Source organism: Priestia endophytica DSM 13796 (assembly GCF_900115845.1).
In the GTDB taxonomy this organism is placed as follows: Bacteria; Bacillota; Bacilli; order Bacillales; family Bacillaceae_H; genus Bacillus_I; species Bacillus_I endophytica.
Map to the genome: position 1 here is coordinate 1 of NZ_FOXX01000019.1, position 56,209 is coordinate 56,209.

Here is a 56,209-nt window from a genome sequence, read left to right on the forward strand (position 1 = left end):
AGAAACTTATAGGAACCTACGAACTGTAGGCGCCAGCCGTACAGAACGTGGTTATCTTAAGTTTTAGGGAAGAGTCAGATGCAACAGGGAGTTAGACAGCGTTTTTGGCTGTCTTACTCCTTGTTAGCAGACCCTTGGGGCTCCCCTAAAGAAGTTCTTTTAGTTGTTAGCTCTTTTTTTGTCAATTGTTATTCTTTAGTCTATCCTAGGTCCTTGGGCTTGTTCTCTCCTTATTGCTTCCTTTATTGAAGAGAATACTGCTCCAATAAGAAAAAGCATTCCTACACAAACAGCATATATCATGGAGTGATCCACTGTATTTTTAAGTCCTAATCCAGCTATAATGCATGAGTTAAAAAGCATAATAAACAATACTGTATAGTTCATCTTCACATTCATAATTTTACACACCTACTCTTTTCCAATATTATACTATTAACAACGTGTATTTTAAATTTCATCTCAAAACAACATAGTTTATGACATTTAGTTATGATGGGCTACAAGCCCATCATAACTAAATTTTCAATAGATTCTTGGCGTCAGCCGAGAATCTTCCTCTTTTTTTATGCTGCTACAGCAGCATAGAGCAGGCTCGATGCCTGCTTGTTCAATCAAAGAAATTCGACTGTAAGGAGATATTTCTTCCTTGCGTAACAGATTCTTTTCAAAAAACCTTATTCCCTTGCGTCCTATCCAGTACCACAAGAGGGGGCATGTTCGATTTATCCCTTGACGAAGTCGGGGGATAAATCAGGACATGTCGGATAAATCCGTTGGATTTATCTGAGCCGGCTTCCCAAAAGGGGAGGGACTAGGTCCCTCCCCTTTTGGTTTCTGTGGTTACTTCTTCTTCTTGTCCTGCTGAATCTTCTTCTGGGTCTCCTTGCTGACCTTAATCTTCATGTTCGAGCCGATGTCGTTGGGCTCCGGCTTGCCGTCCTTCTTACCCATGTGGGGTTCCTTTCCTTCTTGTCCCGGGGGCTTTCCCCTGCTGACATGAACTACTCTAGCAGACTCACTCCGCCTGTCAAAGCCTAGATGGTGTGACCTGTCTCACATCACACAGGCTTGCACTCTAGCTAACTCCCCTCTAGTATGGAGTTGTTCGCAAGGGAAGAAAACGGAGAAGCAAGGAGTTTCAATGAAGTGTGAGATGTGCAAGACGAATGACGCCCTTATTTTCTGTTGTGGTGTTAGGTGGTGCGCCACGTGTGGCCACGCCCACGCACAAACTCACTAATCATCTGAATCCAGGTAGCAGAATAGAAAGGAAATACATTGAAGTTTCCTGAGTGGTATCCTATCGCCCTAATCATCATATCGTCATTCTCTGCCCTATCGGCAACTATAGGAGGAACAGTTTGGGCAATTGTTCAAATGCGTTTCCATTTTCAAAAAAGAAACCTGGAACTTCGGAAGTTGATTGCTGAAACAAGGAAATCTGAGTTGGAAGCCAAAAGAGCAGAAATTGAGGTCATCAATTCTGGCACAAATTTGCGTCGGGGACTATATGACATTGAGCGAAGCAAAATGAATCTGTTGGAAATGCAAAATAAATTGTCTGATCGTTGGGACATTCCAGCAGGCGCGATTCGTTCAGAAATTTTTCTAGACCATCCAGCAAATGATGTAAAAGCACTCACCAAAAAACTACTAGACTCTTAAGAGCAAAAAACGCAAACAATAGGGTGACACCTTATTGTTTGCGTTTTTCTTTTTTAGAGTTACACCCACCTTACAGTAAGTGTAAGTGTCAAGAGAGGGAACGTAAAAAATGTCCATGCTTTTCGGACATTTTTTCGCGTGTACGACCTTGACACGTCAACTACCCAAACGCTTTTAGTTGTTCCCCGGACTCCGTCCGGGGACCTGCCTAGTGGCGAGCGTGCTTTTATCTTTGACCTTTTGCGTACGAAACAGCAACTTTACAACAGCCCCACATGTTCGATTTATCCCTCAACGCAGTTGGGGGATAAATCAGGACATGTCAGATAAATCGGGATATAACTATATCCCGATTTATCTCCACCCTGAGCCAACAAAAAATTAATTAAGCAATTGCTAACTCCCAATTTCCTCTAGAACTAGATTGGAAATTGTCATGGATTTGAAGAGTCTGTCTTACTTTTTCTTTCCAGTGTTGATTCTTCTTTGCTTTTTTACTGTCCTGGACTATAGAGTAAATATCCTTTAATTGAGCATGACCGCCTAAATGCTCTAGTGCTCCCTGGATTAAGTCTCTCCATGTCATGTTGTCGAAATTTTTCAAGTTAAACTCTTTAGTATGGGTTAGTTTAACAGGAACATTCCATATGTGATTCTTTCTAAAAATTAGCAAGTGCTCATGATTAATTGGGACGAATGTTCCTCCGTAATTCTTTCTCCCACTAATCGTATTATGTTGTTCTTTCAACATATGAACCTCTAAATCTCCTATCCAAGCCATATCCTTAATAATGGAATAGTACTTCCCTTTCTTCCTTAAATCCCCGACAAGAAAGGCGTGTCGTCCTCCATTAACCAGGGATTGATAAATCTTGCTATTTACCTGGTCCAATTTTTTGATAAACTCCTCATAGCTTATGGGATTGGATAGGTCATCTTTATGAATTCGATTATTAACTTTTGAATATTGAATGATGTCCCAATAAGGAGGATGACTAAAAACAAAATCGCTTCCTGTAGGTATCTCATCCACCAAAGCATTCCAGCCCTCATTTAAATCTAGATGAACGCTATTTTTATATCCTAAGTCCTTAGCTACGTCCCTTCCTGTTCCCGAACCAGAGAAGACTTCTACAAACTTTCTCGGTTGAAAGAGTTCTAGTAAGTCTTTAATAATGTGACCACTACAATTACCTCTATAACTGGCTTTCCCCCACTTGCCACGTTGTTTATAAGATAGGATTGTCTGTTGCATAAAAGTCCCTCCGTTACTGTAATATCTTATCGCCCTTTGTATCTAATCAAACATTCTATTTTAGGCTTCTTCAATTTTATCCATTGTATAATCAATGCCTGCTAACCTTTCAAAGAGCTCCTCGTAATCAGCAGTCTCCATTTCATACATATGTCTGTACATTTCTTCTTCCGTTTCATAATCATTATAGTCCCACTGATTCATTAAAAATTCCCTCGCGCCTAATACGGTGGTTTCCCAACAATCACTAGAATCTTGAATATCCTCGACCAACACTTTTACATCATTATCTAATATGGAGGGTTCATCTAATTCAAAAACATCTAAGGTCAAATTAATTTGCCTATCTGTGTTGTATGCAAAAACTAAATCTTCGATGAACTTAATATCAGGTTCACCTGTAAAGTCACCAGCAATGATATGAACTTCATCTCCTTCATACTGAATGCGCTTATATTTTTTATCTAGTTCTGGCATTATAATTTCCCATTTAACCTCTAGTGCTTCAGGTATGTCATATCCAATAAAAACAGCTTGCATAGACCTTTTTCCTCCTAAGTTTTACAGATAAGGGAACGCTAGTTGTAATCAGCAACCAACGACTCCCCTCTTACTTGTGCTTGTGATTTTAAATGTTACTATTTAATCCTTTAATAGTTATCTCTTGTAAATGTATAAGCATATACTTCATTGAACCTAGCTGAATAATCAAGTTGTAAATAAACCCACTCACTGGAGGGAGATTGAGTTGCCTCTTGGATAATATAAGTAATGCTATAACTAATCTCTGTTATGTTTATCCTGTATGGTCGCATGTTTTTTCTCTCTTCTTCAGAGAATTCTAATATAAATTTCTCTTCCAATAGCTTTTCAGCGTGTTTTCTTTTCTCTAAATCCTTAATCATTCAAAACACCTCCCTTTATACCAATTGGACACCATTTTTAACGTGTTTTTCCTTTCTTTAGATTTTGCTTCTTTGTTTTCCGAAGCGCTTTGTGTCCCTTAAAAGGGATGATTTTTCCCTTTTTGCAAGAAGAACGAAAAAACCCTCATAGACTAGTTGTCATAAGGCGATCTTAAAAAAAGTTTTTTGATGTTGCGCAGCGCTTTTAATCACAAAACTTTTTGGCCGTTGACAACTAGGCTAGGCATCTTAGGTTTCAGCTGGAAAGGTTCGGGTGTCCTAACAGCTGAAACCTTAGTTGCCTTGGGGCGTTTTAAGATTCGGAAGGCAAAAAGGAAAAATCACTGAAACAATAGCAGACATTAGTCTGCTTTCCTCTTTAGCGCTTTTATCTTTTGAACTTAGGGTTTTCGGAGTGATCGGCCCGTAAAGAAACTTATAGGAACCTACGAACTGTAGGCGCCAGCCGTACAGAACGTGGTTATCTTAAGTTTTAGGGAAGAGTCAGATGCAACAGGGAGTTAGGCAGCGTTCTTGGCTGTCTTACTCCTTGTTAGCAGACCCTTGGGGCTCCCCCATATAAGCTTTTAAAACTCACTAATTTTGCAATTATGTACGAAATTCATTAGGAAACACTTCTTAATAATAGTGATCTATACGAATTTTTCTATTCTGCTTATAAACAAGAGGCGTATGCAAAGACTCTTGATGGGCTTCTCTAATTTCTGTTTGAAGCTCTTCATCAACTGAATCTAACAAATCATAAAGATCAAAATCACATTTATGAATATGCTCTCGTAATGTAGAAAGCTTTTCCTCTAGCATTTTAAATTTCTCTAAAGCCGATTTCTGTTTAGAAAGACGCTTTGTAACGAGATCCGTAGCCTGTTCAGTCTTAATTTTTCGTTTTACACGCACTTCCATTTCTTTAAAACCTAGAATCTTAGCAGCTTCATAGAGACTATACCCTCCTATAAGCTCATACTGCACCCCTGAGTCTGTTTTAGAGGGCATAACAAGCATTTCCCCTTTAAATACTCCTTTGTCCTTGTACAGCTCCAATTGTTGGTCAATACGTCTTTGCTGAAATTGAAGAGCAACATCAGAAAATTCTCTGCTATTCTCTATATCTTCTAAATTCATAACCTGTTTAGGAAACAAAGGATAATCACGATCTAGAGGCACACTTTTATACTTAGGTTTAGATTGTTCTGTAGTTGAAGACATAATGGTTCCCCCTTCATAGTTTAAGTGCACACAAAACGTAGACGTTTTGTATGAATGCTAAAGCATTTTACTATTTAATAGACCTCTGGTTCACGTCTGAACTCTCTAAATAGCATTCCTAGAGCCATTTCTTCTTTATCGGATAATCCTATTACATTTTTAGTCATAAACTTAGTTAGCTCCGCAACCATACCTGTAGCGTTATTATTTACTCTTAATACTCTATCTTCTTCTCTTTTCTGTTCCATGAGAACGTTATAAACACGTTGCTTGATTTTCCCGCAAATACAACCTGCAAAATTGAAGTTGAGTTCTTTTCCTGATACGGATACTTTTCCTTGGTAGTATTTATATACCTTAATTGCATCTGTAATACTCATTGAAATAACTTCTAAATATTGAGTTGGATTTAAATTATACTTTTTAAATGTATTTTTAATAGATTGCCAAACTTTAAGTAGCTCACTTGTACCTAAAACTTTTAATCGTGCAACAAGTTCAGTTGGAACACCTGCATTTTCTGCATAGATCTCTGTTTGCTCATAGTATTCTTTGAATTCTATGTCTTGATCATTTTTCTCTGTTTCTTTATTAATTTCTTGAACGACATCACTATTAGGCGATTCTTTATATACTATAAGGTCTTTTTTCTTTAAGTTAACTTCGTTAACTCTGTTAGGGGATTTTTCCGGTTCTTCAACCTTACTCTCACAAGAGATTTCGGATTCTTGCTCTGTAAAATCCAGTGTAAAATCCTTTGTAAAACGTTCTGTGTATAGAGGAGAAATCTCTAGTTCATATGCTTGCTTCATTTTAAAATGTTCTACGACTTTAAGGTAATTAGGATGATGTACAAGGACGTAAACACAAGGTGCGTTTCTTCCTTGCCTTCTGTGGTGAAGTCTATGAACAATTTGAAGTTCCACAAGTAAGTTAATAGCTTTTTGTAGTGTAGGACGACTTACTTCTAGATTAGAAGCCATAGTCGTTTGCTTCATCTGACTAAATCCTTCTTGTGCAAACCAAGAGATTAATTTACGTACACAACGATATTGTGTGGAGCTGTTAAGATGTTCGGAGAGTGAAACACCTTCAGTTTCATAAATTTCTTCTTCAATTACTTTGAGGGTACTATCTACTAGTTTAGTTAGTTCTTTACCTTTAAAGTGTTTAATAGATGATTTTAACTCACTCTTAGTTCTACTGAGTAAAAAATTCTTAATTTTCTGCACGAAAATAGCCTCCTATTTTCCCAGCAAAATCCACTAAAGAAAAAGGAAGCTTATGTCTTCACATATTCATTCTAACGTGATATACTTTGGTTAGAAATTTTTAAATATGTAAACAAGAGTCCTTAGATCTCTTTGGGAGTTTCATTTGATAAGTCGCCAAACTTGTAAAATCAAATGAAACTGTTGTGGATCTGGGGCTTTTTTTTATTGTTTTTTATTGTAAAATACTTACAGAAATCTCTTAATATGTCTTTTTTGTATATTATATATATATTTGTATGTTTTTATTTTTCTGCCATATGTATCTATTTTCAACAATTATTGATAAGATGCTGCAATTTTGGAAACTCTAAATCTATTATAGGTTAGACACAAACGATTTACAATAGGTGGTAAAGAATTAAAAAAAAACAGTAAAAAACCCTCAAAAAATACCATGACTTTTAACCTACATAATACAGGGATAATATAACTATTTTTACAAATTGGCTGGTTTTTTCCATAATTATGTTGAATTGTTTTGGTTATTGAACTACAATATAAATATAAACCAATAAGGGAGGTATTACTCTTGAATCCTTTCGAGAAGATTGCTGATTTTTTAACCAACGATGTAGTTGCAGGTCTCCTGAAAATTGCTACTCCAATTGCTATTATTGCTTTAATCATTTGTTGTTTTGGAGCTTGGATTGCAGGGGATGAATCTGCAAAAGCAAGATTCAAAGGTGGAATCTGGTTTACAGGAATTGTAGCTATTTTCTGCTTCCTTGCACCATCTATTATTAAGTGGCTTAATCAAACTTTTTAATAGAAAAAAAGGGAGGGAATTAATATGGAAAACAAACGTTTTTTGATCCCTCGGCACATAAGCAAAGAAATCCATGTATGGCGCTTCATTACTCTTAAAGAAGCGCTTCTTCTTGGATCTGGGGGAGGAATTGGATGGCTAATTTACTATTTTTTCTTACCATCCAATGTAGATATACAAATTAAGGTTTTTGTTGTAGTTTTACCAGCAGCCCTTATGGGACTCCTTGTTTTTGTTAAGCCAATAAAGGTACGAAAAAACGTAAGACTATTTCATTTTATTAAATGGAAGGTTGATTACAATAAACGACAAAAAACTTTTTTCTATAAAAAGAAGCAGTTTTAATAAGAGGGGGTAAGGTGGATGTTCGGTAAAAAGAAGGAAAAGCAAGAAACATCCGAACAAACGGTTCAGGAACTTATACCGATTAGAAATATTTATAATGAAATGGTTGAGACGAAGGATAATAGATTAATTAAAATTTTAACTGTTACATCGGTGAATATTTCTCTTATGTCTCGTCTAGAACAACAAGAAGTTTTAGAAAATTATGAATCTTTTCTTAAAACAATTGATAAACCTATCCAGGTTAGTAGGGTTTCTACTCCAGTTAACCTGGAAGAATATATTGAAAATCTTCAAAATGACTTGGATAAAATACAAAATCCTTACAAGAAGATTATGCAGAAGAGTTACATCTGGTACGCAAACAATATCCAGGAAGACAGGGATATGATTAGAAGGAATCGCTATATTGTACTTGATGAATCATTTAATGGTGAGAAATCAAAACAAGAAGCGATACGGAAGTTAGCAATGAGATGTGATGATTATAAACTTAGAATTGAGGAAATGTTACAGACTCCTAAGCTTCAAGCTAGAGAGCTAACAAATAAAGAACTAGAAAATTATTTCCATATGTTCTATGACTATCAAAATGCTCAAATCACTAATATAGAAAATGAATCAGCTACTCCTTATGTAATTGGAAGACGTAATTTATTAGATACAGTTGAACGCTTAAAAGCTAACAACGATTACTACGTGAGATAGGAGGAAATGGTGTGTTTAAACTATTCTCTGGAAAAAAGAAAAACGAGGAAGTGTCACTTGAGAATCTGGTGGAGAATAATAGTAACTTTTTAGACATCTTATCCCCAGATAGTATTGAAGAAAATGACAACTATATGAGATTAGGGAGTAACTATGTACGAACATTAGCTGTTGCTCACTTTTCAAATGAAGTTTATATCGGATTTTTAGATAAGTTGCATAATCTCGGAGCTAACGTATCTGTTGTTCATCATATAGAGCCTATGAGTTCGGACGCTATGATTAAGGCATTAGATAAAGCTGTTACGGAATATAAAAGTCAGCTACATGATGCACGTATTAAGACTTCTGAACAAAGAACAATTGAAAATAACATTAAAGATGCCACTATTTTATTAGAGAACTTAACAAGTTCTGATTCTGAAATCTTTAATGAGCATATGTTTGTTCATGTTCAGGCTAGCTCTTTACAAGAACTTAATCGAGTAACACAAAGTGTACAAAATGCAGTTAACAAATCCCTCAAGTTATTTGCTCCTACTTATCGTATGCGTGATGCATTTGAAAGCTGTTTACCTCTAAATCAGAATAAACTCAAAGAGCTCACGTATCGTAATTTTGATGCTGAGGCTCTATCCTCCCTATTCCCTTTTGATGAAAGTGAATTATTACATGATAAAGGCATTATAAAGGGGAGGAATATGAAAACGAAGAACCTTGTTATGGTTGACCATGATGCTTTAATTAATAGACATGAATATGTATGTGGTCCGTCTGGAAGTGGAAAATCTACTTATCTATGGGGAGATATGATGCGTAGATGGGGTCAAGGCGTAAAGATAAGAGTTATCGATCCCAAAGGTGAATTCGGGAAGAAATTTAAACGCCTAGATGGTGAATGGGTTAAAATTTCACCAACAAATGATAAAGTGATTAACCCATTTGAAATCACAAGCACCACAATTTTGAGGGATGAAGCAGGAAATCCTATTGAATCTTCCCTGTTGCATAGAAAAATATCAAATTTGAAAACGATGTTTACTCTTATGTACCATAACTTAAAGGAAAACCAAGTATCTATGTCCCTTTTAGAGAAAGCTATTATCAAGACTTATAATGATAAAGGTATTAACTGGGATACAGACTTTTCAAATTTCACTTCAAAAGATTATCCAGTAATGCAAGATTTGTACGAAACAATAGCAGAATTAATGAAACAAGATGAATTTAAACAATTGAATGACTTATATCAGGTTCTCTATCAATATGTAGAAGGTTCATATTCAAAAGCTATGAATGGGCCTACAAATGTAGATTTATCAAAAGACCTTATTGCCTTTGATTTATGGGACTTAAAAGATGATGCGGAGTTACAAAAAGTAGCCATGTACAACATTTTGACATTCTTAGAAGAAGATGCTGTAAGGGATATGGATGTTGTGCAAGTGTATGTTGATGAAGCACATATCTTAGCTGACAGACGAAATCCATTAGCGATGAAATTCTTAGCAAATATGTATAAGCTTATCCGGAGTTTTAACGGAGGTGTTACTTCTGCTACACAGCAAGTTCGAGACTTTCTATCTGCTACAGATGGTCAAAGAAACTATGGTGAAGCCGTAATTTTAAACTCTGTTTCTAAACTCTATCTACCAATGTCACAAAAAGAGTTTGATATTATCGTTGATCAAACTTCCCAAAGCTTTTCTGAAGAAGAAGAAAGAATCCTTGTAATGAAAAATGCGGACAGAAATGAAAGTGCCGGAAAAGGTGTGTATACGGTAGGTTCTACAAAAATTTCCCTGCAAGTTGAATTGCATCCTGCTGAATTGCAATTATGGGATTATGAACGTTTTGAAACAGAATATCGACACGTTAGAAATAATGACGACATTCTAATCCCTACTAGAAGATCTGAAGTTGTAGAAGAAAAACCAATTGAGTTAGTTAAGGTGAAGTAGATTATGGCTGTTATATCAACTAAAGTAGCCATAATGGCTGCTAGAGAGTGGAAATGGCTTGTTGGTGGTATTCTAGCTTTTATAGCATTTATAGTAATAGCTATTATGGGGATAGGAAGCAGTACGGAGGAACCAAAAACGGTTCCTCAATATGGTTCGCAACAGCTTTCTGAGGCTGTATTAGCCTACCAGGAACCTATTCAGAATGAGTTGGCTAAATACGGTCTAGAAGATATGACTCCTGTACTTTTAGCTATATTACAACAAGAATCAGGTGGTTACTTAAGTCGGGACATCTTCCAAGCTTCAGAAAGTTTAGGTTTACCACCTAATTCAATTACAGATCCTATGTATTCTATCCAAGTAGGTGTAAAATACTTTTCCAATGTGTATAAGCAAGGAACGGCCAAAGGCGTTGACGTTCAGACTATTATCCAGTCTTATAACATGGGAGGAGGATATATAAATTTCGTAGCTTCTCATGGTGGAACGCATTCAGAGGAATTGGCTAAACAATTTTCATCTATGCAAATGTCTAAGAATCCAGGCATGTATACATGTGGAGGAGATACAAGTAACTTTAGATACCCTTATTGTTATGGTGATTTCACTTATGCTACAAAGGTTTTTGCCTATGTTTCTGCTCCTGGTGGCACCGAAGGTGGTGCAGTAGCTACAGGATCTGCACTAGGCCAGGACAAATACGAAACCATCTACAATGAAGTATTAAAATATGAAGGTTACCCTTATGCTTGGGGGGGCACTACACCTGCTACAAGCTTTGACTGTAGTGGTTTAACAAAATGGGCATATGCCAAAATAGGAATTAACATTCCAAGAACAGCTCAACTACAATACAATGCCTCACAGCGAATACAGAAAAGTGATTTAAAACCTGGAGATTTAATCTTTTTCAAAACAGCAAGTTACAGCGCTGTTACCCATGTAGGGATCTATGTTGGAGATAACCGAATGTATGATTCTAATAATGGTGGTATAGGTTTTTCAGAACTAAACAACTACTGGGCGCCTAAAATTGTAGGTTATGGCCGTTTTAGTTAATTTAGTATAAAGGTGTGAAATTATGAATTGGTCAAAAATTTTACCTTATGTCCTTTTAGTTGCTGTTATTGTTTTTGGGGGTTATCAATTTAAACAACACCAGGAAGTAAAGGCAGATTATCAGGCTTTAGACAGCAAATATGATGCTTTGAAACATAACAGCAAACAAGAAGTACAAGAAGATGCTACAAAGTTTATAAAGGCATTTTATAACTATAAAGATAGACCGAAGCGTGAGAATATAGAGGGTTTAGCAACAAAAGAAGTGCAGGATACCCTTTTTCAAACATATGAAGCTCTAGATAAAGAGTTTGAGAGACCGAAGAAAATTGATTACAGCAGTGAAGCAAAAGATATTACGATCTATCATGCTAGAGATGAATATGAGAGTAAAGCGAAGGTATTGGCTACTCTGACTTCTGAGATAACAATAAACAAGAAAAAAACTCACTCTAATATAATTGCAGAACTTAACCTTAAGTTGCAGGATGGTCAATGGATTGTGACTGGATATAAAACTTTGGAAGACGTTTCGGAATTTCAAGGAAGTTAGAGGAGGATAAAAATGAAAAGATTTTTAGAGCTTCCTAAATCTAAAGGGAAAAAGAGAGTAACTTTTCTTCTAATGTTTATGCTTGTTTTCTCTTTTAGCTTTAATGTTGCTACAAACACTACGTATGCAGAAGAAGAAACAGAAATTGAAGAGGTAGACTTAGATTGTGGGAATTTTGATTTTACTTGTAAGATTCGAGAATTTATGTTGGACTTAGCGCAAAGTGGAATTAACTTTGCTATAGACCGACTAAACGACTTTATTGTTACACCAGGAGAAGTGTTGTTTAATGATGCTATATCTTCATTTTATAATCAAGCATACAGTTTCTTCTATGTATTACTAGGAGTTATATTTCTTTATAAGTTAATAGAAATGTTAGCCTTAGCTGATCCAGAGAGTCGGAATGCAATAAGGGAGAAGTTAGTAGTTCTGGTGTTCACAGTTGCTTTCGCATCTAGTTTTAAATGGATATTTGAAAAGCTTTTAACTCTTAATAACTACTTTGTTAAAGCAATTACTCAAGGCGGAAAAGTAAACTTTAATGACTTCAAAATGAGTTATACAGAAGACTTTATGGCTGGTGGAGCAAATACAGCTCTAAGTGTTACATTAGTAGCTATTCTTCTTCTAGTAATGCTAATTCTGTATTTAGTACTTGTATTCCAAATGGCTATTAGGTTTGCAGAATTGGGTTTTGCTATAGCAATTGCTCCTATTTGTATCGCTACCAACTTAACTGACAATTTTAACCTTTTACCTTCTTTTTGGCGAAACTTATTAAGTATCATATTTACCCAGGCGGTTCAGTACATGCTTATAATATTTATGATTACATTCTTTACTGAATCTAGTATCTATTCACCAAAAGGTATTATCTACGCAATAGGATATATGTTCTTAGTAATTAAAGCACCACAAGTTATTAAAGAAATGCTTTATTCTTCAGGTAGTGGAAGAGCAGCAGCAGGAATGGCGTCTAACGCTGGTAGTGCAATGGTTAGAGAAGTGATCAGAAGAAAAAGCAAAGTAGGCTAGGCGAAAGGATGGTGCGAAAATGTTACTTTCTCTTTTTGTCTTAATCATAGTAATACTTATTGGTATCTCATATTTAACTAGGGGCCAACCAGAACTTAGAAAGAATGCTTTCGAAAGTTTAAAATCTACTCCCAAAAAGTTTATTTCAAACTGTAAAATAGTAATTGGTAAATTTAAAAATAAAGAATTTTAGGGAGGAAATAATGAAAAAGACGTTAGCAACAGCTTCATTAATCAGTATGTTACTTCTAAGTGCATGTGGAAGTAGTAATGCTTTATCAGGTAAATGGGAGTTAGATGAGGAAGAGTCCGGTACTTGGTGTGCAAAAGCATTTAGCTATGAGGAGAGCAACTATGATCGTACTACAGTAAGAGATACAACTACTAGTGGTACTTACGAAGAAACAGAAAACGGCGATTATAAATTTACTGACGATGACGGAAAGACAACGAGATATGAAATTAGTCAAGAAGACAATGTAATGACTATGGTCGATAAAGAAGACGAGAGAACATGCAAATATGTTCCTGCTAGTTAAATATAGACAAACGAAAAGAAGGCTCTAAGCCTTCTTTTTAGTTTACCTTGAGGTAGTTTTCTTTCTTGCAGGAAATTCAAGTGTTAATGAACCTTGCTTTTTATCCCTAAAGATAATATAAGCATCAAATGTTGAATTCTTCCCCTTTAATCCTTTAATAAGCCCCGTCTTCCCCTTCTCTAGTAACTTCTTGGCATTTGTCTCACTAATCTTTTTACCTAGATATTCATTAGAAAAAATAAACTTACATCCTTCTTTGTAACCTGAGCAACCATAGAATTTTTTACGAGCTAGCACTGCTTTTCCGCATGATGGACATTTTCCGATTTGACCCTCTTGTTGTATTTGTTGAACCATATCATCAAATTTCCATTCATAAGAAGATTTAATTGCCTGTTCAACGAGTTTTTGAGAAAGCTTTTTAGAGCTATCAATAAAAGCTTTTGCCGGCTTCTCCCCCTCTCCAATCTTCTGTAAGTACATTTCCCACTTTGCTGTTAGCTCCGCACTTGAAAGAATAGTATTAGAAACAGCTTTAACAAGCATTTTTCCTTTAAATGTAGTCTCTACAATGTTCTTTTTAACGATAATATACTTTCTCGCTTTTAGTCCTTCTATAATTCCACTTCTAGTAGCTTCTGTACCTAATGAGCCATATTTATTCAAGTCTTTAGAATCTAATTCTTCACTGTCTTGCCCTACCCTTCCAGCTGTCTTCATTAAAGTGATCAGTTGGCCTTCAGAGTAAGGTTTAGGAGCTTTAGTGATTCCTTCTTTTAAAAGTAAGTCTATTAAGCTAACGTTTTGATTTTCTTCTACTTTTGGCAACTGTTGATTGTCCTCTTTATCGTCTTGATTGTGATCATCCTGCCAAACAACTTTCCATCCATTGTCAAGAATCTGCTTACCAGTAGATTTAAATTCGTGCTCCTCTATTTTAGTTATAAGAGTTGTTTGATTATATACATGATCATTGTAATGAGCAGCGATTACGCTACGAGCAATTTCATCGTAAACAAGCTGTTCTTCTTTTGATAACTTAGATAAATCAGGTACCTTTTCTGTGACGATTAAAGCATAGTGATCACCAACTTTACTGTCATCTACAAAGTGTTTATCATCCGTAATCTGTTCATGGTTTTTGCTCATGATCAGTTTTTTATAAGGTTCTAGAGTAGAAAGATTTTCAAGAATTTCTGGAAGTTGACGAGCTTCATCAATTGGTAAAAATTGGTATTCCGTCCTAGGATACGAGCACAGAGATTGGTCGTATAGACTTTGCACCGTCCTTAGCACATCACTTGGTGATATTTTGTACTTCCTATTAATCTTAGCTTGTAGAGAAGAAAGGTTGTGCAATTTAGGTGGTCTGTTTTTTTGAGTTTTAGTTTCAACTTTAGAAATATAAGGGTGTCCTTGTTTTAGTTGATTAACAAGCTCTTGTGCCTTATTTTTATCTTTAAAACGGTTTTGATTGTCATTTTGTAACTTTCCATTGTACTTCTGCTCATGAGCAGAAAATGAACCTTGGATCTCCCAATACCTCTCTGGCTTGAAATTGTTTATCTCTTCTTCTCTCTGGTGGATAAGGCATAGTAAAGGGGTTTGGCATCTTCCAGTGGAGAAAACCTCCTTAACGCCTTTCTTCTGCATTAAAAGAGTGTAAGCCCTGCTAGTATTCATACCAATTAACCAATCGGAATAAGCCCTTGCTTGAGCTTCCTGAAAAAGACTCGTATAGTCTCTTGCATCTTTCAAGTTATCAAAAGCTTTTCTTACTGCATTTGGGGTCATAGAAGAACACCAGAAACGTTTTAAAGGCTTCTTGCTGCATCCACTAAGGAGTATTAATGTTCTGGCGATAGCCTCTCCTTCTCGCCCAGGATCAGTACTTATAATGATTTCATCACTATCTTGAAGGTGCTTCTTTACACTCTTAAAATGTGAAGCTTTATCCTTACTAATCACATATTGAAAATTATCTGGAATCATTGGTAATGTATCAAGAGTCCAGGTTTTCCATTCTTCCTTGTATTTTTCTGGAGGGGCCAATTCAGCTAAGTGTCCAATTGCCCATACAATCTTTGCCCCTTTAGGAAACGTACTACAAGGTTTGATTTCTATATAATCTTTATGTTTTACATAGTCATAACATTGCCCGTATGTTAGGGCTTGTTTCGGCTTTTCACATAATATCGTAGGGTACATTTTATCTCTCCTTTTACACATTTATATAATATATTATAACATAAATGAATATAAAATAAGGGATATATGTTAAAAAGCACACTATGAAAGTGCGCTTTTTTCATCTTATTTTTGTTGTTGAGCTTTTGATATTAAGACATCCCAATCATGAGGTAGTACAACAGAAAATTTAGTAATAGACTCATTAACTTCTTTTCGTAAAGAAGAAGAGTGAGAGAACATATTGAATGTTAGTTTACTCCCTTTTAATCGACTAGGACTAATAGAAATAGTTCTAATTGTTCTTTCATTATTATCAATAGATATATGATGTCCTTCTGTTGTATGGACATTAAAAGAATCAGAAGTGATTTCTAAATCATCTAAATTCGTATGATAGATTTTAGTGTCTGGGCGTCTATAAAGTTCTATCTTACAATCTTTAGCGCCTTGAGAAATTATATATCTTAGGATATAGGTTTGGATAATAGGTTGAACTTTTATCTCCCTTTCTTTACTTAACTTCTTTAAAGCTGTTATCCATTGCTCTTCCATAAGGTAACTTTTAAGTTTTTTTAACATGTTTATCTTTCACTCCCCCTCAATAGTTCTTGTATCTTTTTTATAACATAGCATGAAAGTTCTGTTCATGATCAGCTTATTAACCATGATCAGTAGTCTTACTTATAGAATATTCATTTATAAACTTTCTAGAAAATTTATAAATGAACTCTATTCTTTATATAGAAACACTATATATTTTCTGTATTTTACCATTCCTAAATTTGTAATTAATCGTTACTATATATTTTCTATAAATAAATTACTTAATTTGTTTTTTCTACTTATTTTCTAAAATTAATAATGGCTTTAAAAACCTAACATTGATTGAAACAAACTTAGTTAAATCATATAAGGAATCAATAAAAAAGGCGAAATTTTAACTTCACCCTACTCTTCCTATTACAACAATATCCCACAATACAAGAAAAACATATATGCATAACAATACAATTCCGAGACACGTGAGGATTATAGTCACTGGTCTTTTGCCAAAAATCATGAATAAACTGTAAGCGACAATCAATGTTATTACGCATATCTCATCTAACCATGTCCAGTCAATAGGAGCAATTCTATTGAGCGCTGTAAGTGCTCCTATACAAGCAAGTATCATAAATAACTTTTCTAGAGGCTTGTATTCTTTTTCTTCTTCGGGATTACTTTCATTTACTTTTATCATGATCAACTGACCACCTTTTATAACTTAATAGAACTATGTCTAGATTTTCTTGATTACATTTATACTATACTTCCTTATTTATATTATAACACAAAATGTTAATAATTAATATATAATAACTTTGATGATTAAAATAAGATAGTTATGCTCATGATCAGCTCACTCTAATGGAATATAATTAATCGTTACTAAACGTATTTCTATAAAAGTCTACTTATGTATATTTATTCCTGATTGTTTAGAAAAAGTGATAAAATTATAATTGAGTTTCATAGCAACAGACCATTTAGAAGGAGGAATTTAGTTGGCTTTTGATTATCCCAATTTAAAAGAGTATAGTCTAGACATTGATGAATTACGTAATTATATTTATAAACATTTCCACTTAGACTTTGAATATTTCGACCAGTGGATAGATGGTTGGATGAAAGTTTTAAAAAGTTGTGAAAAAGACACTGATAAGCAAGTAAACAGTCTAAAGGAAAACGGGTTTCCTATGTTTGAAGTTTTTTTGCAAGAGATGCATTTTGGAGGAGTTACATTTAAATTCAACTTCATCATAGATGGCGCTAAAGACTATGTGAAAACTACCCAGCCTAAGCCTAAAAAAATGAAAGCTAGTCAGTTTTCTAAAGATATTAAGTGGAGTAGAATGCAAGATGATCCCAAAAGTGAACTCAATAATCCAATCCTTCTTGCAACATTCCCTGTAGAAAACTATATGTCTGTTGTAATTGATGGAAACCACCGTCTTACAAAACTTCTCGAAAAAGGAGAAAGAGAAGTAGATTATATTCATATTAATCCTATGGATATCATTAATCATAATATTTTATTATTTACCATTGATAAGGCTATGTATGCTTTTATCATTGAAGCTAAAGTTTTTCAACAACATTTAGAAAAAGGTACACCTCATAAAGATTTGATTGAGTCTTCCAATATTAATAACGGTTTCAAGGAATTTAACATTGATTGAACTAAATTTTATTAATTCATATTAAGAATCAATAAAAAGGGTGAAGTTAAAACTTCACCCTACTATACTTCAGTATAAAGATAGTCCTTAAAATAACTTGAAAAGTGGTTGGATTATTTGGTTGGGATCACTATATTAACTCTTGAGTTTTTCAATCTGTTGTACAATCTCTGTTAAAGCCTCTTCTCCGCCTAATGAAACTAATGAATGTATGTCTGCTGTTATTCTTTCTTGTAGATACATAACCTCTGGATCTTCAGACTCCAGTTTATTTACCATCTGGTTTATTATATCTCTTACTATTTTTACTCGTGTAAGAGTACGATTATGAGCCTGGCTAATGTTATGTCCAATTTCATCTATACGTTCTACCACCTTTTTATCTAAATGTAGTGGTACAGTTTTTACATCCTCTGGATTAGGTGAATGATGTAAGATAAATGAATCATCCGGTTGTTTATATTCGTTCATGATAAACTCTTCAATAGATATGTTTATAAACTCTCCCTTTAAAAGAAAAGACAAACGCTCATATTGTTTAGTATCAAGACGGAACGATGTATGAACAATTTCTCGCTCGTTCATAGGCTTTGAATTGATAGCATTAATAATATGCGTCATAACATCCTTTGTGGTTATCATATTCCCTCGTGAGCAGTTCTCATGAACAATTTTTTCTAGTTTGTTTCTTTCTCCTTTAGTTAAACGTACAGGATAAAAGATAGTATTTACTTCTTCGTTAATCTTCTCAATCTGTTCATCTATTTTCATATTTTTTAAGTAATCACGAATCTTTTTAGAACGATGTCTGATTGGTACGTGACCATGAAACTTATCAATACTAACTGCATTCACAGAAAGAGCCATTAATTCTCTTTGCATCTTTGCACTCTCCAAAATATATTTTTAATTAATTATAACTTACATGATTAAAACATTCAATATTGCTCACGTAATCAGTTCATGAGCAAATAAGTGCTCATGAGCAAATCATTAGTAAGCAGTATTTAAAGGGTTATTCTATCCAATAGAGAATTATTAAAACAGTAAGCTAATATGTATCGGGGAGGGCTAGATACTTGAAAGAAGAAAAACGCTTTTCGGTTCCACAAATTGCAAGTGAGCTTGGAGTTCCTGGTTCTACTGTTAGACGATACTTAGCACAGTTTAGTGATTTTCTCGAAATCAAGAAGATTAAAAATAAGAATTTTGTTAATTCGTCCTCTTTAGAAGTGCTCAAAGAAATACGTGATCTTTTCGCAGACAAGAAAAATGTTGAGCAAGTTAGAGAAAAACTAGCAAGTCATAGAGCTTCTTTTATTGATGTTGAAGAGGAGGATATAGAATTTAATCCCCATGAACAAACTCCTGCTCATCTTACTTTAGAAGAGACTGAAAATAGAATTGCAGAAAAAGTATATGGAAAAGTAGAAGTTCTAATTAAAGAGCAATTTGAGAACATGAAGAACGACAATAACATTGAGGAATTAAAGAGTTATCTAAAACAAAGAGATGAAGAAATGGTAAAGGTGATGAAGCAACTACAAGAGCGTGAGCAGACTCGTGAACAACAAATGTTAGAAGTAGCTGCAACAAGTGAGGAGAGTAAGCCAACCAAGAGATGGTGGCAAATTTGGAAATTCCCTAAATAGTTTATTTTAATAGGACCTTATTTCTAATAGAACATGATTCAAAATGATAAGTTTGTGTTATAGCTATAGTGTATAAGTGAATTACCTAAATATATATAAAGATGATGAAATTACTCATGAGCAGTTCATGAGCTATCTCATCATCTTTAGTATTGAGTTACAATAATAAAGTCATTTAACTTTGGACTTTACTTTATAAACGAAGATTCTTTCTTAAAATTCATGTATTCTTGGTCGATGAAATCTCCTGGTATTTCTTTTTCCTTTATAAAGTTTAGCATTGAAATAATACGATTTTTAATCTTCTTATTTTTTATTTCCTGTCTCTCTTTATCATTACAAGCACTGCAATTCAAAATAGAGTCGTCTATTTCGTAATTTTCCATTTGAACATACATGAAGCTGATATTTAAATGTTTTGCAATGCAGGTTCGATGTTGGCCATTTGAAAATACAAAATGCCCGCAATCCCTCGGATGCATTTTAATAGAGTAATCCAAATCATCTTGAAAATTTGGGTCTTCAAAGTAATTAACATCAAGCAAATCTTTTGCTAGATTACGGCAAAACATAACCTTTCCATCATGAAAAATATCGTCTTCCTCTTCCTTTATACGTTCCGCGTCTTCCTCACTTAAATATAGAGAACATACACCTTTTCTTAATTCATAACAGTCCGATATACCGAAATTTAAAGAAAGTTGACATTTAGTTGGATTAATTTGTTTTAAATCATAGCTCACTTTCTCTTTCCCCCTACTTATTTATGTTTTTCCCATCACTAAAACTTAGTTTTGAAGAAGACCATTATCTAGAGATAAAAAAGGCAAGCTAAAGCTTGCTATAGATTTAAAGCAAAGTTTGATTAAGAATAAACATATTCGTTTAACGTATTTTTGAATAAGTTTATTAATTCATCTGAATAATTGAAATTGACATCAATACCTTTTTCTTGCTGCTTTTTACTATCTTCAAGAAGTATTAAAAATAATTCTTCTTCATATTTCTTACTATCATTAGAATAATCATTCTGGGCTAACTCGCATTCTAACTTCCACATAAAGTATCCCCATTCATTATCATCTGATATAATTTTAGATTTCTTATTAAAAGCTACAAGCTCACCTTTATAAAAACGATGAATAACATTTTTTTGTTCAATGCTAAATTCCATATTCTCTTCACCTTCCTAATAGGATTTAAAATTGAATTCCCATTGCATCAAATAAATATTTAAGGGAGTGATAAAAAAGATACACGGAAACTACGTACATAGAGCAATGCGTTGCTATTGTTGTCCCTTTTTTAAAGCCGTATTTAGCAATAAAAATGATAAAGAATAATATAACTGTTCCTATAACAATTTGAAGCATGTACTGAAACTCCTGGAAGAACACAAGGAGTAAGAAAACAGTCAATAAGATAACAATTAAGACGTTTTTTAGCGACACTTTTATATATTCACCTCTAACCATTGAAGGATAGTACTTATATCAATCTATTTCTTGTCATTCTTGTCTATATATTGAGTAAGGTGCTCTCTTAATACCTTATAACCGAATGCTTCTTCATACTGATCTAAAGCCCTATCTAAACGTTTCTTCGCTACTAATTTTCTTGCATCAGCATGAGAGAGTTTATTAATTAGTTGATTGACTACATCACGCATAAGGGCCGTCCTATTTACACCTTTGATTTCTTCTTTACTATTACTCTTTATTTCATCAACATATTTATCAAGCTTCTCAATCGCTTCAGAATCTATGCTTACACGCATTTGTTCCGCTTCCAATGGTTTATCCAATGCTTCTCCTGTATGATCATTTGGCTTATATTCTTGCAGGATAAAACGCTCGATAGTAGCATTTCGATCTTTTAAAGTGACAACTTCACTTAGAACATCCTTTGTACCTTTTTCAAAATAAAAGTTTAAATGCCTAACTTCTCTGTCTGCTGGATAGACAGATTCACCATTATCTGTAGTCAACTTTTCAATGAGTTGATTAAGTGCATGACGCATAAGTGAGGATCTATTTGCTACATAACCACTAGAACGAACTTGTTTAACCAGTTCGTTTACACGTTCATCAGCATATTCATTAAAATGGAATTTCTCCGGTTTTAATCCTTGCTTATCACCTTTGTTGATAATACTTAAGTCTTCAGGTAATTCATATTCATTTAATATATAATTGCGTAGCACTTTAGATTGCAATGTGGGGTCTACAAGGGATTTAAACTTCTTTACTTGATTCGGACTTACTGAAAAAGATACTTGCTTCATACTTACACTCCTACGTATAAAATTTTTCATTTTCCATTTTATATTCATTTCTTGTCACTTTCTCTTTACACATCATCATAGCATTAACCGCTAATTTTAGGTGCTGCTTATTTAGATTTGCAATGAGATCCACTGGAGAAACGTCTTCTTTTTTAGTTAAGATATGAATAGCTAATTTAGCTAATAAATTTGTTTCTACACACTTATCGAACTCTCGAACCTCATAGACCTTACCTTCAAAATAAGGCTTAATTAAAGCTTCTAACTTTGTATTTCCAGCCATTAAAAAGGCTACCGCTAAATAATGACTATTAAACCTTCTTTCTTCGTTCATTTCACTTCTAATCTTAGAGAACTTCACTTCATGCTCTACATTCAAAAATAAGGATTTCATATGATTACCTCCAAATTTAAATTAAACGTATATATTATATAAATTCCGCTATCCAGAAGATTAAATTTATACTAGTTAGACACTATATTTAATAAAATTGAAGCTCCGGGGATCAACCGGAGCAAAAGTAACATCTAATACTCAAGCACAAGAGTATTATATTATCATTATATCTTATTACAACGTTATTTAAAAGATACTGAAGATTTTGTTTGGACCTTTTCTTTTCTCTCCTTACGAATAACCATTGGTCCTTTTTTATCTTTTAACATATTACTTTGATAAGTAGCTAAAGCTTTTTCTGTAATTCTATTCGGAACATATCCCAGGCGCTGCCGAATGATATTTTCTACAACAAACATCTTTCTAGTTACATTTTCATATTCTTGAATGGATTCTTGTTCAGAATCTTTAAAGTCATCTTCTCCTGTTTCCTCTCCCACCTTACGGAAGGTATTAAACAGACCATACATACTACTTCTTTCCTTTCTGAGACAAGACAATAAATAGAGAAGTTCAAATGTCGAAAGGATCATCAACTCTGGAGTTGTTTTATGTGTATAAGCATCTAATACAAATTCTGTGACCTTGCGTACTGGTAAACGTCCCCCATCTTTTTGAACAATTTCAGCAGCTACATTCATTACACAGAATTCACAATAGTATTGTTTTTCATTTATTCTTTCTAAATTGCTCCCGCAATATGGACATGTGCACGTTGACATTTGAACCTCTCCCCTACATTTATTTCTTCTTCAGAAAATAACGAACTACCATTAAACCTAAAGCTATTACAATTAATATATCTAAAATCGTTTGAAGTACGGAGCCAAAAGGATATGTTCTTATACATATATAAATCGCCACGAAGAGAATAAAGAACCATTTTCCATCTAGCTTCATAATTTTTAAGAAGTGTTATATACTAAGAATAGGAAGAAAAGACAAGATGTCTTTTCTCCCCAAGCTCATTTTCGTTTGTTACGCTTCTTTCGCTGGCTAGGCTGGATGCGTTTGAACCTACGATTTTGAGCTTTTTTCTTAGACCGGATGCCTTGGATGTCTAACCATGTCTTGATGATTGTGAGAATCGAAGCGACAATGCCGAGGGCGGTTAGTATGATTCTCAATTCGGTCTCCACTTCTTATTTCCACCTCCTTTCTATACTATTATTATACCAGTTAGACACTATTTAATCAAGCTGAAATTACTTTTTTATCAATATTTTTCCTGATTTTTTTAGAAAGCATAGCAATCACATGCTTCTGTAAATCATACACTAATGTAATCAATGTGTCGTCCAATTTATAAGCCATTTTATAACGATTTTCACTTACTGCTGACTCTAAAAATTCAATTCGTTTAAAGGTTGATCTATCGTACATCATTACTAATTCTTGTGTTAGCTTCTGGATCACTTGAGATAATTCAAAGTCTTGATTTCCGCTCAATTTTACATTTTCATTATTAATCATGTTCATTCCTATTCCTTCTTTCCTCTTATATTTTAGAGCTGAACCATACAATGAAGACTATCAATGGGTAAAACATAGTGATAATCACAAAATACATATAGCTTGTATCTTATAAAATCTTTCCTTATCTAAGAACATATTAGCTGAACTTACCACAACTATGAACGCCATAAGGGATATGGACCAATACACTAATAATTCCATATTATAAAACCTTTTCCTCTTCTTCCTTAAACATACCGCCAAGGAAAATATAGCATAGGAGATATAACCCGAATAGTATCAGAAGAGCAATGTGATCTACATTAAGTATATAAAATACCACTCCGACTAAGACCATTAAAAGTAACCGCCCAGAATTCCTTCCGTATGTCCAATCACAAAGCGCCAAAAAGATTGTTCCTACTAAATAAGCTGTAAAAAGAAGATGCTGTACTATGCCTAAAAGTTCATAATGTAATGATTCAATATCATGAACTCCCTTATATTCGCTTAATAGATAAAATAAAATAGGACAAAAAATGCAGAACCATAAGAACATAATAATACTTTGCATTTTATTCTTCCTCCTCTAATTGGTTTCAGATGTAAGTCAATAAACTTAATTTTATACTATTTAGACACTATTTTATAAATGAATTAATAAAGTCCTTTTTCCACCAGATACTTTTTGATTTTACTAACACGTTGTGGCATTATTCCTAATTCTCTAGCTATCTCTACCTGTTTCTTTTTTAGTTTTAGACCACATAATACTTGACCAGCAAAACGATCCGCTCTCTTTGTTTCCAAATATTCTTGATCATCAAGAATTTCAAGAGCTTTACCCGTTTTATTTTCCATTCTAAGGTATATGTCCATACCTCGAATAAATGGTTCATGACCTGTTTTCTCTTCCACCATTTGAAATATGGCCTCTAAATCTTGTTGAAGCTTCTCTAAAGTAGTATATCCTTCAACCTTATATCTCATTATTATTCTCCTTCCTTTTTACAACAGTTAGACACTTTTACTATAAGCATCTAACTGCTGTAACTTGTCCCTTGTATAACTATATTATACCAACCAGACACTATTTAGTCAAGTGTTTCTTTGTCTAATTCTGTAATTAATACCTTAATCACATCAAGCTCTGCAAGGTGTTCTTCTTCAAAAGGATTGTCCCTATCTTTCCAGTAGTGACAGTCGATTCCGTTTAATTCATCTAATAAATCATCTAATGCTTCCTGATCCCCTTCAATTTCTAGCATACGTTTAAGGATATAATCTCCCCAATCATTCCAAATATCCCTAGACCAATCTTCGTAACCAAAAGACCAACACCCTACACCTTCTAATTCATCTTCTTCTCGATTAAAAAGGTCTAATTGAATCTCGTAACCACGTCCATATACTCCCCTTTCCCCTTCGTCTCGTAATATATGAAGTTCTCCCTTTGGGAATTTAATAATATCCGGATTCATCCATTTAAACGTCATTCTAACTACTCCTTTAAATAAAAAGTTTTAATAGCCTTAAGGCTTATTTTATTAGCTCAAGCTGATATGTCTTTCAAGTGGACACTTATCACATTCGTGATTTTCACATTGAGCACATGGTAATATTTCTTCTTTGCAATGAGGACATGTCTGTTTTTGAAAAACTGGAGCTAATTCCACTTCATACTCGCATAAACTGCACCATTCTGTTACGGTATTCGAGGTTTTCATCTTTCTCTTTTCCTCCTTTGATTTTACTTCTTGCCTTCAGAAGCGATATTGTCCCTAAAAGGGATGATTTTTCCCTTTTTGCAAGGAGAACGAAAAACCCATATAGGCTGTCTGTCATAAGGCGGTTTTACGATAAAGTTTTTTAATGTTGCGTAGCGCTTTTAATTAAAAAAGTTTTCGGCCGTTGATAGACAGACTCGGCATCTTAGCTTCCAGGTGAGAGGAGGGCGCAGCCAACGAGGCTCACTCACTTGGAAGGTTAGATGCCTTATGGCGTTTTACGATTCGGAAGGCAAAAGGGGAAAATCAATTTAATAAAAAAAGAAGCCACCAGGCTTCTTTCCTCTTTTATCTTTTGAACGTAGGGTTTGAAAGGTTTTCGGAAGGTCTTTTTGATTTTGTTAATTATGCTTTTGCGTGCTTTTCAGATTCTTATTATCTATTATTTCTTTTGAAGATTAATCCGTTTTTTGTTTTGTTGGTTAGGCTTTTGTTTACTTTCCTCCAGCAGAAAGGCAATCATATAAACTAGAGTTATTGCAGGTAGAAATGTATTGAAAATTGGATTAGTACTAGACTCATCAACAAATGTAAACAGCACTCCTACTAAGACTATGAATGATAACCTTATAATGCTTCTACCGTTCTTTTTATCTGTATCTATAAAGAAGAATACTGTGAACCCGTACAATAGGAGGAAAAATAAGCCTAGAAGCTGAGAAAGATCATAAGGTAAATTCAGACCTATTAATGCACTAAGTACACCCAAAAGAATGATAGACAGAAATACGCAAGCATTTTTCATATCTTCAGAACTTATTTCGTTATTCTCCTTGCTCTGTCTCCAATCCCTTTTGAATTTATAGTTATCACGTGATTTCAATTTTATATCTCCTTTATAAACTTTTTAAGTTATTAGAATGTCTTGCTTGCTTGAACAATTTCATTCGTATTTGCATACATTTCAGCTTTTTGTATTAATTCTTCATTTGAATAAGGAGGTAATCTTAAAACCATCTTGACTATATATTCATTGACATCTTCAGCATTGTCTTTAAAACTAGCAGAACGCGAATAAAGACCAAATATAATCTTAGTTCCAACTCTGGATACCGTTCTGATTCCCCTATTATCAATTGTTAACCTATTACCATTTTTCGATTTAATGACAAAATTAGTACCCTTAAATATTTTTTCGATTTCATCTAAATCTACATCGACCTTTTGCTTTATAGGACGTTTGTAAAGTTCTAGTGTACATTCTTTCACACCCGTTTTTAAGGCGAATTGCATAATAGCGTTTTGAGTATTTTCATCAACTATAATATTCCTAATTCTTTTTAATCTTTTCAAGATGATTACTGTTTTTTCCTTGGGACTTTTCTTGTTAAATCCTCTTTTATAAATTGGGCGCATAAGTAAATCAAGAATTTTTATGAGTCCCCAAATTGCAATAACAATAGCTATTAAGATACCAAAAACATATATAAGAGAGATGGTTAGTAAAGTGAAGTCTCCGGTAGTAATAGCTGTATGAATCTTTTCAAAAAGCTCATTAATCATTTTTTCACCTTCCATTATTCATAGTTCTTCCTTATTTCTTTTTTGCGTTCGTAATAAAGATTAAGAAAAAACACCAATCCATGAACTAGAGGGCCAAATACAGCCAATGACATTAGAAAGTTATTATTTAATAATAGACCTGCTAAACCTATAGGTATACCTATAGGAATCCAAGCAAGAAGTGTCAAATATAATAGGGTAAATCGTCGTGTAGGCTCTAGTTTCCCATAATACAAGTTACAGCACTCCTTAATTTGATTAAAAAGCCACTAACTCAAAATTTTGTAAATTCACTAAGAAGAATGTTATGTCATTAAAAATCAACGACAAGGGGATTTGTGGAAAATGTAGAGAATATCTCCACAAACCTTAGTTGTTTGACTAGAGAATTTGTTGCTCATGAGCAGATTACCATGAACAGATCATGAGCATAAATTACATTTTAATTAATCATTTTATTGATTTTTTACATATTCATGTCCTTCTTCATCTACACACTTTGTTTCATCAGACATCCAAGGTTGCAAACATTTCTTGCAATATCTACTTTTATCCGTTACCTTCTCAATTTTAAAAGGCTCATGTAAGTTAACCACGTTCCAGAAAACTTTATAGACAGTTCCATTATTATCAACTGCGCCAGCCCAATAAATAATATCTGAGACTTCAGGAGCAAAAGGAAGTGGTCTATTTATTACTTTGATTTTTCTTTCTTTAAACACCATTTCTTTGTTTAAAAGTGGAAAACCGGAGAAATAATCAATCACACTGTCTTTTTGATTATCAGCTACTAATGAAGCTTTATGAGGAGCTTCCCAATCAAACTCTTGCCTTTCTTCAGTTGCAAAGAAATCACTTAAATCCCATGATACTCTATAATGAGAGTCCCCTTCTACATTTTGTCCAGCATTAGCATAAAAGCACTCATATATATTATTTACAATGCCTTCAATTCCGGTTATTTGGTGTAACATTAATCCGTTAAAAAATACGTTGTTTAGACTCTTAATATCCCTCATTTTTTCCCCACCTTTAATTTTAAGGTTTGTTTTATCAAGTGCCCAATCTCTTCCGATTTTTTTAGTTTCTAGTTTTCCTTCTCTACAGTAATTTTTAACCGTACCAGGTGCTAATCCTAATAACTTAGCAGCCTCTTCTACTCCAATGATATTTTGTAAATCACTCATATTGTTTCACTCTCCAAAAATGCGCTAGCGCATGTATTCCATAACTAAATAATACCATATTCGCTAGCGCATGTAAAACATTCCCTAATTTAATTGATTACTTTTTTCAGATTTTTTTACTTTGCATTTGGAGCTAAAAAGACCTTGAATCCAAGGTTTCTCACCATATCTCAAAGAGATAAAAAGCGTTATAATAGAGGTTGAAAAAAGATTGTTTGTAACGTATTGGAAAAGGTAAGGGGTGTTTTTTTGAAGACAGAAGAAGAAAAATTAAAAGAGAAACTTGCACAATCAAACGAGCACATTATGAAATGTATCCTTAATTATTTAAAGGATACGGAAGCTATTAGAGAGAAAATGGAGCAACTTAATATAGATACGGACAATATTCCTGAAAATCTTCCCCTGATTAAAGCTTCTAAAGAGCAATTAACAGCTTATATGGTGGCCATCGACTTTTTAAAGTCTAATTCCAGAGAGTTTTTTAATTTAAAGGATATACGAAAGCAAGTATTAAGCCATGTGGATTACAAAATGCCGGCGGATGCTTATTTTATTGCTAGAATTCAAGAAATTAATCCTCTTATCAAGAAGGTAAGACATGGCTGTTATCAATATATAAAACATAATTAAATTCAAATTGAACTTATTGGAGGTGAAGAAATGAGTAATTTATTTATTATTGGTAACGGCTTTGACTTATCGCATGGTTTGCCTACAAGCTATCAAAATTTTCACCAATATTTATTAGACAAATACCCGAATTCTATTCATAAGGGAGCATCGTTTAGTATTGAACCAACAACACTACCTGATGGTGGAATATCATTTGATGATGATGAATTAGTAGGTTTTATTTTAGAATTAATTTCTATAGCAGAAAAAGATGGAGATAATTGGTGTGATATTGAGAGAAGTCTTGGTCTGCTAGATTTTGATACATATTTTGATGATATGAATAGTTTATTTGAACATGATGATCATGATAACGCCCTTTTTAGAGATGCTCATAGAAATGAAGGTGTTTCCAGCAATTTCTACTTCGCAATGATAGAAGTTAAACGTTTATTTTCAGAATGGGTTAACTCTATTGATACAAGTATGGTATCGGGTAAGGACTGTTTATATAAATTAATTGATGAAGATGAAGATACTTTTTTAACTTTCAATTATACAGATGTACTGGAAAGAGTTTATGAAGCGATAGATATTACTTATATACATGGGTCCCAAGGGGGAGAGATCATTATTGGTCATGAAGAACCCTATAGAGAGTCCTTAGATCGTTACACAGGTGCTGAACATGATTTAATGAATTTACATGACGCTTTACGAAAGGATACAAAAGCAATCATAGAAAAAGAAAGAGATTTTTTTGACTCATTACAAAATATAGACAGAATTTATTCATACGGTTTTTCTTTTTCAAAAGTAGATTTACCTTATATAAAAGAGATTTGTAATCATATAGATACCAAGAAGATTACTTGGTACTTAAATGATTACGATTCAAAGGAAAGAATATGCACTTTTATAAATGCTATTTTAGAGTGTGGTTTTAAGGGTAAGTTTGCCACCTTCCATGTAGAATAATTAAAAAACAGGGCTTGAATTTTGCAACAAATGAGTAATGGTACACACAAGGAGAGATAATTGCAAAATTCAAGCCCACATTTGTATCTAAACTAATACTATATTTACTAAAAGGGGAAGCGATCAGTTTGCTAAGATGTATAACAGATGAAAGAAAAACTATAATCGCTACAAAGTGTGATAGAAATTCTACAAAAAGACTAAATGAGGAAAAGAAACTATATTGTCCTCATTGTGAGAGCCATGTACAATTCAGAGCTGGAACAAAAAGAACATGGTATTTTGCTCATGTTGATTCAGAATGTTCAGTATACTCTGAACCTGAGACTGAAGCGCATAAAAAAGGTAAAAAAATCTTATATAATTGGCTTCGAAAAAAATTCCCAAGTGCTGAAGTTGAATATGAATATCATATTTCTGAAATTAAACAAATTGCAGATGTTTTTATAATTCATAAAGAGGGTGAATTAGAAGGGAAACGTTGGGCCTTTGAATTCCAACATAGTCCTCTTTCAAAAGAAAATTGGGAAGAGAGACATGAAGGTTATAAATCTGCGAACATTCAAGACTTCTGGTTTCTGGATAAAAAGTTTATGAAGTTTTCAACGTCTCCAGGAAAAAGCGATGCACGCTTAATAAAAGAATTAGAAAGAGCCATATTTAGTAGGAGAAGAATGTGCTATTTCCTAGAACCAAAATCTAAACTATTAACAATTGATTTTAAGTTCCGTAGTTCTTGGGAAAGACCTATAGCAAATGGAAAAGAAAGACCAAGGCAATTTTTCTATCACGATCCTATTCATCATTCTATTGTTATGGATGAAGTAGAAATTATAACAGAAGATACATTTCTCCATACTATCCTTTCATATGACGTTATTAAAGAAGACCTTAAGACACATCTAGATGAAGAAATTCTTCCTTGGCTTAGAGGAGAAGAATCACAAAGGTTGGAGAGAGAGTTACGAGAACGATATATAGAGAAGATTGAATTTGCTGAGTCAAATTTCGAAAGGGAAATAGCAAATGTTTTTGAACAGTTTATGAGGTCTAATAATGAAAAATTAGAAAATGATATTAGAACATTAAGCTCTGAAGACTTCTTTAATAAATACAATTCCTATGCTAAGAAAGTACAACAAAATTCTCAAGAGTTTGATAGTTTCAAAGATACAGATGATATAACCGTGCAATATATAAAGGAATATAACTATACGTTCGATTTCTATAATATTTCTTTTCTCAATGAACAAGGCGAAAAATCCTTGGAAGAATACCTAAAGAAAAAGAATGAAAAGGAGATTGACTTAGTTTCATATGTTTATGAAAATTATAGTGATGTGTTAACAGAATTAAGGTCTCGTCACATGTTTAGAAAGAAAGAAATCATTAATAAAAAATTACGTGAAATAAAATCTTCTCTTGCTATTTATAGCGATAGACCAACTTTATATGACTTTGCTTTCACTTATCGTCGTTGTAAAGATAAAGAAGAAATAGATATGTATATCAAGCAAATTAAAGAAACTATTCTTAATAATAGCGATCTAGATGATGACCCATTTAAAGATATTTGGTAAAAAAGTGGAGGATATACTCTTAATGAGTATATCCTTTTATAAATCAAAGGTATCTACAGTATGTTATCTCTATATTTAGTTCTTTGTTATAATGTAAAAGGTGATTACTATGAAAAAAAACAAAGAACAACTATACAAAGAGATTTTACATAAGGAACTATCTGAAGAAATGGATCAATTAAATGAACAAATTAAACAACGGAAAGAACAGATAAAAGAACTTATGGGTAGCATGAATGCATTAAAAGAAAGAAGAGCCCATGTAGAACAAAATATAAGTACTTTAGAAACGCAAGAAATAGAAGAACAAAACAAATATTTGAATCAATCTTTTCAAGATTCTTCATCACTTTCTTCACAAGCTGCTTTTTATTTAGTTGAATTACTCCAAGAACACCCTAATCAAATTTTTGGGATGAAGGATCTTTGGAAACACCTTTGGCAAAAAGGATGTCATATTCAGAAATTCGAATTGGTGTATGATAAAATGAAGAAATTAGATAGACGAGTAGTGAGACCTCGAAGAGGATGTTATATTCTAGATACAAGTATAGAATAAACACTTTTTAAAGAGGGAAATAAGACGTCATATTCTAAAACTTTCAGGAATATGTATTGCATAAGGAGGCTATAGCCATCCAACTTTATAGCCTCCTTACTCTATGAGATTCATATACTATTTAACAATCTTTTGACGCTTTAGCGTCTTTTTTTGTTTCAAAACAACCATACCCATATAAGGTAAACAATCGGGACCATTAATAAGACGTCCGCTACAATAGATACCTCTTTTTCTTTGATTTCATATGAATTATGACTTCCCTTAATTTTCACTATCCTGACGTCCCTACCTCTATCCGAGTTTGAATATGATTCCTCCTCTTTCAGTGGTTTTAATTGTTCTGGAAGAAACCTCCCTCTGTGGTCCCGGTTTCTTTTTCGGGCTATCTTCACCTTCTCTTCTTTTTCTTTTTTCATCTGTAGGTTCTGTTTTTTCTGCTGGTTTAGCAATCGGGAAAGGGTTTCGATAACTTCTTTTTCCTGTATGCTCAACATGAGTGACGTCCCTCCCTTCTCTTGATATGAAAGGGCTTCTCTCCAACCATAAAAGGTCTTGTTTTGGTTCCCACATAGGGGAGGGGAGAGAGGAACTTGATTTATAAAACTCTAACTTAGATAAGAAAAGAGGAGAATGAGCGCTTGTAAATAAAGAACACCGGATAATCTGGTTACGATCTAAGTAAGTAGCATGGAATAATTCATCTACGTATTCCTCAAACACTTGATGACAACGAATAGTAGGGCGGTATGTCATAACGCTGCACCTTCAAAAAAACTTTCCACTACATTTAAAATTTCCTTTTTTCCCTCTTCCGTAAAATAGACGTCCTCTCTCTTTAGTAATTCTAATGCCAACTGAATACTCATTAAAAAACCTCCTTTAGTGTAGGGACGTCTTTTCCTTGACGTCTTAATACACTTTATGTGGTACAGCTTGTCCACTATTCCCTTTTTCGGGAAGTTTATAAAAAGAAACTTTTGTCCATGCTAATACCAGGATAATGAAGGAGGTTATAGCATGTTTGGTGGAAAACCCAGGAGTAAATTTGGGCGTTTTTTAGATAAACATAAAATTTCACAACAAGATTTAGTTCGGGAAAGTAAAGTAAATAAGACAACCATTAGTCGTCTATGCCAAGGTGATGCCTTTAATCCATCAATTAAAAACGCTACTAAAATCAAGAGCGCTTTGAAACGTATGACGAATAAAAACATTGATTATGATGATTTTTGGAGTATGTAAGGAACTTATTATAAATCATTCATTAAATGGAGTGATTAAAGTGTGGAAGAAAAAGAGAACTAAATTTGGTCATTGGCTGGATAAGGAGGAGATTCATCAACTTCAATTAGAAGAGGCTTCTAATCTTTCTAGAGGTACAGTTTCCCGATTATGCAACAGTGAAGGCCATATCCCTAAACGTAGTACCCTAGCTCAATTAATAAAGGACTTAAAAAATTGGGCAAAAATAAAAAGATAGATGAATTTCTATAACAATTCATCTATCTTCATTATCTGATCTTCTTGCTATTATTTCCTCTATAATAAAACGGCCAAACTCAATATAAGAATCTTCTTTTTTGTCTTGAACTAGTCCAATAAAATTCTGTTTTCGATTTTCGCTTAAAGACTCGCTACATTGTATTCGACTAACCATATATTCTATACGTTTCTTGTTTAATTCTCTTACCTTCCTAAAGCCTTCAACTGTACAGGCCAAAGCAAAACATAGAAATATCCCAGGTATAATGTAATTCCAAGGGTATGAAATGAATAAGGAATATAAAGGTTGAAAACCAACTGTAAAAGCTACGGTAAACCATGCAAATGAAGCTATTTTCTCCAGTTTGGCTTTTTGTTTAAGTCCTTCACCATTACTTTCTATCATGGCATCAAGTTCATCCCGATACTTTTTAGCTTCCTTCTCTGTAAGATCAGGAAGAGCCTTAATAAGGCCCACGATAGGACTTAATGTATCGTCCAAATCTTTTTTTCTTAACATTAGAAAACTCCCCCATAAGATTATCTCTACTTTCTTTAAAATATAACAATAAAATAAACAGTTTCAAAGTTTTACAAGTCTAAAGGGCGAACATCTCGCTTCTTCTCATCTTGATTGATGCCAATGTATTTCAATGTACGAGCTGTACTAGCATGATTTAGCATATCCATTAACAAAGACATATCAGCACCATTTTTGTACATATGATATGCAAAGGTCTTTCGTAAGGTATGAGTACCGATTTCTTCTAATCCAACTTCATATGCAGCTCCTGAAATAATTCGCCATGCTGTAACTCGGCTAATAGGTTTATTAGGATTTTTCCTTCCTACAAAAACGTAATCTTCAAGATTACGTTTATAATTTTTTTTAACAAAATTAGTAATCGATTCAGCTAATCCTGTTGAAACAGTTATCTTATCATTCTCCGTTGTTTTGGTATTTTTTAGTTCAATATAAGGTAATACTTCTTGTTTCTCGTTAATTAATTCCTTGTATTTTATATGTAACAAGTCATTAAAACGAAGAGGTGTATTAATTCCTAATACAAACAATAAAAGATCTCGTTCATTCTTCCGAAGAACTTCCTTTATGCTTTCTATCTTATCACGGTCGCGTATTGGTTCTACAAATTCCATAATACTTTCTCCTATCCTTTATTTAGCGATTCATGTAACTTAATTAAATTATACAATAAATTAAGTTGCGTACTTTCACTTATCATAAATTCCAATATAAAAAATGGTTTAAATCCTTTTGTACAAGAATTTAAACCATTTCTTTATAATATTTAATCACAAAAACCTGAGGATCCCGAATCAGAAGAACCTGTATTATAATGACTTGAGGAGCAAGAATTACCATAACTGCTGTACATTGATGCTGAAGTTGAGCTAGTTATTATAGAAGTACTGTCACAACTTCTACTAGGTCTGCTACTATGTGTTTTAGATTTATTTAGTGAAACAGAATTGCTTTTTCCTGTACCATATTTCTCTTCTGTGCTAGGTGATAAGTTGGGGTAATAGGTAGAAGAATGCTTTCCTTTTTCTTTAGGTTTAACATCTTCCAGAAATGTTTCTAACTTCTCATATAGCTTTCCTATAATCGTAAATACAATCTTTAGCAAAATCATAAACACCACCAAAGGCCACATGTAATGTATTATCGTTCCCAAAATCTCATTTAATTGATTTAAAGTAAAATCTTCCATAGAAATCCTCCTCTTTATAGAGGGCAACCCACATGATATAATGAAAGTCCTACATTTCATTTTTATCATACGAGGGTGCTTTCCTGACATGGAAAGTGCCCTTTACTTGTTTTTCACTTCAAGAAGCAACATTTAGTTATATTTCACCTCCTTATATCAGTGTTAACTGTTCATACTTCTTCTTTCTTTTCTTTCTCTTCTTAGCTGACTCCTTCGGTTGCTTTAGTGTTGGAAAAATTGGCTTTTCTTTACCTTCTATTTCGATATGATCCATAAACGTCCCACAACCACATGATAGTTTAACAACTGGATTTAAATACGTTTCCTTGTGTCCACAACCTGTACAAAAATAATAATATGTAGATTCATAGTTAGGTAACGACTTTTCTATTTGTTTTCTTACTTGCATAACGGAAAATTACCTCCTCACTCCTGTGATTATTTAATATATAATAACTCAAATGATTATTTATAGATGTTAGTGGATTTTTAGTTCCTTTTATATATTTAGTTTATTATCTACTCACTTCAACTTTGCAACTTAATTATATTATATAATAAATTGTGTTACATTACAACTCTTTTTCTTTTGATTAATAAAAAGAATTTGTTAGCCATAGATTATAGATACACTAAAAACCATCCCAGGATAATGAGCAATAATAGGTAGCCTTTATCATTATTACTATTATCAAATTAGGCTTCAGCCTTCCTCTATAGCCTAAAGGCTATATTAATTAACTTATAGATAAACTCTTCAAGTACGACAAGGGAGGGTGTGGTAGGTGTGGGGTCTTTTTCCATTTGAAAAGTAAGCGTAAAAATAACATGAAAAGTTTTCATCTTGTATGGAAGGGAAGTAAAGGAGCGACAAGGGGATTTGTGGCAAATGTAGGGAATACTCCCACAACCATTAATTGTTTTACCTAAGAACTTATTGCTCATGATCAGCTCACCATCATAATCATATTCTTATAAACTTGTTTTTAGTTTACTGTTAGCGCAGCTTATCAATTTCTTCCTGTGAAAGACCTACGATTTCACTTATGGTTTTTTTGTCTATACCTTTTTGAATCAACCCAAGGGCTATATCTCTGATTACTTCTTTTCTTCCTTTTTCTCTTCCTCTGCTTTCAGCTCGTTTTAGTGCAGACTTTTCATCTAATATAGCCTTTCTTCTTAATTCATATGCCAATAATGCTTCTGGATTTCTACTTGAGCGTTGTGATTCATCTATTTTGTTTGTCGTATTTTTTAATACTTCATCTTCTTTCACCGCAATTTCCTCCACTACTTTAACAGTTATTTTAATAGTTATTCCACAAAATATAGGGACGAATTTTGCATTTACTTTTTGTTTGGTGGGTAATCCTCCAACTAAATGCAAAATATGGTCCCTCTAACTTAAGTGTATACCTTGTTTATCCAATTAATTCTCCCTACTTTCCTGTATAAACAAGATAATAATATTCAACATGTCTATTACTATTATTAAAAAGGCTTCAGCCTTTATCTATAGCCTACAGGCTTTGTTAATTATATAATATTTAGTATATATTTCCTTTTAAGCTTAATAACAGGATGACTGCTTCAGTCCGCAGAATTACTTCCACTAAAGTGAAAATGATTTATTTTAATTACCTACTATGTAAAATCGTACTCAAAGAAATAAAACGATTGAGATATGAATCACAAGTACATAAGGGGGAATAGAGATGATCACGACACGTAAATTTAAATTAGCAATTGTATCTGATAATCGTAATGAGGCTTACAATTTCATACGAAGTGAAATACGGAATCAAAATAAAGCACTTAATGTAGCTTACAATCACCTGTACTTTGAACATATAGCAACGGAGAAATTAAAACATAGTGACGAAGAATATCAGCAACATTTGACCAAGTACCAAGAAGTGGCCAGTAATAAATATCAAGACTACTTAAAGGTAAAAGAAAAGGCTAAAGCTAGCAAAGACGATGAAAAGTTGCAAAAGAGGGTGGATAAGGCAAGGGAAGGTTATAACAAGGCGCAGGAAAAAGTATACAAGATAGAAAAAGAATTTAATAAGAAATCCAAAGAAACGTATCAAAAAGTAGTGGGCTTATCTAAACAAACAAGAATAGGGAAACTAGTCAAAAGCCAGTTTACTTTACACTATGATACTGAGGATAGAATAACATCAACAGTCATATCTCACTTCAATAACGATATGAAAACAGGGCTTCTGCGTGGGGATCGTAGCTTACGCACTTACAAAAACACTCACCCATTGTTAGTACGTGCTAGAAGTATGAAATTCTATGAAGAAAATGGGGACTACTATATTAAATGGATTAAAGGCATTGTCTTTAAAATCATTATTTCAGCTGGAAGTAAGCAAAAGGCTAACATAGGTGAATTGAAATCAGTGCTCATTAATATCTTAGATGGCCACTATAAGGTATGTGATAGTAGTATCAGCCTTAATAGAGATTTAATATTGAATCTTTCGCTGAATATTCCTGTATCTAAAGAAAATGTATTTGTTCCAGGGCGTGTTGTCGGGGTTGATCTCGGATTAAAGATCCCAGCTTATGTATCGGTTAATGATACTCCCTATATCAAAAGGGGAATTGGTAACATAGACGACTTTTTAAAAGTTCGCACTCAATTGCAAAGCCAAAGAAAAAGATTGCAAAAGGCACTAAAAAGTACTTCTGGCGGTAAAGGTAGGAGTAAAAAATTAAAGGGCTTAGATAGGTTGAAAGCAAAGGAAAAGAACTTTGTAAACACATACAATCATTTTTTAAGTAAAAATATCATACAGTTTGCTGTCAAAAATAATGCTAGTGTAATTCACATGGAAGAATTACATTTTGACAAACTGAAACATAAATCTCTATTACGAAATTGGAGTTATTATCAGCTTCAGACAATGATTGAATATAAAGCCGAGCGTGAAGGTATTGAAGTAAAATATGTAGATGCTAGTTACACTTCACAGACTTGTAGCAAATGCGGTCACTGTGAAGAGGGACAAAGAGTATTGCAAAATGCTTTTATTTGCAAAAATAAAGAGTGCAAGGGCTACGGTCATAAAGTTAATGCTGATTTTAATGCTTCTCAAAATATCGCAAAAAGTACGGACATTATTAGAGGTACTGAGATTGCAAAAACCAATGATACTGCGAAAAATACCAAGAGTATTAAAGGAAATCAACAGTCAGATGACGAAGTAGAACGCAAGCAGCTAGAACTTGAATTAAATTAGGTCAATGTTTCAAATCAATGTTACCATTTGTTTGGACACATGGATTAAAACGTTCTTTGAAAACCACATACATTAAATAGTCAGTTTACGGGCTTGGGCGAATTTGCGTCCAAAGGGTGAGGCGAGGTGTAATTAAGAACCCATAAAAGCACTCACCAAAGGGTCAACTCGATACATTATGTTACCGTATCGACAATCCATCAAGCGTTACAAAGTTTGTCGTAAACCCAGAAGCTGAGGTAACGCAAAATACATACTTAGTGCAAACGTATAGTAAACATAAATTCACTTAGGAATTCGCACCTCGATTTTCTTGAAATACCTTTCAATTCTTGTTAATCCTTGTTATTTACTGAAGAAATTCCAGTACATGCTCTAAGATTTTTAGTTAAAACCATATGTTATTCTGTTGTTTTGACTAAAAATCGCAGTCACACCCTATATAGATGCATGGATTGAAATACGACTTTACCTGCATCCTCTAATGTTTTCATGAGTCACACCCTATATAAATGCGTGGATTGAAATTTCAACGGAAGTCTATGCAATTGAACGGATTGAAGTCACATCCTATATAGATACATGGGTTGAAATCACCAGCGATTACAGTTAGCATTTTGTAACTCCTGTCGCATCCTATAGGGAGGTAGAGATTGAAATAAATACTTCACTCCTTTCTTTTTCATTATTAACGTCACATATTATATGAACGTGGGGATTGAAATTTTGTAATGATCCTCGGTTTAAATCTCTTATAAGGATGTAGGGATTGAAATACCTATAGGTGGCTTTTCTTACTTGAAAATGTTGTCATATCCTACATGGATATGGGGATTGAAATTGTTATGTCTAATCGGGCTCTTTTTTTCTTTAAGTCGCATTCTATATAGATGTGGGGATTGAAATTATTATAACGATTTTGTCGCATTCTATATGTCACATCCTATATAGATGTGTGGGTTGAAATATGTAAGAATAGACTATATCATCACCTCATATTGTCACATCCTATATGGATGTGTGGATTGAAATCAACCTATTAATATAGTCTAAAGGAAGTTGGGGTTGGAAATTAGGGCAAGAGAAAAAACATTTAATCTAGCTAAAAGTTAGCTTTGTAGGACAACTTCCTACTAAGGGTAACTCATGTTATAACAAATGTTCTTCGTTATTATTATCAAGGGTGCTTTCCTAACCGGGAAAGCACTCTTTTTAATTTTGTAAGGGATGAGGAAAAAACATCAAATTCCTCTTTATTCAATACATTGAAATCAATTAACATTTTATATTGGAATGTTAATTAAAACGTTCGCAAAAGTATATTGATTATAAAAAACGTTCGTAATTAAATTTCTGATTTAAACGAACGATAAAAAAGCTAGATTTTTAATAAAAAAGAAATGTCCGCAAAAGTAAACTTTTATGGACGTTCACTTTACGGACTGTCTGTTTGTGTTCATTTTTTATAGAGTCACGAGGTATTTAAAAGTAAGTGATGGATATAACAATGGTGCTCGTTCATAATAGAAAAAAAGCGCCAACTCGTTTTTATTAAACAGGTTTGCGCTTTTTACTACTAACAATTGCATAGAAGAATATCAGGCTCTGTGATTCCCAACAATTTCATTTCTTCTTTTAGAGAGCGACCCCTCACCTTTTTTATAGTTTTTATTGTTCCATCTCTTAAGGTATATTCTTCATACATCGTCATGGACTTTACTCATCTATTTCAACAAATAAAAAACTATTACGGGCTTTGTTTATTTGACTTTGTTCTAAATTTACATTGTTGTCAGGTGTTGAAAACATAACATTATCAGGTTGCGGGCTGTGTATACTGCCGTTTGGATCCGTAGGGTCACTAGCATCTATGTTTCCACTTTGTTTGAAATACAGTATATGTCCAATTTCGTGGGCGAGCAAACTATTATTAAATCCATTATTAGCCGCATTCGACATAAAAATAAAAGGATAACCACCCACACTCTCAAAAGCTCTTCCAAGTACATCGGCACCTAGACTTTCAGTAAATGGAGCATACCATATAGTTATTGTTTTTACGCCTCTCTCTACTGGATGCAGTCTCCGGTGTGTCTCCCTAAAAATCATTAGATCCGTCATATATTCACCACTTATGTCTACATCATCAAGACAATTAGGTAAGCCAAAATCGCTCCCCACAGAGTATGTTTCTGGTGTTACTGAAAACATAGGAAAGTTCCAGACATCTTTTGCCTGAATCAAATCAGCCAAAAATCTATCCTTGTTATCTTGGGTTCTTGTGGCCCCTTTTAAATAAAATGCTAGTAACCTTATCCCGTAAACAGTTGAGTCTGATGCCGTCCTAATTAGAGGTTCGCTTGGAGGATTCCAATCAGGTCCCCCACCTTCACTTCCATGGTAGAATGATAGTTCCTGCTTTTTTCTCAATTTTAGTTTCCCCCTTTCTTCCATACTTTAGATTTTTAAGATATATTTCTAAAACAACAGTTTATATTTTGTCGTAAAAATAGCATCTTATTCATTGGATGACATATATCCATTTGAGTAACGTTTGTTAATTATTTTATCTTTGTATGCCAAATACGAAACTAGTTTACATAAAACATGTGCAAAGAAGTAAAAAAGCGTAAACCTGTTCAGTAACAACGAGTTTGCGCTTTTTCTTTTCGTTTATATATACTTTTACAGAAAATTATTTATATTTTTTGTTGGACTTATAAATGCTATCCGTGATTCTCTGTAAAATTGGAATTACCCATTTGAACAAATTCATCTGGAGCGTGGCACATAAACAGTTTCTCTTCTCTTGTGAATGTATAATAAAAGTTAGAGAAAAAATTTTGTTGTACTGTAAGATTACGAGCATTATGTGAATAGTTCATGAAGCTATATGCATTGGTATCATTTTTTAGCGAGGAATCCCATGGAGTACCTATTTCTTTTTGAAAAGAGTGAGTCAAATTGAAACAATGTCCTATTTCATGTATAGTAGTCCAAAATTTTGCTCTTTTTACCCAAGCATCAGGGTTTGGATCATGAGGAGGTGGTACAAAATAACGACTATTATTAAATACCGCAGCTCCTTGTCTGTGATTTTCAATTTCATCAAACATTATACCCGAAGTATCTGGATTAATATTATTAGAGGCGTTTAAAAGCCAAATTGTCCAACCAATCGGAAACTTATCCTTCTTAAACATACAATGCTGTAGCATGGCTTGATGTAATTCATTATTATCCCACATTAGATCACTCCCAGCTAAGCTAAGAGGTATCTTCTTGTTTCCCTCTACCATTAAAACTTCAATACTTGCCCATCGAAATACCTCTGGAATTGTTAAATTAAAATTTTTTAATTCACCAGGACGATTAGGGTGCTCATGAGTATTAAAGGACGTTACATAATCTACATTTTCTTCAGCAGCCATTTCTACAATTACAGTACGCAAATATTGCGGTTTAAATTGGTTAGCGTTAAAGAACAACCATTTCCTATCGTCATAAAAACTAGAGCTTGAAAGAAAAACATGTAAATTTTTACTCATACCCATGCTATTAATAGTTGAAACTTCCACTTTTTCAAAAGTTAAATGCTCAGGTTTTCTGTAGAATATTTCCCCAGACCACTTACCTGAAGAATTCTCCTTCACATTCGCAATCCAATGATGTTCAGTTCTATTCAAACCATCGTATTTTGTTCCACTAATTACAGATAAAATAGCGTCATACCGAATTACATATTGCTCTTCATCATGTTTCCATGATCCATGTAATCCAAGATCCAGCATTACAGTGACCTCCTCAAACGCTTAATAGTCTTCAATATATTTATTTGCTTTTTATCCTTCTTTATACATGGCTAGAGCTTTGAGAAATTATACTTTTATGAACCATTTTAACCTATTCCTTTTTCTCAATTCCTATTTACAGTCACAATGCTGTAATGTAATCGATTCAATACTCTCAACTTTCATATACAAGTATTCAGTAAATGAAAATTAGAGGGGAATGTAACCATATGTCGAATGGGTACATTGGAGGCGATAACATGAATTTTGACCCAATGGCTAGAATTAATCAGCAAGTCAATGATAGCGTGAGGAGACAGAAAGAAGCGATAGACAAGATTGTTGAAAATAAAAGAAATGCAGAGCAAATACAAATTGAACAAAGAGATTTTTTGAAGGAAATTTCTGCAGATGTGAAAGGCATAAATGAAATAATTGCATTGGTAAGAGAAAATAACGAGATAAACGAGCAAACTTTTAAATTATTGCAAGAAGTGCTCACCATTATTACTGCAAAAACTCCTGAAGAAGCAAATGACATTTTAGGTAATGTAGTAGATACAGCGAATAAAGCAAATGAAACGTGGGGCACAATTCAAGCAATAATATCTTACGGAAAAATGCTTGGAAAATTAACGTTTCCAGAATCAGGTTTGTTCGATTAACGTTCCATTTATTTCTTTTCATTTATATATATTTTTACAAACAACATACTGGGCAGTTGATTAAATATTTTGAGATATCTTTTTTCAAAACACACAACAAAAGCCCTTCTCATATGAGAGGAGCTTATTTTTTGTGTGTTTGTGTGTACTAATAAAAAGTTATTTAATACTTATACGGCGCTTTTTTATTATTTCGTTATTTTCGTGTTTATGGTGCAGTTCGATAAAAGAACAAAAAGCTAAATAATTATTTATGACTAAAGGAGATGTTGTTCATTGGAAAAAGAAAATTTTTTACATTATAAAAAAGAGCTCGCTAATTCTATCAAGAAATTTGCAGGGACAGCTAGATTGGCATTTCAATCTAATATAAAGCCATTTTTCGATCAAGCTAGTGAAGTCCAGAGAACGATTAAGAAGCTTGTAGATACTATTGATTGGGAAGCAATTGAGCAGTACGGTGAGCTTTCAGATTTTATAGAAAGATGCGCAGGTTTAGGGTGGTCAATGCCTCAACAATTCTTAATTCACATTTATCATGATGCCCCTAAAGAAAACTTAGAAGAATATATAGTTAGTAAAATAAATGATAAAGAGTTTTTTCTGCCTTTTAAAGGTTATATGATTAGTTCGCTCGAAAAGGATAGACAAAAAGTATTTGGTAATACACTGAAATTGATTGATGATGGTTATTATCCTCAAAGTGCATTGCACTGCTTTTCGGTTATAGAATATTTATTAAGGAGTATATCCTCTTCTGACAAATCACGTTGGAGCAAGAAATTAATAAATTACACTAAAAGTGAATTAGATCAATTTGAGAATAATGAATTAGATTTATTAATGCTGACGAACATTTTTACCACTATCGAAAAAATATTGCTTACCGAGATGTTTGCAAATCATAATGATAAACCTACCGGAATTTTATTATCGAGAAACGAATTATCACACGGTATGGCTAATGAGGAAAAGGTAAATAAGGTTGATTGTTATAAATTATTAATGGTTATTTTAACGTTGTCAGAAGCTAAAAATTCATTAGAAAAAAATGAAAATGAAACAAAGTTAATGGTTGAATAGTTCCATTATCAATACTTTTATGAATTATTTTAACTTATCCATATTTCCCTTCTCTATATTCTTATAAAGAAATCAGTAAAATCACAGAGATACAAGCATAGAATTAGAGTATAATTGGGTTAGAATGGATAAGGAGGAAATAAAAAATGAATGAACCTATTTTAGAAGACTTTATCTGTTCATTTGATACAGATTTAGAAAAAGAAGAGGATTTTAAGATCGTCTGTCGTTTCCCTAATGAGTTAGGAGTCGTCATTTATAAATCCCTTACATTTACAAACAACAAGTACTATACAACCCCTATTCGTTTCTTTAAAAAGTCTTATCATATAAGTGGAACAGGTGATTTCTCACAAGAAGTTCAACGGTTGGACACGATCCAAGAGGTACGTCAGTTTGCAAAAGGTATATATGAAAAGGAACTTGTTTATTCATAATTATTTGATTGCTAAAACTTGTGATACTATGGAAGAAACTTTTGAAAAAGAGGAGTAAATCCTATGATAATGTATCAAGAATATACATTAAGAGATGGAACCAAAAAGTCTATAAAAGTGGTAGAAGGGCGTTCTTATAAAGAAGAAATAAAGCTGTTGGGCATCACAGAACGAGACATTCTTTCTATGCAGTTGTTAGATAAGAAATCACTACAAAAACCAAAATAAACGTTCATACAAAAAGCGCTGTCTATACGACAACGCTTTTTTGTGTAAATCGGGGCATTCATATCATTCATCATAGTCTTTCTTTTTATTCTTAATTATTTACTCCTTTTCAAATATTATGGAATACGTCCATCTTTTAATAGATTGAATAAAGAACTTACGTTCGTATATAATAGAACAAACGTTCTTTGTTAGAGAGGTTATTTCAATGGATTATGAGCAGATTCCAAATCGAATCATCATGTGTATAGACATGAAATCATTCTTTGCTTCTGTTTCATGTGTGATAAGAAGATTAGATCCTTTAAAAACAAGACTTGCTGTTGTAGGAGACACAAAACGGTCAGGATCTGTCGTATTGGCTGCTACACCTTTATTAAAGAAAGAAGGGATTAAGACAGGAAGTCGACTTTTCGAGATCCCTAAAAGGAAAGATATTCATGTGGTAAACCCTTCTATGGAGCGATATGTGAAAGCTTCTAATTATATTTCAAGCCTAGTGTTACAATATGTTGCTCCAGAAGATTTCCACGCCTATAGTATTGATGAATTGTTCATTGATGTCACAGCTTCTTTACACTTATTTGCTCGGACGCCAGAAGCATTAGCTCATAAAATCATCCATGAGATTTATCAAAAAACAAGACTGACAGCTACAATAGGTATCGGTCCTAATCTCTTGTTAGCTAAAGTTAGTTTAGATCATGAAGCCAAACGTAACCCAAGAGGAATAGCTTATTGGCGGTATGAAGATGTACCTCATAAGTTATGGTCTATCTATCCTATGAGAGATTTCTGGGGGATTTCATCAGCTACAGAAAGACGATTAAACGGTTTAGGGATACAATCCCTTAAAGAATTAGCCCTATCTTCTAAAGAACTATTGCAAAAAGAATTCGGTGTTCTAGGTACAGAGCTTCATCAACATGCTAATGGCATTGATTATAGTCGTATTTCGGAAGTCTACATTCCTCATTCTCGCTCATTCGGAAAGAGTCAAATTCTACTTCGAGATTATACTAGTCGAAAAGAAATTGAATTACTACTATTAGAACTCTTGGATGATGTTTGCTTTCGCTTACGGCTCCATCAAGTTGTAGCGCAAACTATTCATTTATCCATTGGCTATAGCAAACAAACAGGGAAAGGATTTTCTAGACAAAAGAAAATGATCCGGGCCTCTAACTTAAGCCAAGATATTTTCCCTTACTGTTTAACCATTTTACATACGTATGACACTGGAATGCCGATTCGATCCATAGGAATTTCTTTATCGAATACAACGATTCAAGAGGAAGAGCAAATGAGCTTATTTGAAGATATTGATAAGCGTGAAAAAGCCTATGCGCTTGCTAAGACAGTTGATGAAATTCGTACTCGCTATGGGAAGAATAGCCTTCTTCGGGCTTCAAGCGCTCTCGATTATTCAACAGCTCGTTATCGAAATGGCTTAATGGGAGGACACAAAGCATAGGGAAGGGAAGTGGAGAAGAAGAAAATAATAAAGGAAAGCTAAGTAACCTGATTGACATTTACTTTATATAAAAATAAAAGCTACTCTTTAGAGTAGCTGAAATATAAATACATTTATATTATTGAACCTATTACAGATTCTTAGTCAACCCACAAGTGGTACACTTACGTAGATATTGTCCATTTCCAACTTTAGTTTTAAATCTTGCATTTCCACAATGGTCGCATCGACCACTGATGCGATCAGGTAATTCAGAGTATTCATAAACCTTATTTAAATCAAGGTTTGCATATTTATCTTCGTTGTTTTCCATAGTACCTATAAACCTCCATCATTCAATACATGCTGACTCATCATAACATAAAGATTAATAAAAAGCCTTCTAAGTATACTTAAAAGGCTTTATCTCTATATTAAACATTTTCTTCTCTTTTTCTTCTCAAATTTGCTCTTATGATTTCCTTTCTAAAATATTTTCCATGAAGTTCAAAAAAGATTAAAGTTAGGATTGCGAAAATGAAAAATCCTCTATTATAATAGCTTGTGTTTTCTATACTATCTCGATATTTTTGAAAGAAAACAACTGTAAGTAAGCCAGAGGTTACGCCCAGTAATAAATAAGCATAGCTATCCTTTTTATTAAATATCAAAGTAAATATAGCTAAACTTAAAGCAAGGATGACACAGGTAGCAATTCCCTCATTCAAATCATTTAAGATAAGTTTTTCAAACTTTGCAACACTGACTCCAATCCATTCTCCGACTATTTCAAGGGGTTTAAGAATATCCATGTATTAAATCTCCTTCCTCTGAAATGTTCCAGTCACAGGTTTTTTCTTTGGCTTTGTTGGTACGTCTTCAAAAATGGCTGCTGCTAAGTAAAAGAAGATGGCAACACCACTTGTGATAGCAGCTCCAGTCATATAATTTAATTCAGGATTAGCACCAATTGAGGAAAAACTGAATACATGACTTACTAAAATTAGAGATGTTATAACATTTATTGTGCCTATACTCATAAATCCTGCACGCCATTTCTTTTTAAGGAAAAGCATAAGATATACAAGGGAAAGGAAAGAAAGGGGAACCTTATAATCATCAATAAACCACATAATAGCTTCCATATAAATACTCCTCCATATTTCAACTTAAGATTTATAACATCAACCTTTATATAATATATTATAACATAAATGATTATAAATTGTAATAGATAGATGTGAAAAACAAGAAAAAAGAGCACTTTATAAGCACTCCTTGCATTATATATGCAGTATTCAATTAGTTCTTTTCTATTTCGTAACCTACTAAGATATCACAATCTTCATCTTCATAAATGGGAGTTAACGTATATAATTCCGCACTAGCTTCTGTATTATATTCTCCTGTGCATTTCCAACATTCAGTGTAACATTCGGTATTCCAACCAACCAGTGCATAAACCTCGTTTCCTTCTAATTCCACTAAAGAAATATCTTCGTCATTCCACCAAGTTCCTACATTCTTTAAAACTTGCCTCATTTAAACACGTCCTTCTTTAGCTAGGTTCTTTTTAGTAGACTTAAGGGATTCTCCAAGAACACTATTTTGGCCAAGAAGTTTATTTATTTCACTTTCAGATAAGCTTTTAGCTGTATCTACAAAAAAACCCGTTTCCTTCACCTTGTTATTTTCCATTTTTATTTCCCTCACTTTATAGAATTAATGTAAATTATCCATACCATGAAGCATTCTAATCATTTCGTGATGAATGTGGTGCCTAGTTTCCCCATAAGTTGTATGGTCATTTTTTTCGAGAAAATCAATCATCAATTTTCTTAACTTATAAAACCTCGCTACCTCTCTTAAGAAATATTCCATATACTCATCTTTTCTTCCAGCAGAAGGAAAATTGTGTATTGCATCTGCAAGTAAACCCATGCATCGAGTACAATAAGGAGGTATATCATTTACAGCCATTCCGATATTTCTTTGACTGCAAAGGAAACTTACTATAATATCATTACACTTATCTACTAACTCGCCTTTAGATAAGGCCCTCAACTTTTCAAGTGTATCTTCATCCTCTTTAGAACGAAATGAAGCTTGTTGGACTTCTTCCTCAAATTTATCAACAAGTTTCTGTTCTTGTTCTTTATATACATCTATACGTTTTTCATGAATATACTCATAAGTTCTTACTTGTCTTTCTAAACTTTTAATTTTGTCATATTTTTTACTTCGTAAAAACATCTCCCATAAACCCCCTGCTTAGCTATGAATTTAATCTTATACTCTGAGACTTGATAATCTGTTTAACATTTCTTCGTTACTGTTATTAGTAATTCTTTTAGTTGATTTAAATTGATATTGTGAAGGGAGCTGATCTATTAGGTTTTTCATTTCATCATAAGGTAAATAAACTTCTAAATCATCAATATCAAAAATAGTAGTAAATTTAAAACCTATTGATATATAGTCCAATCCAAATCCAGAAACAGACTGGAACCAAAAATCCCATTCAGTAAAGGCTAGTAAAGTAAATAATTCATTTTTATGGATAGACTTTGTAATGTAGCATAAAGAAATAAAATCACTTGGAGAATTAGCAATAGCCTTTAATACCATCATTTGTTCTTCACTAAATGATGGATTAGGAAGAGCTTTTATTTCTTCTAAACGTTTTTTAATCAGAGGGAGAAATTCATCTTGAAAAGGAAATTCATCATATGAAGCTTTAGTTTGCAGGATTTCATCATAAGTTAGTTCATTTTGAAAATATTGATTTAAAGCCTCCTTATTAAAAACACTATGATAGCCACCCCAATTTAAAGGGGAATATCCATTTTCTAAGAATGTCTCTTTAAATAATAAGAATTCTACAGGGTCTGCTTTAATGGCAACATCTATGTCAATATAATCTAACAGCTCAATTAAATTCATTTTACAACTCCCTCAAATTTGGTGTTACATACTTTTCAATAGCCTCTTGAATAGAATTAGCTTCTCTATCATCTTGTTCACTATCTAAATATATCGGTACTACTCTTCCTGTATCCCATACTTTTAAATCAAAGCTTTTATCTGTTGACTTATTGTAAAAGCAGTAACAAAAAGATATCGGAATTTCAACTAGCGCCCACCCTGTAATATCAAAATTTTCTTTTTCAATATAAGCTATACAATTATACAAACGAGCTAATTCTCCATCTTCCCCTTTGTATTTTACTTGTTTCAGTTTTCTCATATTAAAAATGTAGTTTTTTAATAATGCTCCTAACTGGTCAGGAGTAGTGTTTTTTAATAATTCTTCCGCAATTTTTAATTTATTCATTAAAGAGATCCCCCCTTTATATATGACTCTGTTCTTATACTTTAAAGCTTGATAAGTAATTTAATATCTCCTTATCTCTTTTTTCAAGAGATTTTTTGGTGAATTCTAAGTGTTCATAAATTTTTTCATAATGATAGTGGGGAAGTTGATCTATTAGGTTTTTCATTTCATCATAAGGTAAATAAACTTCTAATTCATCAATGTCAAAGATACTAATAGATTCAAAAATGATAGCTGCATAACCCCATCCACCTCCAAAAGCAGTCATGAAACCAGGATTCCACTCTGTTAAAGCTAACAAAGTTAATAACTCATGTTTATGGATAGACTTTGTAATATAGGGTAAAGAAATAAATGCATTTGGAGTATCCAGTAGAGAACGAAATATAATCATCTTCTCTTCATCCCATACAGGTTCAGGAAGAGTTTCGATTTCCTCTAAACGCTCTTTGATTAAAGGAATGAATATGTCTTGAAAGGGTAATTCAATCTCTGGTAAGTCTACAGATTGTAGAATATCATGATAGGTTATCTCGTCTTGAAAATATTTATTTAGCGTTTCCTTACTAAAAACTGTTCGATATCCACCCAAATATAAAGGTGTATACTCTTTTTCTAAATGTAGTTCTTTAAATAACAAAAATTCTACAGGGTTAGTTGTAATATCAGGGTCTATTTTAATACGATCTAATAATTTAACTAAATTCATGCTTTAACTCCCTTTTCAATTTTTAACGGGTAGCGTTTGGTAAACAACGTTTGTTGATCATCTCTATAAAGTCTCCCACTGTAAATAAATAAACCTTTAACATCTTCACCCTTTATAACTTTATAAGGGTCTAACAATGCAATACCTAAACATTCTTTTAGCATCTTCTTGTGCACTACTGCTGGAATATCATTAAATATAAAGTCAAGATTACTAAGGTCTGAAATAATAGCTTCCTTTTCCATATAAACAATGTCAATATCACTTGGCCCATCTGAAGAAAGACTTAATAGTACTTTAAACTTCGATTCTCCTATAGAATCAAGAGCTTCCTTAACGATATCTAAGTTTTTTTCATTATCAATTTCTATTGTGGTAAGCTTAGCCGAACCTATACATTGAGGTATGGGGCAACGATTTACCTCACAGAATCCCCCGCATTCATCACAGATATAAACTTCTCTCTTCTTTAACATGAAAATACCTCCTACAATTTCCTCTTAAGATATCTCTAGACTTTTCAAATAATATCTTCATTTGAACCTAATTAAATAATCATGATATTTGCTCTTAACCTCGTTGTATTGTTCTTTAAATGTTATAGGGAGTTTAAAATCACCCCTAACTTCACTTACAGCACCTAAATCTAAATATGACACCATATCTTCAAAAGTGATTAGGTTTAAAACCATATCCATATATCTCTCTAAATCTAGTTCAAATTTCTCTTGGGTTAATTCCTCGTATTGATCATCATGGTTAACTAAATCACTTAAAGCTCTATATACAAGGATTAACTTCCTTACATATTCTCTTCCTAAATCATTTGTTAATTTACCTTGCAATTCATATAGACTTTGGTAGTCCCTAGTGAAATCCTTCCAGATTCTATTAAGCAACAAATCCCATTCCAATCGTTCCTTACTAAAGTATGGAATCTCTAAGTCATATATCGTAGCCTTATTTAATATTCCTTCTATTTCATCATTAATATGAAGTAGCTCATTTTTTAGAGTAGGATATTTATTTATATCGTCTTCTATATATTTTCTAGTTAAGCTTAGCATTTTGTTAACTTCGCTCAATGTTCTTTGTAGCTCTTCAACTAATCCTTCTTCCTTCTTTCCTTCTCCAGTCACCTCAAAATTCACTTTAGTTTTCCTCCTCATTTTGCTTATAATATTTAATTTCCACTCTATTATTTTCTAGGTCTAACTCATGAGTTAAGGACAACCCGTTTCCGGACTTCACCTCTACCATGTAATTTCTATTAATCAATGGTTCCTCAAACTGAATTACATGTAAAGTTTCCGACTGCCCTTTTACCCGTTTTTTTTGATACTAGAAGGATTCTTTCTTAAAGTTATTCTTTTTAATATATCTTTAAAATCCTTAAATAACATCTGGACCCTCCCTATTAGTTACTCTGTAGTTCTTCATTTAATCTATACTTAAAGTTTCTCCCTCTTCCTGGTTTCCCTGTTATAAGAAGATGTTCAGAAAAATCTACTTTAGGATCTAATGTCAATACGACACTCTGTCCTTTCTTTTGAATTTCTTTAAAATAAGCTAAATCTGCTAATATATTCAGGAAACCCATTCCTGATACTTTCTCTTCCTTTAATAACTTTTCCAATGAATCAATCTGTTTTTCAATCGTCATCCTAAATCCTCCCTTTTCTTCTTTTATAGTTCCCTACATAATATATTATAACATAAATGATTAATAATAGGTGAATATAAATGTAAGAAATAAGAAAAAAGAGCACTTTATCAGTGCTCCTTTCATTGCAAAAGATATAACTAAGAGTATGAATACATTATTACTAACAGAAAAACTATAAAATCGTACATAAAATGTTGGAGATAAGTACACCATAGATTCTTAGACCACAAGTATAAAATAACTTTTATAGCTGAAGGTAACCCTATCACTATTAAACATTGAACGATATTAAAATCGTAAGTCCATAAGTGGGCCAAGCCAAATACTAAACAAGAAAACAATATTGAAACATACAGATTAAGCATGCGTTTCTTAAAATTCTTTTTTAAACACAAGCTTAGAACTAAAAAGAAAGTTGAGAAGAATAGAATTTCTTCTCCAAGTAATCCTATAATGAGCTTAATTACCTGAACTATACCCTGATCTTCAATACTAGGGTTTGAGTCTAGTGCATATGAAGATTTAGTTATAAGAAGTGCAATTGACATCGATATTAAAAGGGCAACAACACTAAAGTAAAAGGCCCATTTTATTTGTCGCCAGGAGATCTTTTTAAAAAACCATTTAATATTTTTTCTAAATAATAGATAAAAGCAAAGAACCTGTATTAAAGTGAAACATACAGTGGATATGAGATTACGAGAGATAGAATTTTGTTCCGTCACTATACGGATTAGATTTTGATAAAAATCAACATCAGCAGTATATATAATTGTCACTAATAGGGATACAAGAAATTGAATAATAAATTTATATGTTGGAATAGAGCTTATAGCCTTAAAAATATCTTCAGTATCATTCTTTGTTTCCTGAACATAAGAATTAAACCATTCATTAAGTGATTGTTTTTCGGTAGATTTCTTTGTTTCAGATAGCAAAGTTTCCTCTCCTTTATATAAGGTTCACTTCTATTATTCCCAAAATAAATAGGAAGCTTTAGCTTCCTATACCAATCCTACAGGCTATGAGTTAATAAATCTTTATCTGATTCTTTCTCCATATTTTCAAGTAATTCTTTCAGCAATACTTGAGCACCTTCAGGACTAATAACTATATTTTCATTCCCAATTTTAAAGTTTTGAGGGGTTATTTCTCCTGTAATAACACAGGCTTGAGAATGATGATATTTTTTTAATACAATTTGTTCTCCATCAACAAATATTTCTACTGGATCTCTGTTATCTAAGGAAAGTGCCATTCTTAATTCCTTTGGAATAACAATACGGCCTAGGTGATCTACCTTTCTAACAATCCCTGTACTTTTCAATCTTATACACCTCCAAATTTTCTAGAAAACAAACTAATAATTAATTAACTGTGAATTAATATGTTTTGCCACTTTCTTTAATTTTCTTCCTTCAATATAAGGCACCTCTACCTTAGTAGTCCCTCCAGAACTATTACTAATTTTCAAAGTGGCCGTATATGAATGTAGTAGAAGTAAAACTCCAAAAACTAGTAATAAAAACATAACAATACCAACATTAGAGCTAAAAGCTGAAAATCCTACTGGTAGAGTAGAAAGCGCTCCCCAAAATGTAAGCCATGCACCTATTAAGAACCTAAAGATATGCAACTTTGTAGATGTCTTGACTGAAGAGATGCTACGATAAGTTAAATCTTCACCACTAGTACCCAAAGGTAAAATTCCGAGAATAGCATTTCTAGAGTGAATACTAACCCGTTTGTTAGAAATAAGAAAATAGGTAGGAAGCCAAAAGAATAATAGACTTTTACGGCAAGCTATGTCAGCAATTATTTGTTCGCTGCTGTTATTTAATAAATTTTTCATTGCGCCCTCCTTTCTTACCTCTCTAGTCCTCTATCCTCGAATTGTCTCATAAGAGATCTGTCACGTTCTCTATTTACAATACATTGGTCAATAGCTTCTGCAAGGGGTTTATGATTAGCTACAGACCTTTTAGATGCTTCAAGTAACTGTTCTTTATCCACCCGATTCCATTCTAGATTATATCCAGATGCCTGAGCTAGATGCTCTGCAAATATCCTAGTCGAACGTCCGTTCCCCTCTCTAAATGGATGCAGGATATTTATTTCTGCTACATGGTAAGCTAGCCGATCACTAAATTTCTCCACATCCATCTTCTTAAAATCTTCTCGTTGTAAGTTTTTAAAAATATCCTGAGAAGCACCTTCAATGAATCTACAAGGGGCAAACATAAAATTATCCTTCGCAATATCTTCTTGTCTAATCTCTCCGGCAAATTCATAAATATCTTGAAATAGATACTTATGAATTTGTTGAAGATGTTTTAAATCGAAATCTCCCTTTATGGGGTTTTCTTGTAATTCTAATGCTCTTAAACCGGTATGCATTCTTTCAAAATTGTTTAGCGTCTCTTGGTCTTGGATATCTAGTTTATTTATTAGTACATCTGTTCCAGGATAGCAATACCTACTTTGGGCCATATAATCTTTTTACCTCCTCCACAAATTGCTCTTGCGTAATTTCTCCTCGTTTTCTACGTTTAATTAATTCTTCTTCTTGTTTAGAAAACTCCATACCTTCTACTGCAAAATTCGCTTTTACATTTTCCATTGCTTTATCAATATCGAAACCTTTTTTAGACATAACTTATTCCTCCTATATATTCATTTTATAAAAATGTATGAATTCTATCTATAAATTCTGTTATTCAACCCAAATTTTATATCACCCTATATAATATATTATAACATAAATGATTAAAAACATACAGGTGTTATTGTAAAAATAAAGAAAAAAGAACACTTTTTTGAAGAGTGCTCTTTCTACTGAGATAATTGATTAATTTCATTCGTATAGCTGTCTATTTTACTTTTCACTTCATCACTTGAAGCATCACCTTTTTTAAGCTTTTCGATTTGTTTTTGTCTAACTTTAATCATTAGATCCTTGTTACCTTTACTCTTAGCAAAGTCGTAACCTTCATCAAACTTTTCTAGACCAATATAAGCTTCAACAACCATAGATTCTCTACGTCCATCTAACTCAACGTCATCTTTATATTTTAAAACATTTTTAAAGTCGTTATTTAGATAGCTTTTCTCAAATTTAATAATTGGATTCTTCGTATTAAGATTCTTAACCTCATCCAGACGATCCTTAGCTACAAGGAAATTGACTATACTAGATGCAAAACGTGGCTCTGCGTCTATAGCTTTTTGGAAGTTATCTGTCATTAAATATGAGAACAAAATAGATTTCTGATTAGATTTACTTAATTCTTTGAAAGGCGTATCCATATGTTCAAATTCTTTTACCGCATTTTCATAGTCCTGAATAGAAGCATATTGTAATCCCTTTGTTAAATAATCGTTTTCTTCCTGAGCATTAGCAACTGTATCCTTTGCCTTACTAGGAGAATCATTATTTGAAAAACTAGCTACTGCCCAAAGAAGGACCATTACGCCTACAAAAGAAACCGCAGCAATTTTCAATTTGGAGTTACCAAAACTCACCTTAAATTTAGGTTGTGATTCTTCAGAATCACTCTCTAGTGCTCTAGCACGATTTCTACTTTTAATAGCTTCTTTATCTACTTTATTTACCTTCTCTTTTGGCTTCTGAGCATTTTTGGCTTTTTCTATTTTACGTTTGTTTTGCAATGCTTTATTAGCCGATTCATCAACTGGTTTTTTCACTTCTTTTTCTTGATTCTTTTTTAAAGAAGGCATTCGCTGGAAAATAGATTTTTTAGTTTCCTCTTCTTCTTTTATTTCTTCAGTTTCTTTTTCTGCCTCTATTGTAGCTCGAATATCATCAAATGCTTCAGCAGCAAGAATTCTAGAAACAACCCCATATTTTTGAGCGCTTGATTTTTGAGAAGCTGTTTCAATTCCATTATATTTTAATTCGTCAAATGATGTGGGTGTAACCATAAGAAGAGATAAGCGCTTAATTTGAGTCAATAAATCTTCTTCATACCCTAGACTTGGCATAAGATTTTTTATTCCCATATAAACAAGCTTAATTTCACCTGTATAAATATTAATCAATATGTTCTTATCATCTAAAACGGTAACAAAATTAGGATATTCACTTAACTCCTCCGCCATAGCACAAAGTTGCTCAATGAAGAGGTATTTTATATTGTCCTCTGCCTTCATTTTAAAAAAGCTAAATGGAACATAATTCTTCTCTACTTCTACTGACATAAAGAAATGACTTCTATTTTCACTAAAATTCATTTCGTTAATTGAGAAAAGAAAGGGTGCATGATGTAAATCCTGTAACTCATCAATCGAATTTATGTTAGTGCTTGTTATTGGAACTTCGTAAGTTACAATATTTCCAGAAAACCCCAAAGTTCCATCATTAAAATTTAACTTCTTCAAGTTTTAACCTCCTTATAAGAGATGAAATATCGACCAATAGCTTCAAATATCATCAAATTTTATATTAATGAAAATATACAAAACTTACAATATATCAAAGGAAGCATATACACATATGCTTCCTTTCTATATGGTTAGACATTAATTGCTTGACCAGATTGTTCTAAATTAGGAGTTTCTGTTGTTGATTCCTCTGGTTGTTCTGGTGTTTGATTTTCGTTACCTGGTTGCTCTGTTTCTGGTTGCTCCGGTGCAGGAGTTTCAGT

73 protein-coding genes are annotated in these 56,209 nt (G+C 33.1%); 23 read left to right on the forward strand and 50 right to left on the reverse strand.

What is annotated here, in order from left to right:
- Window positions 1-195: 195 nt before the first annotated feature.
- On the reverse strand, window positions 196-399 hold the full coding sequence (locus tag BM012_RS22550) for a hypothetical protein (protein ID WP_061802905.1): 204 nt from the start codon (window positions 397-399) through the stop codon (window positions 196-198).
- Between the two features lie 882 nt (window positions 400-1,281).
- Here BM012_RS22550 and BM012_RS22555 point away from each other — a divergent pair.
- Window positions 1,282-1,668, forward strand: coding sequence for a hypothetical protein (locus BM012_RS22555; protein WP_074842909.1), 387 nt, complete (start codon window positions 1,282-1,284; stop codon window positions 1,666-1,668).
- 385 nt (window positions 1,669-2,053) lie between these two features.
- Here BM012_RS22555 and BM012_RS22560 read toward each other — a convergent pair whose 3' ends face one another.
- The 5 genes from BM012_RS22560 to BM012_RS22580 all read right to left on the reverse strand — a co-directional run bounded on the left by BM012_RS22560 (window position 2,054) and on the right by BM012_RS22580 (window position 6,287).
- Window positions 2,054-2,923, reverse strand: coding sequence for a hypothetical protein (locus tag BM012_RS22560; protein ID WP_061802903.1), 870 nt, complete (start codon window positions 2,921-2,923; stop codon window positions 2,054-2,056).
- Window positions 2,924-2,983: 60 nt separating this feature from the next.
- A complete protein-coding gene (locus tag BM012_RS22565; RefSeq protein ID WP_061802902.1) occupies window positions 2,984-3,463 on the reverse strand; it encodes a hypothetical protein in 480 nt (159 codons plus the stop codon).
- 110 nt (window positions 3,464-3,573) lie between these two features.
- On the reverse strand, window positions 3,574-3,828 hold the full coding sequence (locus BM012_RS22570; RefSeq protein ID WP_061802901.1) for a hypothetical protein: 255 nt from the start codon (window positions 3,826-3,828) through the stop codon (window positions 3,574-3,576).
- A gap of 639 nt (window positions 3,829-4,467) precedes the next feature.
- Complete coding sequence (locus BM012_RS22575; RefSeq protein WP_061802900.1) at window positions 4,468-5,055, reverse strand: hypothetical protein; 588 nt, start codon at window positions 5,053-5,055, stop codon at window positions 4,468-4,470.
- A gap of 74 nt (window positions 5,056-5,129) precedes the next feature.
- Window positions 5,130-6,287: a hypothetical protein gene (locus BM012_RS22580; RefSeq protein ID WP_061802899.1), complete on the reverse strand. Its 1,158-nt coding sequence runs from the start codon at window positions 6,285-6,287 to the stop codon at window positions 5,130-5,132.
- A gap of 571 nt (window positions 6,288-6,858) precedes the next feature.
- Here BM012_RS22580 and BM012_RS22585 point away from each other — a divergent pair.
- From BM012_RS22585 to BM012_RS22620, 8 genes are all read left to right on the forward strand, one after another.
- Window positions 6,859-7,095: a hypothetical protein gene (locus BM012_RS22585; protein WP_061802898.1), complete on the forward strand. Its 237-nt coding sequence runs from the start codon at window positions 6,859-6,861 to the stop codon at window positions 7,093-7,095.
- Between the two features lie 24 nt (window positions 7,096-7,119).
- A complete protein-coding gene (locus BM012_RS22590; RefSeq protein ID WP_061802897.1) occupies window positions 7,120-7,440 on the forward strand; it encodes a hypothetical protein in 321 nt (106 codons plus the stop codon).
- An 18-nt stretch (window positions 7,441-7,458) separates the two neighbouring features.
- Window positions 7,459-8,148, forward strand: a complete 690-nt coding sequence (locus BM012_RS22595) for a TraC-like domain-containing protein (RefSeq protein WP_061802896.1) — start codon at window positions 7,459-7,461, stop codon at window positions 8,146-8,148.
- An 11-nt stretch (window positions 8,149-8,159) separates the two neighbouring features.
- A complete protein-coding gene (locus BM012_RS22600) occupies window positions 8,160-10,109 on the forward strand; it encodes a VirB4 family type IV secretion system protein (RefSeq protein WP_064504948.1) in 1,950 nt (649 codons plus the stop codon).
- Window positions 10,110-10,112: 3 nt separating this feature from the next.
- Window positions 10,113-11,171, forward strand: a complete 1,059-nt coding sequence (locus BM012_RS22605) for a bifunctional lytic transglycosylase/C40 family peptidase (protein WP_061802895.1) — start codon at window positions 10,113-10,115, stop codon at window positions 11,169-11,171.
- 22 nt (window positions 11,172-11,193) lie between these two features.
- Window positions 11,194-11,724, forward strand: a complete 531-nt coding sequence (locus BM012_RS22610; protein WP_061802894.1) for a hypothetical protein — start codon at window positions 11,194-11,196, stop codon at window positions 11,722-11,724.
- Between the two features lie 12 nt (window positions 11,725-11,736).
- The gene (locus tag BM012_RS22615) at window positions 11,737-12,762 is read left to right on the forward strand and encodes a conjugal transfer protein TrbL family protein (protein WP_061802893.1); all 1,026 of its coding nucleotides are present in this window, start codon (window positions 11,737-11,739) and stop codon (window positions 12,760-12,762) included.
- A 203-nt stretch (window positions 12,763-12,965) separates the two neighbouring features.
- A complete protein-coding gene (locus BM012_RS22620; RefSeq protein WP_061802892.1) occupies window positions 12,966-13,301 on the forward strand; it encodes a hypothetical protein in 336 nt (111 codons plus the stop codon).
- A 42-nt stretch (window positions 13,302-13,343) separates the two neighbouring features.
- Here the strand turns inward: BM012_RS22620 and BM012_RS22625 are convergent, their stop codons facing one another.
- The 3 genes from BM012_RS22625 to BM012_RS22635 form a co-directional block, all read right to left on the reverse strand.
- Complete coding sequence (locus tag BM012_RS22625) at window positions 13,344-15,509, reverse strand: type IA DNA topoisomerase (protein WP_061802891.1); 2,166 nt, start codon at window positions 15,507-15,509, stop codon at window positions 13,344-13,346.
- 105 nt (window positions 15,510-15,614) lie between these two features.
- On the reverse strand, window positions 15,615-16,070 hold the full coding sequence (locus BM012_RS22630; RefSeq protein ID WP_061802890.1) for a hypothetical protein: 456 nt from the start codon (window positions 16,068-16,070) through the stop codon (window positions 15,615-15,617).
- Between the two features lie 364 nt (window positions 16,071-16,434).
- Entirely contained in the window at window positions 16,435-16,731 is a 297-nt protein-coding gene (locus BM012_RS22635) for a hypothetical protein (RefSeq protein WP_061802889.1), read from the reverse strand.
- Between the two features lie 304 nt (window positions 16,732-17,035).
- Here BM012_RS22635 and BM012_RS22640 point away from each other — a divergent pair, with 304 nt between their 5' ends.
- On the forward strand, window positions 17,036-17,710 hold the full coding sequence (locus tag BM012_RS22640) for a hypothetical protein (RefSeq protein WP_061802888.1): 675 nt from the start codon (window positions 17,036-17,038) through the stop codon (window positions 17,708-17,710).
- A gap of 135 nt (window positions 17,711-17,845) precedes the next feature.
- Here BM012_RS22640 and BM012_RS22645 read toward each other — a convergent pair whose 3' ends face one another.
- Entirely contained in the window at window positions 17,846-18,592 is a 747-nt protein-coding gene (locus tag BM012_RS22645; protein ID WP_061802887.1) for a hypothetical protein, read from the reverse strand.
- A gap of 197 nt (window positions 18,593-18,789) precedes the next feature.
- On the opposite strand from BM012_RS22645, the gene BM012_RS22650 reads away from it, so the two are divergent.
- Window positions 18,790-19,362 carry a MerR family transcriptional regulator gene (locus BM012_RS22650; RefSeq protein ID WP_061802886.1) on the forward strand — a complete coding sequence of 191 codons (573 nt, stop codon included), beginning with the start codon at window positions 18,790-18,792 and terminating at the stop codon, window positions 19,360-19,362.
- A 188-nt stretch (window positions 19,363-19,550) separates the two neighbouring features.
- Here the strand turns inward: BM012_RS22650 and BM012_RS22655 are convergent, their stop codons facing one another.
- The 14 genes from BM012_RS22655 to BM012_RS22720 all read right to left on the reverse strand — a co-directional run bounded on the left by BM012_RS22655 (window position 19,551) and on the right by BM012_RS22720 (window position 27,975).
- Window positions 19,551-20,105: a hypothetical protein gene (locus tag BM012_RS22655; protein ID WP_061802885.1), complete on the reverse strand. Its 555-nt coding sequence runs from the start codon at window positions 20,103-20,105 to the stop codon at window positions 19,551-19,553.
- 122 nt (window positions 20,106-20,227) lie between these two features.
- Complete coding sequence (locus BM012_RS22660; protein ID WP_061802884.1) at window positions 20,228-20,536, reverse strand: hypothetical protein; 309 nt, start codon at window positions 20,534-20,536, stop codon at window positions 20,228-20,230.
- A gap of 25 nt (window positions 20,537-20,561) precedes the next feature.
- Window positions 20,562-20,735 (reverse strand): hypothetical protein, encoded by a 174-nt coding sequence (locus tag BM012_RS26590; protein WP_161939281.1) that lies wholly within the window; start codon window positions 20,733-20,735, stop codon window positions 20,562-20,564.
- Between the two features lie 125 nt (window positions 20,736-20,860).
- On the reverse strand, window positions 20,861-21,646 hold the full coding sequence (locus tag BM012_RS22665; RefSeq protein WP_139210438.1) for a hypothetical protein: 786 nt from the start codon (window positions 21,644-21,646) through the stop codon (window positions 20,861-20,863).
- A gap of 10 nt (window positions 21,647-21,656) precedes the next feature.
- Window positions 21,657-22,040, reverse strand: coding sequence for a hypothetical protein (locus BM012_RS22670; RefSeq protein ID WP_061802882.1), 384 nt, complete (start codon window positions 22,038-22,040; stop codon window positions 21,657-21,659).
- Between the two features lie 185 nt (window positions 22,041-22,225).
- A complete protein-coding gene (locus BM012_RS22675; protein WP_061802881.1) occupies window positions 22,226-22,765 on the reverse strand; it encodes a hypothetical protein in 540 nt (179 codons plus the stop codon).
- 472 nt (window positions 22,766-23,237) lie between these two features.
- On the reverse strand, window positions 23,238-23,522 hold the full coding sequence (locus tag BM012_RS22680; protein WP_061802880.1) for a hypothetical protein: 285 nt from the start codon (window positions 23,520-23,522) through the stop codon (window positions 23,238-23,240).
- Between the two features lie 199 nt (window positions 23,523-23,721).
- Window positions 23,722-24,072, reverse strand: a complete 351-nt coding sequence (locus tag BM012_RS22685; RefSeq protein WP_061802879.1) for a hypothetical protein — start codon at window positions 24,070-24,072, stop codon at window positions 23,722-23,724.
- 83 nt (window positions 24,073-24,155) lie between these two features.
- Window positions 24,156-24,488: a MarR family transcriptional regulator gene (locus BM012_RS22690; RefSeq protein WP_061802878.1), complete on the reverse strand. Its 333-nt coding sequence runs from the start codon at window positions 24,486-24,488 to the stop codon at window positions 24,156-24,158.
- 104 nt (window positions 24,489-24,592) lie between these two features.
- Window positions 24,593-24,994: a hypothetical protein gene (locus tag BM012_RS22695; protein WP_061802877.1), complete on the reverse strand. Its 402-nt coding sequence runs from the start codon at window positions 24,992-24,994 to the stop codon at window positions 24,593-24,595.
- 51 nt (window positions 24,995-25,045) lie between these two features.
- Window positions 25,046-25,225 (reverse strand): hypothetical protein, encoded by a 180-nt coding sequence (locus BM012_RS22700; protein ID WP_061802876.1) that lies wholly within the window; start codon window positions 25,223-25,225, stop codon window positions 25,046-25,048.
- A gap of 442 nt (window positions 25,226-25,667) precedes the next feature.
- Window positions 25,668-26,108, reverse strand: a complete 441-nt coding sequence (locus BM012_RS22705; protein WP_061802875.1) for a hypothetical protein — start codon at window positions 26,106-26,108, stop codon at window positions 25,668-25,670.
- Between the two features lie 32 nt (window positions 26,109-26,140).
- Window positions 26,141-26,803 carry a hypothetical protein gene (locus tag BM012_RS22710; RefSeq protein ID WP_061802874.1) on the reverse strand — a complete coding sequence of 221 codons (663 nt, stop codon included), beginning with the start codon at window positions 26,801-26,803 and terminating at the stop codon, window positions 26,141-26,143.
- Between the two features lie 440 nt (window positions 26,804-27,243).
- Window positions 27,244-27,975 (reverse strand): helix-turn-helix domain-containing protein, encoded by a 732-nt coding sequence (locus BM012_RS22720; protein WP_061802872.1) that lies wholly within the window; start codon window positions 27,973-27,975, stop codon window positions 27,244-27,246.
- A gap of 249 nt (window positions 27,976-28,224) precedes the next feature.
- On the opposite strand from BM012_RS22720, the gene BM012_RS22725 reads away from it, so the two are divergent.
- The 4 genes from BM012_RS22725 (at window position 28,225) to BM012_RS22740 (ending at window position 31,707) form a co-directional block, all read left to right on the forward strand.
- A complete protein-coding gene (locus BM012_RS22725) occupies window positions 28,225-28,608 on the forward strand; it encodes a Rok-like winged helix domain-containing protein (RefSeq protein ID WP_061802871.1) in 384 nt (127 codons plus the stop codon).
- A gap of 30 nt (window positions 28,609-28,638) precedes the next feature.
- On the forward strand, window positions 28,639-29,568 hold the full coding sequence (locus BM012_RS22730; RefSeq protein WP_061802870.1) for a bacteriophage abortive infection AbiH family protein: 930 nt from the start codon (window positions 28,639-28,641) through the stop codon (window positions 29,566-29,568).
- Between the two features lie 128 nt (window positions 29,569-29,696).
- On the forward strand, window positions 29,697-31,148 hold the full coding sequence (locus tag BM012_RS22735) for a competence protein CoiA (protein WP_061802869.1): 1,452 nt from the start codon (window positions 29,697-29,699) through the stop codon (window positions 31,146-31,148).
- Window positions 31,149-31,257: 109 nt separating this feature from the next.
- On the forward strand, window positions 31,258-31,707 hold the full coding sequence (locus tag BM012_RS22740; protein ID WP_061802868.1) for a hypothetical protein: 450 nt from the start codon (window positions 31,258-31,260) through the stop codon (window positions 31,705-31,707).
- A 158-nt stretch (window positions 31,708-31,865) separates the two neighbouring features.
- Here BM012_RS22740 and BM012_RS26200 read toward each other — a convergent pair whose 3' ends face one another.
- Window positions 31,866-32,204 (reverse strand): hypothetical protein, encoded by a 339-nt coding sequence (locus tag BM012_RS26200; protein ID WP_139210441.1) that lies wholly within the window; start codon window positions 32,202-32,204, stop codon window positions 31,866-31,868.
- 523 nt (window positions 32,205-32,727) lie between these two features.
- Here BM012_RS26200 and BM012_RS22750 point away from each other — a divergent pair.
- On the forward strand, window positions 32,728-32,952 hold the full coding sequence (locus tag BM012_RS22750; protein ID WP_061802866.1) for a helix-turn-helix domain-containing protein: 225 nt from the start codon (window positions 32,728-32,730) through the stop codon (window positions 32,950-32,952).
- 40 nt (window positions 32,953-32,992) lie between these two features.
- A complete protein-coding gene (locus BM012_RS22755; protein ID WP_321169998.1) occupies window positions 32,993-33,190 on the forward strand; it encodes a transcriptional regulator in 198 nt (65 codons plus the stop codon).
- A gap of 18 nt (window positions 33,191-33,208) precedes the next feature.
- On the opposite strand, the gene BM012_RS22760 is transcribed toward BM012_RS22755, so the two are convergent.
- The 5 genes from BM012_RS22760 to BM012_RS22780 form a co-directional block, all read right to left on the reverse strand.
- Complete coding sequence (locus tag BM012_RS22760; RefSeq protein WP_061802865.1) at window positions 33,209-33,712, reverse strand: DUF5392 family protein; 504 nt, start codon at window positions 33,710-33,712, stop codon at window positions 33,209-33,211.
- Between the two features lie 71 nt (window positions 33,713-33,783).
- Window positions 33,784-34,350 (reverse strand): tyrosine-type recombinase/integrase, encoded by a 567-nt coding sequence (locus BM012_RS22765; RefSeq protein ID WP_061802864.1) that lies wholly within the window; start codon window positions 34,348-34,350, stop codon window positions 33,784-33,786.
- 152 nt (window positions 34,351-34,502) lie between these two features.
- Window positions 34,503-34,925: a hypothetical protein gene (locus tag BM012_RS22770; protein ID WP_061802863.1), complete on the reverse strand. Its 423-nt coding sequence runs from the start codon at window positions 34,923-34,925 to the stop codon at window positions 34,503-34,505.
- Window positions 34,926-35,076: 151 nt separating this feature from the next.
- Entirely contained in the window at window positions 35,077-35,334 is a 258-nt protein-coding gene (locus BM012_RS22775) for a hypothetical protein (RefSeq protein ID WP_061802862.1), read from the reverse strand.
- A 588-nt stretch (window positions 35,335-35,922) separates the two neighbouring features.
- Window positions 35,923-36,312, reverse strand: coding sequence for a hypothetical protein (locus tag BM012_RS22780; RefSeq protein ID WP_235606113.1), 390 nt, complete (start codon window positions 36,310-36,312; stop codon window positions 35,923-35,925).
- A gap of 328 nt (window positions 36,313-36,640) precedes the next feature.
- Here BM012_RS22780 and BM012_RS22785 point away from each other — a divergent pair, with 328 nt between their 5' ends.
- Window positions 36,641-38,179, forward strand: a complete 1,539-nt coding sequence (locus BM012_RS22785; protein ID WP_061802860.1) for an RNA-guided endonuclease TnpB family protein — start codon at window positions 36,641-36,643, stop codon at window positions 38,177-38,179.
- Between the two features lie 1,716 nt (window positions 38,180-39,895).
- Here the strand turns inward: BM012_RS22785 and BM012_RS22790 are convergent.
- Window positions 39,896-40,609: a hypothetical protein gene (locus tag BM012_RS22790; protein ID WP_061802859.1), complete on the reverse strand. Its 714-nt coding sequence runs from the start codon at window positions 40,607-40,609 to the stop codon at window positions 39,896-39,898.
- A gap of 296 nt (window positions 40,610-40,905) precedes the next feature.
- Window positions 40,906-41,970, reverse strand: a complete 1,065-nt coding sequence (locus BM012_RS22795) for a zinc metalloprotease (RefSeq protein WP_061802858.1) — start codon at window positions 41,968-41,970, stop codon at window positions 40,906-40,908.
- A 260-nt stretch (window positions 41,971-42,230) separates the two neighbouring features.
- On the opposite strand from BM012_RS22795, the gene BM012_RS22800 reads away from it, so the two are divergent.
- From BM012_RS22800 to BM012_RS22815, 5 genes are all read left to right on the forward strand, one after another.
- Window positions 42,231-42,635 carry a hypothetical protein gene (locus tag BM012_RS22800; protein WP_074842910.1) on the forward strand — a complete coding sequence of 135 codons (405 nt, stop codon included), beginning with the start codon at window positions 42,231-42,233 and terminating at the stop codon, window positions 42,633-42,635.
- A 276-nt stretch (window positions 42,636-42,911) separates the two neighbouring features.
- Window positions 42,912-43,718, forward strand: a complete 807-nt coding sequence (locus BM012_RS22805; protein ID WP_061802856.1) for a hypothetical protein — start codon at window positions 42,912-42,914, stop codon at window positions 43,716-43,718.
- 146 nt (window positions 43,719-43,864) lie between these two features.
- The gene (locus BM012_RS22810) at window positions 43,865-44,155 is read left to right on the forward strand and encodes a hypothetical protein (protein WP_061802855.1); all 291 of its coding nucleotides are present in this window, start codon (window positions 43,865-43,867) and stop codon (window positions 44,153-44,155) included.
- Between the two features lie 63 nt (window positions 44,156-44,218).
- Window positions 44,219-44,383: a hypothetical protein gene (locus BM012_RS26595; protein ID WP_167360160.1), complete on the forward strand. Its 165-nt coding sequence runs from the start codon at window positions 44,219-44,221 to the stop codon at window positions 44,381-44,383.
- Between the two features lie 208 nt (window positions 44,384-44,591).
- The gene (locus BM012_RS22815; RefSeq protein ID WP_061802854.1) at window positions 44,592-45,857 is read left to right on the forward strand and encodes a Y-family DNA polymerase; all 1,266 of its coding nucleotides are present in this window, start codon (window positions 44,592-44,594) and stop codon (window positions 45,855-45,857) included.
- A gap of 130 nt (window positions 45,858-45,987) precedes the next feature.
- Here BM012_RS22815 and BM012_RS22820 read toward each other — a convergent pair whose 3' ends face one another.
- From BM012_RS22820 to BM012_RS22895, 18 genes are all read right to left on the reverse strand, one after another.
- The gene (locus tag BM012_RS22820) at window positions 45,988-46,170 is read right to left on the reverse strand and encodes a DUF8096 family protein (protein ID WP_061802853.1); all 183 of its coding nucleotides are present in this window, start codon (window positions 46,168-46,170) and stop codon (window positions 45,988-45,990) included.
- 100 nt (window positions 46,171-46,270) lie between these two features.
- Window positions 46,271-46,648: a hypothetical protein gene (locus BM012_RS22825; RefSeq protein ID WP_061802852.1), complete on the reverse strand. Its 378-nt coding sequence runs from the start codon at window positions 46,646-46,648 to the stop codon at window positions 46,271-46,273.
- 3 nt (window positions 46,649-46,651) lie between these two features.
- Window positions 46,652-46,981 carry a hypothetical protein gene (locus BM012_RS22830; RefSeq protein WP_061802851.1) on the reverse strand — a complete coding sequence of 110 codons (330 nt, stop codon included), beginning with the start codon at window positions 46,979-46,981 and terminating at the stop codon, window positions 46,652-46,654.
- 157 nt (window positions 46,982-47,138) lie between these two features.
- Window positions 47,139-47,378 carry a hypothetical protein gene (locus tag BM012_RS22835; RefSeq protein WP_061802850.1) on the reverse strand — a complete coding sequence of 80 codons (240 nt, stop codon included), beginning with the start codon at window positions 47,376-47,378 and terminating at the stop codon, window positions 47,139-47,141.
- Window positions 47,379-47,534 (reverse strand): hypothetical protein, encoded by a 156-nt coding sequence (locus BM012_RS26600; protein WP_161939280.1) that lies wholly within the window; start codon window positions 47,532-47,534, stop codon window positions 47,379-47,381.
- Between the two features lie 24 nt (window positions 47,535-47,558).
- Complete coding sequence (locus tag BM012_RS22840) at window positions 47,559-48,089, reverse strand: hypothetical protein (protein WP_061802849.1); 531 nt, start codon at window positions 48,087-48,089, stop codon at window positions 47,559-47,561.
- A 36-nt stretch (window positions 48,090-48,125) separates the two neighbouring features.
- Complete coding sequence (locus tag BM012_RS22845) at window positions 48,126-48,779, reverse strand: hypothetical protein (RefSeq protein ID WP_061802848.1); 654 nt, start codon at window positions 48,777-48,779, stop codon at window positions 48,126-48,128.
- A gap of 1 nt (window position 48,780) precedes the next feature.
- Window positions 48,781-49,170 (reverse strand): hypothetical protein, encoded by a 390-nt coding sequence (locus BM012_RS22850; RefSeq protein ID WP_061802847.1) that lies wholly within the window; start codon window positions 49,168-49,170, stop codon window positions 48,781-48,783.
- A 34-nt stretch (window positions 49,171-49,204) separates the two neighbouring features.
- Window positions 49,205-49,879, reverse strand: a complete 675-nt coding sequence (locus BM012_RS22855; protein ID WP_061802846.1) for a hypothetical protein — start codon at window positions 49,877-49,879, stop codon at window positions 49,205-49,207.
- Window positions 49,876-50,355 carry a hypothetical protein gene (locus tag BM012_RS22860; RefSeq protein WP_061802845.1) on the reverse strand — a complete coding sequence of 160 codons (480 nt, stop codon included), beginning with the start codon at window positions 50,353-50,355 and terminating at the stop codon, window positions 49,876-49,878. The genes BM012_RS22855 and BM012_RS22860 overlap by 4 nt, the downstream gene beginning before the upstream one ends.
- A 57-nt stretch (window positions 50,356-50,412) precedes the next feature.
- The gene (locus BM012_RS22865; RefSeq protein WP_061802844.1) at window positions 50,413-51,030 is read right to left on the reverse strand and encodes a hypothetical protein; all 618 of its coding nucleotides are present in this window, start codon (window positions 51,028-51,030) and stop codon (window positions 50,413-50,415) included.
- A 266-nt stretch (window positions 51,031-51,296) separates the two neighbouring features.
- Entirely contained in the window at window positions 51,297-51,542 is a 246-nt protein-coding gene (locus BM012_RS22870; RefSeq protein WP_061802843.1) for a hypothetical protein, read from the reverse strand.
- A 140-nt stretch (window positions 51,543-51,682) separates the two neighbouring features.
- Window positions 51,683-52,483: a CPBP family intramembrane glutamic endopeptidase gene (locus BM012_RS22875; protein WP_061802842.1), complete on the reverse strand. Its 801-nt coding sequence runs from the start codon at window positions 52,481-52,483 to the stop codon at window positions 51,683-51,685.
- A 77-nt stretch (window positions 52,484-52,560) separates the two neighbouring features.
- Window positions 52,561-52,872: an AbrB/MazE/SpoVT family DNA-binding domain-containing protein gene (locus tag BM012_RS22880; protein WP_061802841.1), complete on the reverse strand. Its 312-nt coding sequence runs from the start codon at window positions 52,870-52,872 to the stop codon at window positions 52,561-52,563.
- Window positions 52,873-52,905: 33 nt separating this feature from the next.
- The gene (locus tag BM012_RS22885; RefSeq protein ID WP_061802840.1) at window positions 52,906-53,397 is read right to left on the reverse strand and encodes a hypothetical protein; all 492 of its coding nucleotides are present in this window, start codon (window positions 53,395-53,397) and stop codon (window positions 52,906-52,908) included.
- Between the two features lie 14 nt (window positions 53,398-53,411).
- On the reverse strand, window positions 53,412-54,035 hold the full coding sequence (locus BM012_RS22890; RefSeq protein WP_082802489.1) for a Fic/DOC family protein: 624 nt from the start codon (window positions 54,033-54,035) through the stop codon (window positions 53,412-53,414).
- Window positions 54,022-54,198, reverse strand: coding sequence for an antitoxin VbhA family protein (locus tag BM012_RS26605; protein WP_161939279.1), 177 nt, complete (start codon window positions 54,196-54,198; stop codon window positions 54,022-54,024). Before BM012_RS26605 ends, BM012_RS22890 begins: the two co-directional genes overlap by 14 nt.
- A 179-nt stretch (window positions 54,199-54,377) precedes the next feature.
- Window positions 54,378-55,943, reverse strand: a complete 1,566-nt coding sequence (locus BM012_RS22895; RefSeq protein WP_061802839.1) for an outer membrane protein assembly factor BamD — start codon at window positions 55,941-55,943, stop codon at window positions 54,378-54,380.
- Between the last annotated feature and the right edge of the window lie 266 nt (window positions 55,944-56,209).

What these genes read in the sequence shown, in the direction of transcription:
- BM012_RS22550 (WP_061802905.1), bottom strand. Translation starts at nt 399, where the DNA reads ATGAATGTGAAGATGAACTATACAGTATTGTTTATTATGCTTTTTAAC.
- BM012_RS22560 (WP_061802903.1), bottom strand. Translation starts at nt 2,923, where the DNA reads ATGCAACAGACAATCCTATCTTATAAACAACGTGGCAAGTGGGGGAAA.
- BM012_RS22565 (WP_061802902.1), bottom strand. Translation starts at nt 3,463, where the DNA reads ATGCAAGCTGTTTTTATTGGATATGACATACCTGAAGCACTAGAGGTT.
- BM012_RS22570 (WP_061802901.1), bottom strand. Translation starts at nt 3,828, where the DNA reads ATGATTAAGGATTTAGAGAAAAGAAAACACGCTGAAAAGCTATTGGAA.
- BM012_RS22575 (WP_061802900.1), bottom strand. Translation starts at nt 5,055, where the DNA reads ATGTCTTCAACTACAGAACAATCTAAACCTAAGTATAAAAGTGTGCCT.
- BM012_RS22590 (WP_061802897.1), top strand. Translation starts at nt 7,120, where the DNA reads ATGGAAAACAAACGTTTTTTGATCCCTCGGCACATAAGCAAAGAAATC.
- BM012_RS22595 (WP_061802896.1), top strand. Translation starts at nt 7,459, where the DNA reads ATGTTCGGTAAAAAGAAGGAAAAGCAAGAAACATCCGAACAAACGGTT.
- BM012_RS22605 (WP_061802895.1), top strand. Translation starts at nt 10,113, where the DNA reads ATGGCTGTTATATCAACTAAAGTAGCCATAATGGCTGCTAGAGAGTGG.
- BM012_RS22610 (WP_061802894.1), top strand. Translation starts at nt 11,194, where the DNA reads ATGAATTGGTCAAAAATTTTACCTTATGTCCTTTTAGTTGCTGTTATT.
- BM012_RS22615 (WP_061802893.1), top strand. Translation starts at nt 11,737, where the DNA reads ATGAAAAGATTTTTAGAGCTTCCTAAATCTAAAGGGAAAAAGAGAGTA.
- BM012_RS22620 (WP_061802892.1), top strand. Translation starts at nt 12,966, where the DNA reads ATGAAAAAGACGTTAGCAACAGCTTCATTAATCAGTATGTTACTTCTA.
- BM012_RS22625 (WP_061802891.1), bottom strand. Translation starts at nt 15,509, where the DNA reads ATGTACCCTACGATATTATGTGAAAAGCCGAAACAAGCCCTAACATAC.
- BM012_RS22630 (WP_061802890.1), bottom strand. Translation starts at nt 16,070, where the DNA reads ATGTTAAAAAAACTTAAAAGTTACCTTATGGAAGAGCAATGGATAACA.
- BM012_RS22635 (WP_061802889.1), bottom strand. Translation starts at nt 16,731, where the DNA reads ATGATAAAAGTAAATGAAAGTAATCCCGAAGAAGAAAAAGAATACAAG.
- BM012_RS22645 (WP_061802887.1), bottom strand. Translation starts at nt 18,592, where the DNA reads ATGCAAAGAGAATTAATGGCTCTTTCTGTGAATGCAGTTAGTATTGAT.
- BM012_RS22660 (WP_061802884.1), bottom strand. Translation starts at nt 20,536, where the DNA reads ATGGAATTTAGCATTGAACAAAAAAATGTTATTCATCGTTTTTATAAA.
- BM012_RS26590 (WP_161939281.1), bottom strand. Translation starts at nt 20,735, where the DNA reads ATGCTTCAAATTGTTATAGGAACAGTTATATTATTCTTTATCATTTTT.
- BM012_RS22665 (WP_139210438.1), bottom strand. Translation starts at nt 21,646, where the DNA reads ATGAAGCAAGTATCTTTTTCAGTAAGTCCGAATCAAGTAAAGAAGTTT.
- BM012_RS22670 (WP_061802882.1), bottom strand. Translation starts at nt 22,040, where the DNA reads ATGAAATCCTTATTTTTGAATGTAGAGCATGAAGTGAAGTTCTCTAAG.
- BM012_RS22675 (WP_061802881.1), bottom strand. Translation starts at nt 22,765, where the DNA reads ATGTCAACGTGCACATGTCCATATTGCGGGAGCAATTTAGAAAGAATA.
- BM012_RS22680 (WP_061802880.1), bottom strand. Translation starts at nt 23,522, where the DNA reads ATGAACATGATTAATAATGAAAATGTAAAATTGAGCGGAAATCAAGAC.
- BM012_RS22685 (WP_061802879.1), bottom strand. Translation starts at nt 24,072, where the DNA reads ATGCAAAGTATTATTATGTTCTTATGGTTCTGCATTTTTTGTCCTATT.
- BM012_RS22690 (WP_061802878.1), bottom strand. Translation starts at nt 24,488, where the DNA reads ATGAGATATAAGGTTGAAGGATATACTACTTTAGAGAAGCTTCAACAA.
- BM012_RS22695 (WP_061802877.1), bottom strand. Translation starts at nt 24,994, where the DNA reads ATGACGTTTAAATGGATGAATCCGGATATTATTAAATTCCCAAAGGGA.
- BM012_RS22700 (WP_061802876.1), bottom strand. Translation starts at nt 25,225, where the DNA reads ATGAAAACCTCGAATACCGTAACAGAATGGTGCAGTTTATGCGAGTAT.
- BM012_RS22710 (WP_061802874.1), bottom strand. Translation starts at nt 26,803, where the DNA reads ATGGAAGGTGAAAAAATGATTAATGAGCTTTTTGAAAAGATTCATACA.
- BM012_RS22720 (WP_061802872.1), bottom strand. Translation starts at nt 27,975, where the DNA reads ATGAGTGATTTACAAAATATCATTGGAGTAGAAGAGGCTGCTAAGTTA.
- BM012_RS22730 (WP_061802870.1), top strand. Translation starts at nt 28,639, where the DNA reads ATGAGTAATTTATTTATTATTGGTAACGGCTTTGACTTATCGCATGGT.
- BM012_RS22740 (WP_061802868.1), top strand. Translation starts at nt 31,258, where the DNA reads ATGAAAAAAAACAAAGAACAACTATACAAAGAGATTTTACATAAGGAA.
- BM012_RS26200 (WP_139210441.1), bottom strand. Translation starts at nt 32,204, where the DNA reads ATGTTGAGCATACAGGAAAAAGAAGTTATCGAAACCCTTTCCCGATTG.
- BM012_RS22750 (WP_061802866.1), top strand. Translation starts at nt 32,728, where the DNA reads ATGTTTGGTGGAAAACCCAGGAGTAAATTTGGGCGTTTTTTAGATAAA.
- BM012_RS22760 (WP_061802865.1), bottom strand. Translation starts at nt 33,712, where the DNA reads ATGTTAAGAAAAAAAGATTTGGACGATACATTAAGTCCTATCGTGGGC.
- BM012_RS22765 (WP_061802864.1), bottom strand. Translation starts at nt 34,350, where the DNA reads ATGGAATTTGTAGAACCAATACGCGACCGTGATAAGATAGAAAGCATA.
- BM012_RS22770 (WP_061802863.1), bottom strand. Translation starts at nt 34,925, where the DNA reads ATGGAAGATTTTACTTTAAATCAATTAAATGAGATTTTGGGAACGATA.
- BM012_RS22775 (WP_061802862.1), bottom strand. Translation starts at nt 35,334, where the DNA reads ATGCAAGTAAGAAAACAAATAGAAAAGTCGTTACCTAACTATGAATCT.
- BM012_RS22785 (WP_061802860.1), top strand. Translation starts at nt 36,641, where the DNA reads ATGATCACGACACGTAAATTTAAATTAGCAATTGTATCTGATAATCGT.
- BM012_RS22795 (WP_061802858.1), bottom strand. Translation starts at nt 41,970, where the DNA reads ATGCTGGATCTTGGATTACATGGATCATGGAAACATGATGAAGAGCAA.
- BM012_RS22800 (WP_074842910.1), top strand. Translation starts at nt 42,231, where the DNA reads ATGAATTTTGACCCAATGGCTAGAATTAATCAGCAAGTCAATGATAGC.
- BM012_RS22810 (WP_061802855.1), top strand. Translation starts at nt 43,865, where the DNA reads ATGAATGAACCTATTTTAGAAGACTTTATCTGTTCATTTGATACAGAT.
- BM012_RS26595 (WP_167360160.1), top strand. Translation starts at nt 44,219, where the DNA reads ATGATAATGTATCAAGAATATACATTAAGAGATGGAACCAAAAAGTCT.
- BM012_RS22815 (WP_061802854.1), top strand. Translation starts at nt 44,592, where the DNA reads ATGGATTATGAGCAGATTCCAAATCGAATCATCATGTGTATAGACATG.
- BM012_RS22820 (WP_061802853.1), bottom strand. Translation starts at nt 46,170, where the DNA reads ATGGAAAACAACGAAGATAAATATGCAAACCTTGATTTAAATAAGGTT.
- BM012_RS22825 (WP_061802852.1), bottom strand. Translation starts at nt 46,648, where the DNA reads ATGGATATTCTTAAACCCCTTGAAATAGTCGGAGAATGGATTGGAGTC.
- BM012_RS22830 (WP_061802851.1), bottom strand. Translation starts at nt 46,981, where the DNA reads ATGGAAGCTATTATGTGGTTTATTGATGATTATAAGGTTCCCCTTTCT.
- BM012_RS22835 (WP_061802850.1), bottom strand. Translation starts at nt 47,378, where the DNA reads ATGAGGCAAGTTTTAAAGAATGTAGGAACTTGGTGGAATGACGAAGAT.
- BM012_RS26600 (WP_161939280.1), bottom strand. Translation starts at nt 47,534, where the DNA reads ATGGAAAATAACAAGGTGAAGGAAACGGGTTTTTTTGTAGATACAGCT.
- BM012_RS22840 (WP_061802849.1), bottom strand. Translation starts at nt 48,089, where the DNA reads ATGTTTTTACGAAGTAAAAAATATGACAAAATTAAAAGTTTAGAAAGA.
- BM012_RS22845 (WP_061802848.1), bottom strand. Translation starts at nt 48,779, where the DNA reads ATGAATTTAATTGAGCTGTTAGATTATATTGACATAGATGTTGCCATT.
- BM012_RS22850 (WP_061802847.1), bottom strand. Translation starts at nt 49,170, where the DNA reads ATGAATAAATTAAAAATTGCGGAAGAATTATTAAAAAACACTACTCCT.
- BM012_RS22855 (WP_061802846.1), bottom strand. Translation starts at nt 49,879, where the DNA reads ATGAATTTAGTTAAATTATTAGATCGTATTAAAATAGACCCTGATATT.
- BM012_RS22860 (WP_061802845.1), bottom strand. Translation starts at nt 50,355, where the DNA reads ATGTTAAAGAAGAGAGAAGTTTATATCTGTGATGAATGCGGGGGATTC.
- BM012_RS22870 (WP_061802843.1), bottom strand. Translation starts at nt 51,542, where the DNA reads ATGACGATTGAAAAACAGATTGATTCATTGGAAAAGTTATTAAAGGAA.
- BM012_RS22885 (WP_061802840.1), bottom strand. Translation starts at nt 53,397, where the DNA reads ATGAAAAATTTATTAAATAACAGCAGCGAACAAATAATTGCTGACATA.
- BM012_RS22890 (WP_082802489.1), bottom strand. Translation starts at nt 54,035, where the DNA reads ATGGCCCAAAGTAGGTATTGCTATCCTGGAACAGATGTACTAATAAAT.
- BM012_RS26605 (WP_161939279.1), bottom strand. Translation starts at nt 54,198, where the DNA reads ATGTCTAAAAAAGGTTTCGATATTGATAAAGCAATGGAAAATGTAAAA.